Source organism: Synechococcus sp. FACHB-909 (genome assembly GCF_014698945.1).
Taxonomy (GTDB): domain Bacteria; phylum Cyanobacteriota; class Cyanobacteriia; order PCC-6307; family Cyanobiaceae; genus Cyanobium.
Window position 1 is genome coordinate 113,792 of record NZ_JACJTY010000002.1, and the last position, 53,447, is coordinate 167,238.

Here is a 53,447-nt window from a genome sequence, read left to right on the forward strand (position 1 = left end):
CGAGCAGACGGGCCAGGAGCGCCTCACAGGCAGCGTTGTCATCGATGGGAATGCTGCCGGAGGCCCGCACGATCAGGGCGATCTTGTTTTTCGAGACGTGGTAGAAGTTGAAGCCGGGATGCACAGCCCATCCCTTGTCAATCGCCCGACAGGCTTTCGTGAGGATGTCGTTGATCTCCACCTCACTGAGATAGCCGCGTTGCCGTTCGAGATAGCGGAAGTCGATGGTCACCAGGAAGCCGTCTTCGCCGCGTTCCGCGTGCTTCCTGAGGGCCGATGCCTCAAGATCCTTCACCAGGGCGTAGTGCGTCAGGAAGGACGTCTGGCCGTGCTTGCGGAAGCTTCCGGTCACCGGTTGCTCCTTCCTCCGGTTGTGGCTGGAACGCCAGGCGATCGCCACGCTCGTTCCGATCCCCAGCAGCCCCAGGGTCAGGGCGAGGTTGCGGACGCGATCCGCCTGGGTGGGCAGGGCCGGCGCCAGGGTCAGCCCCACCGCCAGATCCCCGAAATCCACCCGGTAGAGCGAACCGGCCGGCGCTCCCTTCACGATCCCCTTCGCCTCCAGGGCGGTCCATGGGGCCAGCCGGATCTGCCTGTCGCCTTCTTGATCGCGGTTGACCAGGCTGGCCCCGGAGAGCCGGATCCATTCGGGGGCCCGCCGGCGGGCGGGGCCCGTGGTGAAAAGCAGGGCATTCCCCTGGCTCGGTTCGTCCGCCACCACCAGCACCAGCCGGGTGAAGCGTCGGGGGCAGACCAGGGGCCTGCCCTTCAGGGTCGCGGACCCCGTTGCCATCACCGCCGGAACGGGGGAGTTCGCCAGCTCCGCCTCGGCGACGGACTGCAGCCCCAGGGAGGCCAGGGGCGGCCCCGGGGTGCTGAGGCTGCGCTCGACGCCCTGCAGGGCGGTGCACAGCCGTCCGGCGATCCGATCATCCTGGCGGCGTAAGTCGTTGGAACTGCGCTGATCCAGCAGGTGGGTGAAGATCAGAAGCGAGGTGCCCGAAAGAAGCGCTCCACTGATGATTATCAATGTGGTGCGTCGGCGCATGTTCCTTCCTCACCAGCCTCACCTTAGCCACCGTAGGCGTGGCGAGCTTCCAGTCCTCGCAGGTTCCCTGCCCGGTGGAACCGTTCGATCTTCTTCCCGGCCGTTCTTTTCCCTGGGTTTCCTCACCATTGCTCAGGGAAAACTCAGGCTTGCTCGCTGAGCGCTGGAAGGTGACTACGGCGACGTCCACAGGTTTGCCGTGGCCCCTAACATTCGCGGGCATGCATCCTTTCTGGCCGTGGGCGCCGCACGGATTACGAGTTCAGCGGTTGGGTCGGCAGTTGGGTGGCCGGGTGTGTCAGCACATCCCTGCTTGATCACCGGGCATGTTTTCATCTTGCCGATGGATCTTCAGCCGTGATCCATACAGCTGTGGTGGGAGGCGGCGCCTGCGGGCTGGCCGTGGCCAGGGGGCTCTGGCAGCAGGGCCGTCCCGTGCGCGTCTATGAACGGGCCCTGGCCTCCCATCTCCATGGCCATGGCTTCCTCCTGCTGGCCAATGGTCGCGCCGCCCTGCGCCGGCTCGGCTGCGACCCGGACGGCACCCTGGGCCATCCGATCACGTCGGTGAGGATCCTCTGCTGTTCAGGCCAGGTGCTGGTGGAGCACCCGCTCGAGGGGGCGGTGGCGATGCTGCGTCACCAGCTGCTCAATGTGCTGCTACGCGGCGCCCCCGACGATCTGGTCCACTACAACCACCCGTTCGAGCGCTTCGACTGGGACCGGGAGCGGGCCCGGGCAGTGTGTTTCCAGAACGGTCGCTCCCACCCCGCCGATGCCTTCGTCGCCGCCGACGGGGTGCGCTCCAGCTGCCGGCTGTCCCTGGGATGCGGGGCGATGACCAACCCGGGCCGGGTCAAGGAGATCGTGGCCCACGTGCGCCAGCCCCTGGTGGCGGCCGAGCTGGGCCACCGCTTCCTCAAGGTGCTCGATCCCTCCGGGGGACTGGCGGTCGGCCTGGTGCCCCTGGGCGATGACCGGCTGGTCTGGTTCGTGCAGTTCGACAGCCAACGCTTCACCGTCCCCCAGCCCTCCGAGGTGGGGGCCTTTCTCGAGGCGCACTTCGGGGGGTTCCCCGCCGTGGTGCGCCACGTGCTGGCGGCCACCGATCCGGCCCGCGCCCATGTGTGGCACACGGTGGACGAGGATCCGGCCACCCGCTGGAGCAAGGGCAACGTGGCCCTGGCGGGGGACGCGGCCCACCCGCTGCTGCCGTTCACCAGCCAGGGGGTCAACACCGCCCTGGAGGATGCGGTGGTCCTCAGCGACCTGCTGCTTGGCTGCCGGGATCCCGCCGATGTGCCGGAGCTGTTCAGCGCCTACGAACGCCAGCGGCGGCCGGCGCTGCTGGGCTGTGTGGAGGCCGGTCGCGAGATGGCGAGGTCGTTCGTCCAGCCGTCGGCCACCCGGCTCCAGCTGCCGCTGATGGCATGAGCGATCGCTTCGCCGACAGCTTCCGCGACGGCGCGGTGCCGATGGAGCTGCTGCGCCAGCGGGCCCACAACCTGCGCTGGGCCGAGCAGGCCCCCGGGGTGATCCCGCTCACCGCCGCCGATCCCGATTTCCCGGCGGCGCCGGTCATCCGCGACGCCATCGCCGACTACGCCCGCTCCGGGGTGTTCAGCTACGGCCCCGCCGGCGGGCTGGCCTCCTTCCGGCAGGCGGTGGCCGGCTACCTGCGGCAGCGGGGGGCGTCGGTTCCGCCTGAAGGGGTGCTGGCGGTCAACAGTGCGGCCGCCGGTCTGGCCCTGGTGACCCGCCACTGGCTGTCGCCCGGCGACGAGGCGATCGTCTGGGATCCGGTCGACTTCCTCTTCGCCCACACCGTCCGCAGCGCCGGCGGGGTGCCGGTGCTGTGGCGCATCGATCCCGAGACCCCCCTGGATCTGGCGGCGCTGGAGGCCCTGGTGACCAGCCGCACTCGGGTGCTGTGCCTCTGCAACCCCCACAACCCCCTGGGCCGCTGCTTTCGCCGCGACGAACTCGAGGCCCTCGGCCGCTTCTGTCTGGAGCGGGGGTTGCGGGTGCTGAGCGATGAGGTGTGGAGCGATGTGGTCTACCCGCCGGCCACCTTCACCAGCTGGCTGGCCCTGGAGCCGGAGCTGGCCGGCCTCGGGGCGGTGGTGCATGGCTTCTCCAAGTCCTTCGGCCTGGCCGGTCTGCGGGTGGGCTACGTGGCGATGGCGGATCCGGAGGCGGCGGCCCGGCTGCTGGCCGACAGCGAGCTGCCCTCCACCGTCGATGGCGTGGCCACCCTCAGCCAGGTGGCGGCCACGGCGGCCTACAGCCCCGACGGCCTGGCCTGGCTGGAGGCCTTTCTGGAGCATCTGCGGGCCCGTCGCGACCAGGCCGTCAGCCGGCTGGCGGCGATCCCCGGCCTGCGGGTGCAGCCCCCCGCGGCCACCTTCGTGCTGTTCGTCGGCCTGCCGCCGCTGCAGGAGAGCGTCGAGGAACTGGTGGAGCGGCTGCGGCGGGAGCACGGGGTGGCGGTGGTGCCGGGGAGCCCCCGCTGGTTCGGCCCCGGGGCGGCGGGCCACCTGCGGCTGAGTTTCGCCACCTCCGAGGCCCTGCTCGGCGAGGCCCTCGAACGCCTGGCGGCCGGACTGGCCCCGGCGCCCTAGCCAGCGGCGGGCCGATCAGGGCAACAGCCGCACCGGATCCCCCACTGCCACCGGGCCGGGGCTGACCACACTCAGACGGATGCCGGCCACCACGCCGTTGTGACGGGCGGTGGCCCGCAGGATCTCCAGGTTCTCCTCCAGGGCACCCTGGGCCAGGGTGGTGACGACGCAGCGGGGGCAGCCGCCGTCGACCCGCAGCACCAGCTGCTCGCCGATCTGCAGGCAGGCGCCGCTCCAGCCCTCCTCCACGAAGCCGGAGGACTCCGGCGGCGTGGCGATCAGCAGGTTGGGGCGGAAGCGCTCGACGGCGAAATCCAGCTGGGGTTCGAGCTGGCGCAGCCGCTCCAGGGTGGCGGTGGTGATGGCGTGGATGGGGCAGGCATCGAAGAAGGTGCCTTCGGGCAGCTCCAGGGCGTTGGTCACGTCCTGGAAGGCGCGCTCCTTCACCGGCGGCCAGTACTGGTCGAGGCTGGCCCCCTCCGGCGGGGTGTCCAGCAGGCTCACCCTGCGCCCGAACAGCTCGCTGAAGAAGGCGTCCACATCGTCCTCGCCGCTGCAGAGCCCGGCGCTGCCGTCGTCCTCGCGGGGGCCGATCAGCACCGGCGGCAGGGGCGCCGCCGGCGTCGGTTCCTCCCGGAAGCGGGCCCGGTAGCCAAGCAGGCCCTGCCAGAGCCGCGGGTTCTTGGCGCTGGCCACCCGGCCGCTGGCGTGGTCCCAGAGGGCATAGGCCCGGTCGCCCCGGATGCCGCGGGGGTCGACGTCGAGCTGGCTGGGGGAGTCCCCGAGCATCGACTTCACCGGGTAGCGCCAGAGCGCCTGCACCGTTCCCACCAGATTCTGCACGCCCGTCGCCTGTTGTTGCCGGCGCACTCTGGGGGCGGAGGCGCGCCAACGCCGGTAGCAGCACCTACCGTCCGCAGGGCACACGCCGGGATCCGCTCTCCTGGGCCATGAAGGACTTCATCCACCTGCGATCCGCCAAGTTCCCCGAGCTCCCCGGCGAGGCCGGGGAGATGGTGAACCCGGGCACGGTGGGCAAGGCCCTGGCGCTGCACCTGCAGGAGCGGCTGCGGGCGAACGGCCGGCAGGTCCCTTTCCTCTGCTGCGAGGACTGGGGCTGGTGGGTGGAGCTGGCCGACGCACCCTTCCGTTTCGGGGTCTGCATCTACAGCCAGCCGGCCGAAGGGGAGGTGATGGAGTTCTGCTGCACCGACGGGGCCGTCGCCGAGCGGATCTGGCAGTGGCGCCGCTTCCGCTTCATCGACACGGCCCCCTGGGCCGAGGCCCTGCACGGGGAACTGCTGGCGATCTTCCGCGACGATCCCCAGGTGGAGCTGCTCGGCAGCGGTCCCACGTTTCCCTTGGGGGACCCCTGAGCCGGCGCCCGGGAGGGAGCGCCCTTTCAGGGGCTCCAGAAGCCGCGGGAGTTGAGCCACAGCCCGAGCACCAGCAGCGGCAGCAGGAACCCCGCCAGGATCTGCAGCCGCGGCCGCAGGCCGGTGGCTTCCGGTGCGGCCCCGGCGACGTTCTGCCGGGGGGGCGTGCCCTTGCCATGGGTGGGCGTGCGTCGGCGCGATCGCGAAGCCATGGACTCGGGCGGTGGGCCCTAATTCTTCACCAGCACCTGCTCGAGCGAAAGACGATCCCGGATGTCACCGGGGAGGTGGGTCCAGTGGCGGGCGATCAGCTCGGCCAGCTGGTGGCCGTTGACGAGGCTGATCCTGGCAAAGCCCTCCTCGCCGGCCGCCGTGGTCGCCGCCGGCTGGAAATCGGCGGTGGTGATGAAGACCCCATGGCCGCCGAAGGGAATGAACTGGCGCAGCTCCCGCACCGTGTCGGCGCCGATCCGGGCGCCGAGGTTGCCGCGGTGGAAGCGGGCATGGATGCGGATGCGGGCCGGCAGCGCGAGGCTGATGTCGCCGCAGGCATCGAACACGTCACGAAGTGCCCCGCGGTGCTCGGTCCGCTCCCAGTCCTGGAAGCCGAGGGCATCGAGCAGGTGGACCACCAGCCGCTCGAATTCGGCGGGATCCAGCTGCAGGAGCTGTTCGAGCACGCTGCGGTGGGCCTCCTCCTTCCGGGTGGTCGCCCGGGCCGGGGTGGCCGTTTCCTGGCGGCCGATGGCGCGGATGAATTCGGCCTGGTGCTCCACCAGGAACACCGTCAGCAGGGAACGCATCCGGGTGTGGGCCGGAACGGTGAGCAGGGTGCGGATGGAATTGCGGAACGGCGCTGAGAAGTGGTCGAGCCGGAGCGGTTCGGGCGACCAGGTGACGGGACGCCGGTGGCGCAGGGGACAGCCGTCGTCGCCGGTGGGGTCGTAGTAGGCGCAGCCCTCATCAACGACGCCGAAGCGCAGCAGGTCGGCTTCCGCCGCCGGGATGATCACGTGGTCGCCGGGGCGGATCTCGAACAGGAAGCGGTGGATCTCGTTGACGTAGTTGGAGAGCAGGATCGCGCTCTGGATGTCCGGGAAGTAGCGCCGCACCACCGAAAACAGCTGCTCCCGGTTCCTGATCGGGCCGAGATCCTCGGTGATTTCCCGCCAGCCGATGCCGACGAAACCGCCGCTGAGGAAGTTGTCCGCGTAGATGCCGCCGCCTGCCCGAACGCACCAGACGTTGGTCATCGAAGGGACGCGGGTCGGGACGGTAGGCCTGCGGGCGGCATGGCGGGAGTGACGGCGCCTACAGCTTCTGGACAGAAGCTCCCTGAGATTGTCGCGAATCTTGCCGGGAAGCGCATCCTCATCAACCCTGAGACACAGGAGAACGGCCTGATACCTCGGATCTTAAGGCATCGCTCACCTTTCCTTCAGTTCTCTGGGTTGAGGCGGCGCACGGCCCGCTCCAGGGACGGGGCCAGGCCGCGCCGCTGCTGCAGCCTGGGGCTCCAGATCAGGCCGCTGCGCAGCTCCTCCTGCCCGGCCAGCACCATGTCCTGTCCCTCGTTCAGCTGCAGCTCCGAGAGGGGCACGGTGAGGGGGCCGCGGAAGTAGAAGGCGCTGAGCTGGTCGTCGTGGTGCTCGAACCAGAGCGGCAGTGCGGACGCCTCCCAGCCGATCTCCTCGCCCAGCTCCCGCAGGATCGCCTGCTCCGGCCGCTCCCCTGGATCGAGGTGGCCGCCGAACAGCCCCCAGCAGCCCGGATGGACGATCCCCTCGATGTCGTCCCGGAGCTGCAGCAGCCAGCGACCCTCCCGCTCCAGCATCGCCAGCGCCACCGCGAAGGTCATGGGTGGGGGCGGTCCATGGGGTGCAGGCCTGCGGTCGATGGGGGGATTCTGGAGTGGGATTCCGGCCGGCGCCCGGTGGCGTGGCAGACAGCGGCCGCCGCCTTTGTCTCCCTAGCTTTCCGGGGGATTGCCCAGCCCGTGAACTCCGCCGATCTCACTTTCCTGCTGCTGCGGGCCGCCACGGCGGTGCTGTGCGGGTTGGCGGCGAAGGAGTCATGGGGGCGCTCCCGCCTGCCGGGTCAGCCGCGGCAGCGGCGCTGGCGGTCCCGGTTCGGCGCGGCCGTGCTGCTGGCCCTCGGGGTGTTCGCCCTCGAGGATGGGGTGGGTGAGGCCCTGGGCCGGCCAGGCGAGCCGCTGGGCTGGCGCCGCTGGGTGTGGGTGATCCTCGATCTCTCCATCCCCGCCCAGGTGCTGGCGGTGCTGGCCACCCTGCGCCAGCGCGACCGACTGGAGGCCGAGCTGGCCGCCGCGGTGCGGCGCGATCCGCTGACCCTTCTGCCCAACCGGACCGGCTTCGCGGAGGAGGCCACGGTGGCCCTTGCCACCGCCGCCCGCGACGGCCGGCCGGTGGTGGGGGCCATGCTCGATATCGACTTCTTCAAGGCCATCAACGACGGCTGGGGCCATGGTGCCGGCGATGTGGTGCTCCGCGACGTGGCCGCCGCCATGAGGGCCATGTTGCGCCCCGGCGATGTGCTGGCCCGCGTCGGCGGTGAGGAATTCGCGCTGGTGTTGCCGGGTGTGGATGTGAAGGGGGCGGAGCCCCTGCTGGAGCGGCTGCGGGCGGCGGCGGCGACGGTGCCGCACCCTGGGGCGCCGGGGCAGCGCGTCACCCTCTCGGCCGGCCTGGCCGTGGTGCGGGGCACGGGCCTGGCAGCCTTGGAGAGCGGCCTGCGCAGCGCCGACGGAGCCCTCTACGCCGCCAAGGCCGCTGGGCGGAACCGGGTGATGGTGGCGGGCTGAGGGGCGCCGGTAAGATTCTTACCAGTTCCGGTAGGCGGGCACGTCCATGCGGATCACCTCCAAGGGCCAGGTGACCATCCCTCTGGACATCCGGCGTCAGTGCGGGCTTCTGCCCCACACCGAGGTGGTCTTTCGGGTCGAGGAGGGGCGGGTGCTGCTGGAGAAGGCCCCAGAGCAGCAGGAGCCAGGGGCCGAGGCGATCCAGCGGCTGCGCCGGGCGCGGCTGCGCACCCGCCTCAGCACCGATGAACTGCTCGCACTCACCCGGGGAGATGGGGGCTGATGGTGCTGGTCGACTCCAACGTGATCCTCGATATCGCCACCGACGACCCCCATTGGAGCCGCTGGAGCACCCATCAACTCCGCCACTGCCTGGACCGCGGACCGGTGGCGATCAACGCCATTGTCTATGGCGAGATCGCCTTTGCCTGCGAGACGATCGAGTCGGTGGATGAGCTCCTGCCTCCCCATCTGTTCGAATACCGGGCCCTGCCACGGGAGGCGGCTTTCCTGGCCGCCCGGGCCCATGCGGACTACCGCAGCCGCGGCGGAGAGCGGCGCTCGATCCTGCCGGATTTCCTGATCGGCGCCCATGCGCTGGTGGAGCGCATACCGCTGCTCACCCGCGATCAGCGCCGCTACCGGCAGGCGTTTCCGGGGCTGGAGCTGATCAGCCCCTGAGCGTCGTGACCACGACGGGATTGATGCCCCCTCAGCCGATCCCCCCCACCATCGGCCACCAGGAGTCCGCGGCCACGAGATCCGCCTCACTGCAGCCCGCCGCGCGCCGCACCTCCGCCGCCTGGCTGTCGCAGAGGGAGCCGTGCAGGGCCTCCCCCAGGGCCTGGCGCAGCAGGCCGCTGGCGGCGAAGGCGGCCGAGGCCTCCGCCAGGCTGGCGGGCAGGGGCGGCACCGTCCCGGCGGGCAACCGGGCCGGATCACCAACCACCGGCGGCGGCAGGAGCCGGCTGTGTGCAAGGCCGTCGGCCACCACGGCCTGAACGGCCCCCAGCAGCAGGTAGGGGTTGGTGGCCAGGTCCGCCACCTTCAGCTCCAGGTGGGCCGGGGCGCCATCGGCCGCGGCGGGCACCAGCCGCAGGGCCGCCTCCCGGTTCTCCACGCCCCACACCTGGAACGGCGCCGACCAGGAGCCCGGGGCCAGCCGCCGGTAGGACACCGCCAGGGGACAGGCCAGGGCCAGCAGGGCCGGCAGCTCCGCCAGCAGCGCCGCCAGCACCCCGGCGCCCGCGTCGCTGAGGCCGGCCTCGCCATCGCCGCCCTCCAGCAGCGCCGCCCCGTCGCGCCGCAGGCTCAGGTGCAGGTGGCCGCCGTTGCCCACCCGCTCCAGGCTGGGCTTGGGGCTGAAGCTGCAGCGCCAGCCGAAGCGGCGGGTCACCCGCTGGATCAGCAACTTGGCGTGCACCAGGCTGTCGGCGGCCTCCAGGGGCGTGCCCGGCGCCAGCGACAGCTCGAACTGGCTGGCGCCGTACTCCGGGTGGAACTGCAGCCAGGGCAGGCCGGCCGCCTCCAGGGCCTCGAGCAGGGCCGTGGCGTAGTCGAGGCCCTCCACCAGCCGATCGGCCCCGTAGGGCCCCCCGGGAATCGCCGGCGCCGGTGTGCCGTCGGCGCCGGGGCTGGCCACCAGCCACTCCAGCTCGAAGCCGGCCCGCAGTTCCACCCCGGCCCGCTGCAGCTGCTCCATCTGGCGGCGGCACAGGTGGCGCTGGTCGCCGGCGTAGGGCGCGCCGCTGCGCTCGTAGCGCTCCCCCGGCGCCCAGGCCCAGCCGCTGGCCGGCTCCAGTGGCGCCAGGGCCGCCGCATCCGCCCGCAGGCGCAGGTCGCCGTCGGGCCGGGCCAGGCGATGGCCGGCAGCGATGGCGCCGCCTGCGCCGAAGGCATCGGACACCGGCGAGAAGCCCACTCCCACCGCCACCGCCGCCTCAAAGCCGGCCAGCGGCACCACCTTCACCAGCGGCGCCCCGGCGTGGTTCACCCAGGTGATCGCCACCCAGCGGATCCCCTGGGCGGCCAGCGCCGCGGCCATGGGGGCGGGGGGAGTGGACACGGGCCCGACAAGCGTCTGCCGCCATGATTGGACGGATCGCCGCCGCCTGCATGCCGTCGTGCCCACCCGCGGAGTGGCTCCACCCCGACGGCACCGCGCTGCTGCTGGTGGATCTGCAGCAGGGCACCTGCGGCGACGCCCAGCCCCGGCCGGACCCTGACTTCGATCGCCGCTTCCGCGCCACCACCCTGCCGAACGCCCAGCGGGTGCTGGCGGCGGCCCGCCAGGGCGGGCTGGAGGTGATCCACACCGTGATCGCGAACCTCACCGCCGACGGGCGCGACCGCAGCTTTGATTACAAGCGCTGCGGCATGGGCTTCCCGCCCGGCAGCCGCGCCGCCGCGGTGATCGTCGAGCTGGCGCCGGTGGCCGACGAGCTGGTGCTCCCCAAGAGCTCCTCCTCGCCCTTCAGCTCCACCAGCCTCGACTACCTGCTGCGCAACCTGGGCGTCCGCACCGTGGTGGTGATCGGCCTGCTCACCGACCAGTGCATCGACCACACCGTCAAGGACGCCGCCGACCGCGGCTACCGGGTGGTGTGCGTCCACGACGCCTGCCAGGCGGTGACCCCGGAGCGCCATGCCGCCGCCCTGGCCTGCTTCGCCGGCTACGCCGAGCAGATCAGCAGCGGGGAGTTCGTGGCGGTACTGAACGCAGAGCCCCGCCCTCAGGCGACCGGCTCCGGGTCGTAGTAGACGCCGGAGGCGTTGAACGGGGGCACGCTGGTGACGTACTCCGTCGTCAGGGTGGCGGGGTCGAAAGCGATGATCGTCCGGGTCCGGTCGAGCCACTGCACCCGGTCGGCGCCGGTGACCTTCAGGGTGGCCACCCAGGGGCCCACGACGTTGTCGTTGAGATCGAAGTCGCCACCCTCGGGGTGGCGCTCGTACAGCTTGACGACGCCATGGGCCAGGACCCGCTCCGGGTCGCACAGCCAGTAGCCGGTGCGGCCGGCCAGGATGACCTCGGACACCCTGGAGTGCCCGGCCGCGGCGAAGCTGAGGTGGACGGCCATGGTGCGCTGGGCTGCTGGGGTCTTGCTGTGTCCCGGCGTCCCGGCTTGGCATCGGGAGGCCGCTCGGGCTACGCCCTGACCTGACCACCTTCCCCTGCAGCACCCTCGGCCCGCATCCCCAGAACGGGGGATTCGGCTCAGCCCGTGACCGGGGTGCGACCCTCCATCGCTGATTCCAGGTTGATCAGCCCAGCGGCGATCGACTTGACGACCGCCTTGGTGCGGTTGTCGACCTGGAGCTTCTGAAAGATGTGCTTCACATGGGTCCTGACGGTCTCGGGGCTCACCACCAGCTCCTGGCTGATCCGCTGGTCGGTCAGGCCCAGCATCAGATGGTTCAGCACCACCCGCTCGCGTTCGGTCAGTGGTTCGATCGGGGCCGCGGGCGGCTGCTGCCGCAGGACCGCCGCCACCGGTTCGGGGTAGTAGATGCCGCCGCTGGCCACCACCCGCAGCGCCGGCATGAACAGGCCCGACTCGAAGCAGATGCCGTTGCAGCCGCGGGCCAGGGCCTCCCGTACCAGGGCCTCGTTGGCGTCGTCGGCGACCAGCAGGGTGCGGATGGCGGGGTCCAGCGCCTTCGTGCGCTCCACCAGCGCCAGCCCGGTGCCCTCCTGCAGCCGTTGGCTGACCACCAGCAGCGACGGCCGCTGGCGCTCCACCAGCCGGAAGCCTTCCTCCTCCGTCGTGGCGGCCCCCACCAGGCTTTTCTGGACCGGGGTGATGCACATGAAGGCCCCCAGCCATTTCATGTGCTCCAGGCAGGCGACCGTGGTGCGTCCGGCCAGGATCCCCTCCAGCTCCTCCAGCAGGGCGGGGATCCCCGGGATCAGATCCGTGAGGTCCACAGCGGGAGGAACAAGCGGCGTTCATGATCGCCTGGCCTGGGTGCGTCTGGGGCTCCAGGGTCTTTGCGGCGGGGCTTGCCGCCAGACGCGCGTCAGTCAGCCCCGACCAGCTCGGCTTCGAGCCCCAGCTGCCGGGCGGCCCTCACGAACGGTGCATCCAGGCTGCATAGGGTGGCGCCCCGTCCGGCGGCGATGGCCAGGTGCAGCGCATCGGCCGCCCGCAGGGCCGTGATCCAGCCGCGCAGACAGGCGCTGGCATTCCTGAAGTCCTGGGGTTCCACCTCCAGCATCAGGAACCCTGGGGCCAGGCTGCGTTCGAAGCCTTCGAGCACCGCCTCGGCCTGCAAGGGACTCAGGGCCCCGGTGCGCACCTTCAGCCCGAGAGCGGAATGGAGCTCGGTGGCACTCCAGGGGCTGATCGCCAGTGGCGCAGGGGCCTGTTCGAGAAAGGCCGCGGCGGCGCCGGAGTGGGCCTCCGGTGTGAGGGCCGCCAGCAGCACGCAGGTGTCCACGTACAGCATCAGGAGCCGACGTCATCCCGCAGGGCGCGCATCGTCTCCACGCCGCCGGTGGCCTGATGGGGCAGGGAGTCCCGCAGTGCCTGGAGCTGGGGCAGGAGATCGCGCACGGCCTGCCGCGGAACCAGCTCGGCGATGGCTTTGCCGCGGCGGGTGATCACCACCGGCTGGCCTTGCTCCACTGCGTCGAGCAGGCTCGACAGCTGGGCTTTCGCCTCCGCCACCGTGACCTGTCGCATGGTGTTGGTCATCGAGATGACCAACTTTAAGCGGGTCCGTGGGACGGCGCCCCGGCAGAAGTGGCCAACGTGCGCCGTCTGTTTATGCCCCCTCAGGCCACCAGCCGCGCCAGCGGCAGGGTCGGAGGGGAGATGCAGCCCTTGTCTCTGCCAGCGCAAAAACGGCGAGATCAGCTGGACAGCGGCGTGCAGCTTTGCCGTATCCAGATCGAGAGTTCTTCAAGCACCTGATCACGCTGTGGAGGGGAGGTTTCTGCGAGCCGCCACAGGCGCTGCTCCGCCTCTTCATGGCGGGGCTTCCACTCAAACCCATTCGCCCGCAGCACCATCTTCACAGAGAAGAACGCCACCCGCTTGTTGCCATCGGGTAAGGGGTGGCCCTTGGCGAAGGCGTAGGCCACAACAGCAGCCAGAAGGGCGATGTCCGCCTCAGGCCTGAAGGTGTGGAATGCCAGGACTTCCGCCAGAGCGGTTTCGATCTTGCGTAGATCCGGCGTTACCTGGAGACCACCATGCCTGTTGATCGTCGCCGCATGGACCCGTGCAATCTCAAAAGGGCCTGGGAGGATCAGGGTCCCAGGCGCAATCCTCACTGAGCCAGCGAACGGAACACGTCGTCGTACTCATCCATGAACGCCAGAGCGTCATCGATGAGTTCCGGGCGCACTCCATTCCGCGTCGTCAGGGGCGGGAGAGCGCCTGGCCGGGGAGGCTCAACAGAGGGCACGCTGCTCTGACCGGCAACCTTGCTCTTCCAGATCGGGGAGGCATCGGTAGCCACGGCTGGTAGCTCAGATTTAAGTGAATTGACACTAGCCCTGATCGTCAACCTTCCTGGTGGCCGTAGTGACATGGATCCCCGCCGTTGCTGGGATCTGAGCGATGCCCGATGCCGGTTTCGAACCAGCGACATCCTGCTTGTAAGGCAGGCGACACTCCCTAGAAAGTGCTGTGCTGCAAGGGATCTGGCCTGGCTGCAGAGGCCTTTGGTAAACCGGAGGTAAATTGGCTGGCCGCGTCACCTCCGTCCGATCCAGTCCATTGACGGCTTGTCAAGGGTTCTGTAGGGTTTATTTGGAGCGCCAATGCCCCATAGGGGTACGCACGCGGCACGGGTTTCAGCCCCGTAGTGACAGCCACCTGTCTCCAGTGGCTGCCCCACGCGGGGGATCGCTCGCCTTGGCGGGCACCCGTTACCCGTGGAGACCAAACCTCGTTTTTCTTTGTCGACGGCTGAGCTTGCAGAGATTCTGCAAATCAGTCACAAAACCATCCAACGGCTCCGAGCTGATGGAAGCCTGCGCCCTGCTAAGCACTATGTCGCGGTAGGCGCAGGCTCGGTTCGGCCCAGGCTCCGATGGGACTTGGCGGCCGTCGAAGAAGCGCTCAGGCTCCGCACCCGCCGCATGGGGGTGGGCTGAGCCATGGCACAAGAAAAGACAGCTGGCGTAGTCGGAACGCTAGGGAACATTGCAGGGATACCTGTGCACGCTCCCCACGTTGACGCCATCCGAGATACCGCAAATCTCGGCCGACCCACGACCATTCGTCTCGCGCAGGTCGAGCTGGATTCAGTCGCAGCACTGGCCAAGCGCCTAAATGCCACAAGGGCCGCAGTGATGCGGTCCGCTTTGCGCCGTGGCCTGCAGGAGCTCACCAAGGCCGTAGGGGAGATCGGCTGATGGCAACCGCCGACGGCCTCTGCGCGGAACATCGAGACCACCTGCTGGACGAACTGGGCCCCGATGGCTTGGTGATCGCCGTGCAGCTGGGTGCCCGCACCATCGACGCCGACGAAGCCCATCGGATGGGGTTCCGCTTCGGCCGCCACCGCACCGGCGGCCTGCTGCTGCCCTTCGGCAGTGAGTTCGCCCAGCTGCGCTGCGACGATCCGCCGACCACCCATACAGGCGACCGGGTGAAGTACCTGAACCGCCTGGGGGTGTCGCAGTGCCCCTCCACCGTGGGAACCGGTGAGCCCACCATCGCCACCGAGGGCCTGAAGGACGCCATCGCCCTGTACCTGCTCACCGGCGAGACCGTCCAGGCCATCGCCGGGGTCGCCGGGTGGCCCCTGCTGTCTCCATCCGTGCGGCTGCTCATCTACGACGCCGACGCCGCCCTGAACCCCGGGGTCTGGGGGCCCCTGGTGGCCGCCGGCCTGCAGCGCACCGCCCTTCGCCTGGCGTTCTGGCCCGCCTCCATCGCCGGCGCGAAGGGTGGCGCCTGCGAGTTCCGCAACGCCGGCGGCGATCTGGCGACCGTCACCCGCCACAAGGCCCGCGAGCTGCTCCGCTACCTGCCCACCCTCTGGGATCAGCACCTGCGGGTGGACTGGAAGCTCAAGGCCCTCCGCCGCCTGGCCGCCCTGGCGATGAAGGCTTACCCGGGCGACGGCACCGCCCAGTTGTTGTTGGTGGACGCCGCGAAACGCATCGGGGTGCCCGTGGAGGCGGCTCGGAAGCAGCTGGCCGCCGTGGCGCAGCAGGTGGACCCCCCCGATCCAGAGCAGCCACCTGAGGAGCCTACGAAACAGGAGCTGCAGCGATTCCTTCGCAGCCGTCATCGTCTGCGCTTCGATGACCTGCGCCAGTCGGTGGAGATCGATGGGCGGCCCATGGATGAACTGGACCTGGCCGATTCCTTCCTGGCGCACCTGTACGGCATCGAGACCACCAAGCAGGCCGCACGCGATTCGTTCCTCTACGTCGCCGTCTGCAACCGTTTCAACCCGGTCCGTGAATGGCTGGAAGCCCTGCCCAGAAGCCCCGGCCTACGGCTGCTTCCCCTGCCGCAGATCGCCGCCGCCTTCGGCATTGCCCCCGGTGACACCCTCTCCCAGGAGCTGCTGGCGCGGCACCTGGCCGGCGGCTATCGACGCGGCATGGAGCCCGGCTACAAGCACGACCAGGTGCTGTTGATGCAGGGCGAGCAGGGCCAGCTCAAGGGGCAGACCATCGCAGCCCTCGCCCCCCCCGGCATGGCTGACAGCACCACGAAGGTCCCGAAGGGGCTGGAGGACCGCGAGTTCTTGGGCAAGCTCAACTCCTGCTGGGTGTTCGAGTTCGACGAGGTCGAGAAGGTGCTCCAGGGTCGGGATGCGGCCGAGTTCAAGGGCTTCGCCAGCCGCCGCATCTATCGCTACGTCCAGAAATGGGAGACGGTCTGCCGTGACCACCCGGCCCGCGCCTTGCTGTTCGCCACCACCAACGCCCGGGAGGTGCTGAACGACCACACCGGCAACCGCCGAATCTGGGTGGTGCCGGTTGGCCCCTGCAACCCTGCCTGGGTGCGGGAGAACCGGGCGTCGATCTGGGCAACCGTGGCGACGTGGGTGGCCTGGGGCCTGGAGTCCTTCATCCCCGAGGGCCACCCCACCGCCGTCGAGGCTGCCAATCGGGCCCTGGGCGTGCAGATCAGCGACGCCTGGGAGGGCAAGTTACGCGAGCAGCTCGAAGCACTGGTAGACCCCCAGCGGGAAGGCATCGCTCTGGACGACCTGGCCAGGCAGGCGCTGGGGATCGAAGAGACGGAACGGATCACCCGCGACGTGCAGATGCGTATGACTCGCCTGATCACCGGGGCCGGCTTCACCACCCACGACGGCCGGCTCCAGTGGCAGCAGCAGCGGCGGCGGTACGGCGGGGGCCAGTCCCGCAGCGGCTACATGCCGATCCCCGTTCCAGCGTTCCAACCCCGTTGCGACGATTCCTGGGGAAGTTGGAACGGCCAGAAGCCTTGGCAGGACAGCGATCTGAACACCCTGTTCCAACCGTTCCAACCTTTTAGAGAGGGGGAAGATAAGGAAAGGGATAGGGATAAGGGTGTATGTGGCCGTATGGGAGTTCCCTCCTCCGCCGGGGACGACATGCAGGGGAACGTCGGAACGGTTGGAACACCGCCTCAGACCCCTTCCGCCCCGGCCGTTCCGGGCGTTCCGACAGGCCAAGAAGATGGCGCTTTCAACGGAACTCCACTGGAACGCCACTGGACCACTGTTGCTTCAGACGATCCAAAGGACATCAAGCCGGACGATCAGGTGGAGGTACGGCAGCGGGACGGCTCCTGGCGCAACGGCTACCGGGCCGCATCCCGGGCCAGGGACGGCCGGGTGCTGGTGACGAACGGAACCGAGTCCCTGCTTCGGGCGCTGGATGAGGTCAGGGCGTGCAGCAGTCAGCTGCCATGACCGGAGTCACCCCCCACACGCCTCAGACCATCACCATCACCGCCCACCTATCCGTCAAACAGGTACGCGGTCTCTGGTGTGCCAGCTGGCCCTGCTCCGGTCAGGGATCCGCCTGTCTCACTTGCCGCGAATTGCTGCAACTGTTGCGACACCGGCCCGGTTTCAGAGTCTGGACAGGGCTTTGGACATGGATCCCGCCGGTCTAACGCGCCTCGTGTGCCAGTTGCCGGGAGCGCCGGAAGGATCGGAGAGAACCGCATTGACAGCCGTGAGCGTCGCCGATCAGTACGAAATGAGCCGTGATGGCTTGCGCCGCCTGCACAAGGACATCCAGGAACACGGCGAACTGGAGATCGGCATGCGCTGCGGCCATGCGCCCGCAATGGCCCGCAGAGCCGCCCACTACAGGCTCCGCGAGTTGATGCGCGAGTTGGGCATCCACGACCTCGACGCCATTCCCGCCCCGTAGCCCCATGCCCGCCCGTCTCCCCAAGGCCCCCGCCAGCCCCGGCAGCCGCCTCCGGCTCAAGCCTGAGCCGACCGTGACGCGCACCCTCACATTGCCCGCTGATGTTGTCGCGGTGATCGAAGGGTTCTGCCGCCGCCACGATTCAACCTTCGATCACCACGTTGTCAGCAGCCTGCGCCGCTCCGCCGAGGCCATTCTTCGGGTCGAGGGCCGATGGCCCCGCTACGGCGAACCGGAGCACAAGGCCGAGCGAATCTGGCCTGAGTTTGGGAAGCAGCCGAACGGCAGCCCGAAGGCGTGATCGTGCCCTGTGCGCTACGCGGGGGACGGCAAGCGCACAGACCGGAACACTTGATCAGCTGCGCTGAAACATTGCTCGCCTGCGCCCCGCCCACGCCCGGCCAGAGGATGGTCCATACCTCCATCCGGTTGCCGCCGTCGATGGTCGAGCAGATCGAGGCCTTGGCCGTTTTCCACGGATGCCGCCCGGTCAACGTCGTGCGCTTCGTGCTGGAGACCGGCATCCCCGCAATGGTCGCGCAGCTCCCCCCGCCCCCTCGCCGGTTCTGAGCCGGCCCATCATCCATTCGCCCTGCCTCCCATGACTGATTCCCCGAAGAAGTACGCGCCCGAGCGGCAAGCCGATCCGAACGGCTATGGCTTGCCGCTGGACAGGGATCCGACCCCAGAGGAAATGGAAAAGATGCCGAAGAGCGTCCTGCTCCGGTATGTCTGCAGCCAGCAGTATCAAGACGCCCGCAAGGAACGGGAGCGCCAGGCGGCCCTGGAGGCGAACCAATCGCCGAGGCAGCCAGGCCGCACGTTCAGCGAGGCCGACCTTAAGGCGATGAGCGTGCTCGACTTCATGGCCCTGCGCGATCAAGGGGGCCAAGGGTGACGGCAGCCAGCGGCAACCTGGAGGGGGGGAGGGACAGGCCCACTCAGGCCCTGCGCCTCTCCCGTGCGCATCAGATCGCCAGCATGCTGATCAGCGGGAAGACCCGCCGGGAGATCCTTCGGTTTGCTTCGGATAACTGGGGGATGCCGGTCAGGACATGCGATCGGCTCATCGCTGACGCGCGTCAAGCCATCATCCAGGACTGGCAAATTGAAAGGCATGAACTGTTAAGCCAGCTGCTTTCTGCGCTGTCCGTGTTGCAGCTCAGGGCACTGCATGAAGGGCAGTTATCGATTGTGTTGGGCTGCATCAATACGCAGGCCCGACTTTGCGGCCTGTTCGATCCCCCGCCCCCGCAGCCGGTCCGCTTCGCCAACGTCAGCATGGAGCCGCCTGCAGCATCGCCACCTAGCGGCGCCTGGGTGAGGGGACTTCCCCACGGTGAGGACTGACCGGCTCCGGCAAACTAAGGCGGGCGAGATCAGAACAGTCATGATTCGGGGGGCGTAGTGCACCCCCCGTTTTTTTTGTGTCTGTTGCCGTTGCCAATCCTTAGCGGTGTTCGTTGTACTTTAGGACCGCTAACTGTTGACGGATAGGCTATGCTTCCGCTGTCCTGATTCGCCCGATCATGTTCTCCGAAACCACCACCACCGAGTACGCCGCCGACCTGGCTGCCGATCTGGCTGCCCACGGCGTCGAGGCCCTGCAGGATCTGGAGGTGTCCGTCAGCGAGCTGCAGACCCTTCCCCTGGCCCCTGCTGCGGCTGCTGAGGCCGCCCGGATGCGTGCTGCCCTGCTCACCCTGCAGGCAGGATTCGCCGCCCTGCCGGGGCTGCTGGAGGCCGCTGACGGCTGATCGTTGCCATGGCGGGAAGGCTTAGGCAACTGCCTTACATCTCGTGCCCACCTTCACCCGCCCGATTCTTCACCGTGAAGACGATCTGCCCGGCGTGCCGGAAGTCGATCTGTCGCCGCTGTCGAGTGCTCAGGCTCGCCGCGCCGCCCGCCAGGCCAACATCCCCGACCGGGTGATTCCTTCGCCCCGCGTGGTGGCGAATCGGTGAGATGTTGCTAGGATGGGTGGAGATCAGGCAGGCCGGATGCGCCGCTTGATCGCCAGGAACGACACCCCAAGCGCCACGGCGCCCCGATCACAGAGACCGCACCCCGGCCGCGAGGCAGGTACGGGCGGGAGGCTCAGAGATCGGGTCCGGCATGGGTGAGACGCCCGCCGAAACGAACCTCGACAACCGAATCGGACGATCACACCGGGGGCCCATGCCCGCCGAGGCCTGGAAGCGATGGCCCGGTGGGCGAATCCTTCGCCCCCTGGAAACGTGAACAAAACCGAAACCCTGCACCCGGTCGAGCTGCTTCTGCTCATCGGCCTGGTGGCCCTCGAAGCGGTCGCCGTGCTGGCCGTCGCCCTGGTGGCCCTGGTGCTCACCATCACCCGCCCGAGGCCCGCCGGATCACCCGCTCGGGTGATGCCGCCGCCGCCGGCCGCCGCCCCAGCCGTGCATCCCCTGAGCGTGGTGGCCGCCGAGCTGGCAGAGCTGCCCGTCACCACGTTGCGCCCCATGGTCGGCACCCGCAGCAAGCGGGCCAAGAAAGCCGAGCTGGTGGCGATGGTGGCCGCCTGCTGCTGACCCCTCCCCCGGTGTGATCGACCACCGCCGACTGGCACACCATGCCGGTGAGACGCTGAGATCGGGTCGTTTGGACACGATCCTTGGACACCAGTCGCAGCTGTCGCGGGTTATCCGGGCCCGGTGAGACAGCGGGATCCCGGCAGCAGCTGGCCTCACTGGCACACCCTGCGCCGCGTCACTGTCTGCCGATCAGGTTGGCCGAGGCCTGACCGGCGGCTGACGCCCTCAGCCCCAGCCCTTACCGGCCGGGAACGCTTGGGAATACGCGAGCGGATGGATGAGCTTCAAGATCACCGGCATCGCCGACTTCCGCGACATCCTGCGGCGGCTGCGCGAGGTCGAGGATCAGGCGGCCCGCACGGGGACGAACGTCGGCACCGGGCTGAGCAGGGGCAGCCGCGACGCCTTCCGGGAGCTGCCCGCCAGCGCCAAGGCGGCATCAGAGGCGGCTGGGGCAGCGCTGACCCCGCTGCGCAACGCGCTGGTGAACCTCACCGCTGGCGTGTCCTTCGCCGCCCTGTTCCGGAGCGCGATCAATGAGGCCACCCAGCTTGAGACGATCACCCGCAAGCTGAGCAACACGCTCGGGGACCAGGGGGCTGCCGGGGCGCTGTCCTTCACCAGGGGTCTCTCCGATGACCTGGGGCTGAGCTTCAAGACCCTCAGCAACACCTTCGGCGGCTTCACCGCTGCGGCCACGTCGGCCAACGTGCCGCTCACCGTCCAGCAAGACCTATTCGCGGCGGTGGCGAAGTCGGCGCAGTCGCTGGGCCTCAGTAACGACGAACTGAGCGGCTCCCTGCTGGCCCTGCAGCAGGTGGCCTCCAAGGGCACGGTGCAGATGGAGGAGCTGAGAGGCCAGCTCGGGGAGCGCCTGCCCATCGCCTTCGGCGCCACCGCCCGGGGCCTTGGCGTCACCCAGCAGCAGCTCATCAAGCTGGTGGAGAGCGGCCGCCTCACTGCCGACCAGTTCTTCCCCGCCCTCACAAAAGGCCTGAACGAGCTGACCGCCAGCTCCGGCGGTGCAAAGACCGCTGCGCAGAACTTCGCGGCTCTGGAGAACGCCTGGGTCGATCTGCAGGCCAGCTTCGGGACCAGCGCCCTGCCAGCCGTCACCGCCGGGGTCAGAGCGTTGACCGATGCCATCGCCGAAGCGCAGGTGCAGGCGTCATCGGCAGACATACGGGCATCGTTCGGCGTCACCGCGCAGGAGGCTGATCAGCTGGTCGGGACGGTGGAGGCGATCCAGAAGCTCTATGGCCTGACGACCCAGGAAGCGAAGAACATCCTCAGCCTCGCCATCGCCAACACCGGCGCCACCCGCGACTGGTTCGGCGAGCTCAACCTGGGCGGTGAGCGCTTCAGCAAGGTTCAGACCAACGCGCTCGATCTGGCCCGCCAGTTCCGCGCCGAGAACGTCGATCGCAAGGGGCAGGAGCTCGCCACCGCCGCCGCCGCCGCCAAGACCGCCACCCAGCTGCAGAAGGCCCTCGACATCGAGAAAGCCCGCGTCAGGGCCTCGGTGGAGCTCAACACCTTGAAGGCCCAGGAGCCCGTCCGCGCCCTCGATGGCCAGGCCTCGGTCGGCCAGGGGCTGCTGAGCTTTGCCCAGGCCGCCAGCACCCTGGAGCAGGAGCGCTTCAACACCGTCCGCGCCCGCACCCAGTTCGAGATCGACAACGCCCAGCAGCTGGGCATCACCCAGGAAGGGATCGCCACCCGGCAGCGGCAGACCGACGAGCTGAAACGCCAGGCGCTGATCAGCCAGTACCAGACCCTCCTGCAGACCCAGCAGGTGGAGGCCGCCATCCTGGCCTTGTCACAACGCAAGGCCGCCGTAGAGGCCCAGGTGGGGGTCATCACGGCGCAGCAGGCCGCCATCAGGGCACAGCAGGCGGTGGCGGAAGCGCAGGCCGGCGGGGATGCCACAAAGATCGGCCAGGCGCAGGCGGCGCTCGCCCTGTCACGGGAGAACGTCCGGCTGGCGGGTGAGCGGGTGAACCTGCTGGCCAGGACGCAGCCGCTGGAGGCCGCCGCCGCCGCCGCTGCCCGCGAGACGGCCCTGCAGCAGCTGAGGACGCAGGGGGCCACCCTCGGCATTGAACAGGCCCTGGCCAACATCACGCCCACCCAGCAGGCGCTCAACGCCGCGTACCGCGAGGGGGTGCAGACCCTGACCCAGCTGCCCGGTGAGCTGGACACGGTGAGCGGCGCCATCGGCAAGGTGGGCGAACGTGCCGGCGTGGTCGTCAAGGCCTTCACCGATGCCAGCGGTGCCATCACCGTGCTGAGCAAGAACGCGGACGACGCGGGGGAGAGCGCCGGGAAGATCGAGGCCGCCGACCTGGGCAAGGCGACCGGCGAGGCCGCCGATCAGGCGCGCACCTTCGCCAGCAACATGGCCGACGCCGCCACCAGCGCCGAGCAGCTGCTCCGGTATCTGTCGCAGGCGGCTGGCCTCAGCCCGGCCCGCTTCGCCGGCGGCGGGGTCGAGGGTGGCCACCGCTACCGCATCAACGACGGCCCCGGCGGGGTCAGCCTCGGGCAGGAGGCCTTCCTGTCTGCGGCTGGCCGCCTGTCGCTGATCAACGCCCCGGCGAACAGCCTCTGGACGGCACCCACCAGCGGCACGGTGATCCCTGCCGCCATGACCCGCCAGCTCAAGGAGGCCGGCATGATCGGGCCCAGCGCTTCGGTGGTGGCATCGCACCATGCCGTGGCGATGCAGCGGCGCACCGGGACGACCGTGACCACCCCGGCGCAGGCACCCGCTGGCCGCCGTGGCAGTGAACAGACGCTGGCGCAGCTCGGCCTCGCCGTTGCCGACCTGAGCGCCGAGGTGCGGGCGCTGCGGCAGAAGCAATGGACCGTGCCTGTCCAGGTGCGCAACAGCGCCGGGACCACCCAGCTGCGGGTGCTCAACGGGCTGACCTGATCAAGGCGGCCGCCAGCTATGCGCCTATCGGCTTGGGCGAGACGTTAGACCGGCAGCATTGCTAGAGGTAAATGACTGTACAGAGGACATTTCCTGCAGCTAACGTCTTGCTGTGGTTTAGCAATGCATTTTCCCCACTCTCATGACTGCTTTTCGGCTAGCTATCTCCGCATCACTTCTTCTCACTTTTCCGGAGCCACTTGTGGCGGCTCCTCAGGGAACGATTGGTCGTCTTGTTGGCGAGTGCAGGCGCAAGTGGGGAGGAGACCCTGGCATGATTCAATACTGCATCCAGCAGCAGAACCTTGACTACCAAAGGGTTCAGCGATCTGGCGCCAGTGTGGAAACAATCAATCAGTGCGAACGTAGATGGGGAGACGACTATGGGATGGTCCTTGCCTGCGTCAGGAATCCACCCACAGGGAGCAGTGGATACCAACGGGTGCCCGTTAGCAACCCATCTCCACAGCAGTCCACGCCATCAACAAAGTCCAGAACCTGCTCTAATTGGATCATGATGGGAAGCAAGAAACTGTGCCTTTAGTTGGCGATTTCGACACCTTTTACGGTTTGTGCTGATACCTCACGCCCTGCCTTCAATCCGGCAACCTTTGCCAGCAGCCCTGGCCCGTCAAGTCTCCGTCCATAGGTCGCTAGATGCACTGCAGGGCTGTGGCCCATCAGCTCAGCCGCTTCTCTCACGTGCAGGCCAAGCTCAAGCCCCAGTCGGAGGGCGAAGGCGTGACGTAGGCCGTAGCTGGTCAGCTCCTCCGGAAGATGCAGGCGGCGGAGCTGCTGGGTCAGTGTTTGCCCAGGGGAGCGAGTGCTCAGCAGAGCCGGTGATAGCCCGTGGCTTCTCCATCGATCTAGCAGGCGATGACAGTCCGCTGGCCACCCGGCAGGGGGGACCGCAGGGATGATTCGGGCGCCGCTGCTGCCCCTGCTGGTCTGCTTGCTGCGGCTCACGACCGCAACCAGCACGCCTTCACGGTGTTGCAGCTCCAAGGCCTGTAGCTCCTTGGGCCGCAGTCCGAACACGATCATGCAGTCCCAGGCCACACCATCAACAGCGGTCAGACGGCTCTGGTGGATCGCCGCACGCAGTTGCTCGATCTCGGCATCAGAGAAGCTCCGCACCCCCTGCGGCGCTGCTGCTGCCTTCCCGTTCCCCCGAAGCGGCGCGAGTGCTTCCGGCCAGCTCCAGGCCGCTGCCTTCCAGAGCCTGCGCGCACGGTCGTAGGCCATCTGCCGGCTGCGGCTGTTAGGCGGCCAGCCCCGCAGAAAGGCGGCCAGGAATGTCTCATCGTCGGCCCAGTTCCGCTCCTCCGCCGTGGCGGCCAGCCGGGTGAGGTACGGCTGCCAGGTGCGCTCCCAGGTGACTGACTGCATCTGTTCCCCCACCAACTGCTCGCGCAGTTGACTCGCCAGGCGCCGGAGGTGACTGGGCTGGAGGTGGCCAGGGTCATCCCCTGCCGGAGCGGCATCTGGGTTAGGCCAGGACCAGCGGCCCGCCATGACGCCATCAAACACCCCGCAGGCTTCGGCCAGGGCAGCGGCGACAGTGGATGGGCCTGGCGGAGTGGCCAAGGTGAGCGCCCTTTGCTTGGGCCCGGCAGCGGGAGGCTCGCCAGGACGGGCGGGAAGCTCCCTGCTCACCAGCCGCAGGCGGTCGCCATGAACCTGGAGATACCAGCCGCTGCGGCCCGCTCGATGCCGCTTGAAGGCGCGGCTCAGGTCGTGTTGCCACGGGGGGCAGGACATCGCAGCTTATTGCCCCTGGTAAATCCTGGGTAAAAAGCTAGCCCAAAAGGGCCTAACGCGTCCGATTCCGACCGATCCCGTCCCATGCTGCTATGGCTGAGAACCATTGGCAAAAGGCGGTTCTGGCCTGGGATCTGAGGCTGTGAGAGGAATGCCCGATGCCGGTTTCGAACCAGCGACATCCTGCTTGTAAGGCAGGCGCTCTACCGCTGAGCTAATCGGGCGGTGGCCCCATTCTGGCGGAGGGGGCGACGCGGACCAGACATCGGCGGCCGGCGGCCGGTACCTTGCCGGCAGCGTCCGGAGCCCGGCCATGGCCAGCGGCCGCCGCCACGATCGCGCCACCCGCTGGCTGGCCCTGCCCTTCGGGCTGCTCTGGGGGCCGGCCCTGGGGCCGGCGGGGGTGGCCGTCGCCACCGGCGCCTTCCTGCTGGGCGGCCTCTGGCTCTCCCCCGACCTCGACACCCGCTCCAACGCCACCCGCCGCTGGGGTCCCCTGCGGCTGCTCTGGTGGCCCTACCGGCGCCTGCTCAGCCACCGCTCCCTGCTCTCCCACAGCCCCCTGCTGGGCACCAGCCTGCGACTCCTCTGGCTGGCGGCGCTGGTGCTGGCCGCCTGCGCCGCCCTCGGGCCCCTGGGCGCCCCGGCGCCCGGCGAGCTGCTGCAGCAGGGCCGGGAACTCTGGGGCTCCCAGCGGCCCCTGCTGATCGCGGCGTTCGTGGGCCTGGAGGCCAGCAGCTGGCTGCACCTGCTCCAGGACGGCGATCCGATCCCGCGGCTGCCGCGGCCCCTTCGCGCCCTGGGGCGTCGGCTCAGCCGCCTCAGCAGCAGGAGCCGCCGCTGGCGGGGGCTGGCGCGGCGGCGGGGGCGTCGGCGTTAGGGGCGACCCCCCCGTCGAAGGGAATGGCGCTGCCGCAGCCCTCGAACAGGCCGTAATGACGGCTGAAATCGCCGATGAAGTCGAAGTGGGGCGCCAGCCGGCTCTCCGCGAGCATCCGGAAGGTGTTGCCGCAGACCGGAAACACCCGCCCCGTCTCGATGTGGTGGTGCTTGTCGAAGGGCAGGGCGTCGGGGTGGCCGGTGATGCTCCCCCGATAGATCACCGCCTGCCCGTGGTCCTCGCAGGCGTCCTCCAGGGCCTCGATCTGGAACAGCCGGTAGGTGGCGGAGAAGAAGCGGATCGCGCCGGTGCGGGCGGCCAGCTCCGGGTCGGTGATCTCCAGGGGCCGGTCGCTCACCAGGCGGGCATCGGCGAAGCCGGACTGGCGCGCCAGCCGCAGGAAATCGTTCCAGTAGAGGGCGCCGCTGAGGCATTCGCCGTGCAGCACCGGGTCGTGGCGCAGGGCCTCGGGCACGCGCCGGTCGGCGTAGACGTCGGCGAAGAAGAACTCACCGCCGGGCTTCAGCAGCCGCCGCACCCCGTTGAGCACCGCCAGCTTGTCGGCCGAGAGGTTCACCACGCAGTTGGAGATCACCAGATCGAAGCTGCCGGGCTCCAGGGGCAGCGCCTCCAGCTGCTCGATGCGGCCCTCCAGAAACTGCACGTTGGCGTAGCCGAACACCTCGGCGTGGTGGTCGATGTGGCGCCGGGCCACCTCCAGCTGCTCCGGCGTCATGTCAACGCCCACCACCTCGCCGCCGGCCCCCACCAGCTGGGCCAGCAGGTACACATCGCGCCCACTCCCGCAGCCCAGGTCGAGCACCCGCAGGCCCTCCAGCAGCGGCGGGGCCACCAGGCCGCAGCCGTAGTAGCGGCTGAGTACCTCGGGGTGGATCCGGGCCAGCAGGGGCCGCAGCGCCGGCGGCACGCTGCTGGCATCACAGCAGGCGCTGGTGCGCAGATCGTCGCTGCTGCTGAGGGTGGAGCCGTAGTACTCCTGAACGCTGCGGTGCAGATCGGCGGCGCTGGTCATCGGGGGGGGCGTGGGGGTGGATGGGGGCGGTGTCGGGCTCAGCCGCGGCGCCGCCAGGTGTGGTAGCGGCGCAGCCAGGGCAGCAGGTGCTGGGGCACCCGTTGCTTCTTCCAGGCGGCGGCGGTGTACTTGCTGGCCTCGGCCAGGGTGGGGTAGGCGTGGATCGTCCCGAAGATCCTGCCCAGTCCCAGGCCCCATTTCATGGCCAGCACGAACTCGGCCAGCAGTTCGCCGGCGTGCTCGGCCACGATCGTGGCGCCCAGGATCCGGTCGCTGCCCGGTGGGGTGAGCACTTTCACGAACCCCCGCTCGGCGCTCTCGACGATGGCACGGTCGAGCTCGTGCAGGGGGAATCGGGTCACCTCCACCGCCACCCCCCGGGCCGCCGCCTCGGCTTCGGTGAGCCCCACCGTGGCCACCTCTGGGTCGGTGAACGTGGTGCGCGGGATGACGCGGTTGTCCACCTGGAAGGAGCGCACCTGGCCGAACAGGGCGTTGACCGCCGCATACCAGGCCTGGTGGGCGGCGGTGTGGGTGAACTGGAACGGCCCGGCCACATCGCCGGCGGCGTAGATGTTCGGGTAGAGCGTCTGCAGGAAGGCGTTGGTGGTGATCGTGGCGCCGGTGGGAATCCCCAGCTCCTCGAGCCCGTAGCCCTGCAGCCGGGCGCGGCGGCCCAGGGCGCAGAGCACGGCGTCGCAGGCGATCCGCTCCCGCCGCTCCCCTTGCTGCACCAGCACCGTCGCCGCCCCGCCGGGGGCGGGATCCCGCTCGAAGCCAAGCACCTCGGTGTCCATGTGCAGGGTCACGCCGTCCTCCTCCAGGGCCTGCCGCACCTCGGCGGCCACATCGGCGTCCTCCTTACGCAGCAGCCGGTCGCTGCGCTGGATCTGGGTGATCGGCAGGCCCAGCTGGGCCAGGGCCTGGGCCAGCTCACAGGCGATCGGCCCGCCCCCGAGCACCACCAGCCGCGGGCGCTCCAGTGGGCACTGGGCCAGCCAGCCCCAGACGGTCTCGCTGGTCAGCAGGGGCACCGCTTCGCTGCCCGGCCAGTCGGGCAGCACCGGTTCAGCGCCGGTGGCCAGCACGATCGCCCGGGCCGTGAGCCGCTGTTCGGTGCCCGCGCCGGTGCGGATCGCCACCGTCCAGGGATCGAGCAGACGGGCCTGGCCGCGCAGCACCTCCACCCCCAGGCCCTCGTAGCGCTTGACGCTGTCGTGGGGGGCCACGGCCGCCACCTTGGCGGCCACCCGCTCCAGCACCCGGCGCAGGTTGGGCCGCGGCTCCTGCGGTTCGAGTCCGTAGCGGTCGGCCCGGCGCAGGCGCGCCGCCAGCCGGGCCGAGCTGATCAGTGCCTTGCTGGGCACGCAGCCGGTGTTGAGGCAGTCGCCGCCCATGGCGCCGCGCTCCACCAGGGTCACCCGCGCCTTGACGGTGGCGGCGATGTAGGCGGTCACCAGCCCCGCCGCTCCGGCGCCGATCACGATCAGGTTGCGGTCGAAGCGGCGCGGCCGCGGCCAGCGGCGGTAGAGCCGCCAGGTCTGCCAGCGGCCCAGGGCCGCCTTGGCCAGCCAGGGGAACAGGGCCAGCAGCAGCAGCGACCCCAGCAGCGGCGGGCTGAGGATGCCGCCGATCCCGCGCAGCTGGGCCAGCTGGGTGCCGGCGTTCACGTAGACGAAGGTGCCTGGAAGCATGCCGATCTGGCTGGTGAGGTAAAAGCTGGCGGCCCGGATCGGCGTCAGCGCCATCAGCAGGTTCACCAGGAAGAAGGGGAACACCGGCGCCAGCCGCAGGCTGAGCAGGTAGAGCACCCCGTCGCGGGCCACCCCGGCCTCGATCGGCGCCAGCTGGCGGGCGAAGCGTCGCCGAACCGGATCCCGCAGCAGGGTGCGGGCCACCAGGAAGGCCAGCAGGGCGCCGATGCTGGAGGCGAATGACACCAGCAGGGTGCCGAGCCCGACGCCGAACAGCGCCCCGCCGGCCAGGGTGAGCACCGCGGCCCCCGGCAGCGACAGGGCCGCCACCAGCACGTAGAGCAGCAGGTAGGCGCCCGCCACCGGCAGGGGGGTCTGGCGGCGCTGCTCCAGCAGGGCGCCATGGGCCGCCTGCAGGGCCTCCAGGGTGAGCTGGCGGTGCAGGCCCAGCGCGAAGAACAGGACCACCACCAGGGCGATGGCGGCGATCAGCAGCAGCTGGCGCCAGCGGGAAGGCGAGAGCGGTGGGGCCATGGGGAAAGCCGTTCCCCCTTCCTACCGGCGAGCCGCCGTTTCGGATGGCCCCGGCCCCTGGCGGGCGGCCATCCATTCGCTCCCTTCGCCGGTACGTTCATCAGCAGGGGAATTCCATGCCCAATCCGGGATCGGCCATGGCGATGGGGGCCATCCAGGTGGTGATTCCGGCGCGTGACGAACGCCAGACGATCGGCCACGTCATCGGCCAGCTGCGCCGCCAGGGACTCGACCGCATCCGGGTGGTCGACAACGGCAGCAGCGATGGCACCGCCGCCATCGCCCGCCAGCTGGGGGCTGAGGTGCTCAGCGAACCCCGTCCCGGCTACGGCCGGGCCTGCTGGCGGGGGTGCCTCGATCTCGCCCCCGACGTGGACTGGCTGCTGTTCTGCGATGGCGATGGCGGCGACCCGCTCGAGGAACTGCCCCGCTTCCTGGAGCTCATCGACGACCACGACCTGCTGCTCGGCGACCGCACCGCCACCGCCGTGGGCCGCGCCTCGCTCACCCCCCTGCAGCGGGGCGGCAACCGGCTGGCCACGACGCTCATCGGCCTGGGCTGGGGGTTCCGTTACCGCGACATGGGGCCGCTGCGGCTGGTGCGGCGCGAGGCCTTCGCGGCGATGGCCCTGCGCGACCGGGGCTATGGCTGGACCCTGGAGATGCAGGTGCGGGCCATCGAGCTGGGCCTGCGCATCCGCGAGGTGCCGATCTCCCATCGCCCGCGCCTGGCCGGCGCCTCGAAGATTTCCGGGCGCTGGGGCGCCAGCCTCCGGGCCGGATGGGTGATCCTCACCACCCTGGGCGGCCTCTGGCTGCGGCGACCCCTGCGGCGATCCCTGCAGCGAGGCCAGCGGTGATGGCGCTGACGGCCCGGCTGCGGCGCCTGCAACTGCCGGCCAGTGCCCTGCTGCTGATCGGCGGGGCGCTGCTGATGCGCCCCCACGGCGACCTGTTCGATGCCGCCCAGCTGCTGCCGTTCTGGCGGGCGGCCGCGGTGATGGGCCTGGGTTTCGCCCTCTCCTGGTCGTTGCCCACCATCCCCCGCGCCCTGTTCTGGGCCGTGGCGGTGCTGACGCGGCTGGCCCTGCTGGCCATGGAGCCCGGCGACGACATCTGGCGGTACCTCTGGGAGGGGGGGATCCAGCTGCATGGGTTCAGTCCCTATGCGCTGCCCCCGGACGCCGCGGCGCTGGAGGGGTTGCGCACGCCCTGGTGGTCGTCGATCAACCACCCCGACACCACCGCCATCTACCCGCCCCTGGCGCAGCTGCTGTTCCGGCTCCATGCCGCCGTGGCCCAGCAGGTGCTGCTGTTCAAGCTGTCGTTCACGGCCGCCGACCTGGCCATCGCCGGCCTGCTGGCGGCCCGGTTCGGAACGGCGCGGGCGGCGCTCTACGCCTGGAACCCGCTGGTGATCTATGGCCTCAGCGGCGGCGGGCACTACGACAGCTGGTTCCTGCTGCCGCTGGTGGCCGGCTGGCTGCTGGCCGAGCGGGAGCCCCCGCCCCAGGGCCAACGCCCCCAGGCCTGCATCGACCTGCTGCTGGGCCTGAGCGTGGCCCTCAAGTGGATCACCCTGCCGCTGTTGCTGCAGCGGGCCTGGAGCCGCTGGCGCCGCTTCCGGCGGCCTGCCCCGGTGCTGGCCACCCTGCTGCTGGGCCTGGCGCCGCTGCTGCTGGGGGCCTCCCTGTTCTGCGGCCTGAGCAGCTGCCCGCTGCTGCCCACCGGCTCCAGCTTCATCCGCCACGGCCGCAGCGCCGAGTGGCTGCCGCACTGGATCGGCCAGCTCTGGCCCTGGAGCCAGCAGACCAATGCGGTGCATGGGCTGCTGCTGCTGCCGGTGCTGCTGGTGCTGCTGGTCACCAGCGCCCGGCTGGGGGTCTTCGCCTGGCGCTACCTGCTGGCCCTGCTGCTGCTCTCGCCGGTGGTGCACGGGTGGTACTTCATCTGGCTGATGCCCTTCGCCGTGCCCAGCCAGAACTGGGGGGCGCGGCTGGTGAGCCTTTCGGCGTTCGTCTATTTCGTGCTGCCCTCACGCCTGCCGGACTGGCAGCTCACCACCCCGGAGCGGCTGCTGCTGTGGCTGCCCCTGCTGCTGGGACTGCTGCTCAGCGCCCGGGATCGAACCGAATCGGCCCCTGGCCGGTAAACCCGTGGTGTTTCTCCGCTTCGCCATGGTCCGTGCCCGCTCCCGCACCCCGCTGCTGCTGGCCTGCGGCCTGGTGCTGATCACCGCCACGGGCTGCGGCGGCGGGCCGGCCCCGTGGACGTCCGCCGAGGCCGGCCGCCCGTCCCCGGTGGCCACCGCCCCCCAGCCGCCCCTTGATCCCGGCCCCTACAACGCGGTGCTGCGGTCGGTGGTGGATGGCCAGGGTCTGGTGGATTACGCCGCCCTGCAGCGGGATCCGGCCCAGCTCGATCGCTACATCAAGGCGCTGGGCGCCCTGGCCCCCGAGCGCTTCGCCTCCTGGCCGGAGGCCGAGCAGATCGCCCTGCTGATCAACGCCTACAACGCCTTCACCCTGCGCGCGATCATCGACAACGATCCGATCCGGCCCAGCATCAAGGCGATTCCCGGCGTCTGGAAGTTCCGCCGCCACCAGCTGATGGGCCGCGGCCTCACCCTCGATGCGATCGAGCACGAGATCCTGCGGCGTGAATACAACGAACCCCGCATCCACGCGGCCCTGGTGTGCGCCGCCATCAGCTGCCCGCCGTTGCGGCAGGAGGCCTTCACGGGGGCGGCGCTGGAGCGGCAGCTGGAGGATCAGACGACCCGCTGGCTGGCCAGCCCCGTGGGCCTGGCGATCGACCGGGCCGCCGGCACGTTGGGGATCTCCGCGATCTTCCAGTGGTTCGCCGAGGACTGGCAGCGGGCCGATCCGCAGGCGGAGCCTGTGCCGGGCCACGAGAAGCAGAGCGCCGTGCTGCGCTTCATCGCCCGCTACCGCCCCGCCGCCGAGCGCGCCCTGATCCTGGGCGGCGACTACCGCTTCGCCTACCTCCCCTACAACTGGGACCTGAATCGCCAGAGCCCCTGAGGCCTGACCCTTCTCAAGGCCCTGGCGATGTGCTGGCCGTCGCTCAGGCGACCGGCTCCTTCAGCAGGGCACCGATGCGTTCGGCCAGCTCATCGAAGCAGGCGGAGAAGGCCTGTCGGGCCTGCTGGGGTTCCTGGTGGGCGGCTGGATCGGCCAGGCCCCAGTGCACCCTGGCCGGGTCACCCGGGAACGTGCCGCAGCTCTCGGCCGCGTGGTCGCAGACCGTGACCACCAGATCGAACGGCGTCGTCGCCGCCTCCAGCACCGACGCCAGGCTTTTGCTGCCGTACCTGGACGGGTCCACGGGAAGACGGCCGATCTGCTCCAGGGCCAGGGGATGGACCTGACCCGTCGGGGCACTGCCGGCGCTGACGACCTCGATCGCCCCCGCGCCCAGGGTCTGGAAGAGCGCTTCGGCCATGATGCTGCGCGCCGAGTTGCCGGTGCAGACCACGAGCACCCGCCGTCGGGCGGCCCCGCCGGGGCGGGTGGATGGCATCGGATTGGTCATGGTTGGGAAAGGGGGATTCCTGTCACTCGCTGGCTCGAGCGGGGGCTTCAGAGCGGGCCGAGGGGCCTCAGCTCAACGCCCCACCGCAGCTGGAGCCGGCGCCGGCGGTGCAGCCGAAGCAGTGGTCGGCCACGACGATCGTCTCCCCATCAGGGTCCCGCTCCAGCAGCTGGCGCAGGTGGGCCCGGGGGCTGCCCTGGCCGATGGGCAGGCCGAGCATCTGGTTGAAGTCGCAGTCGTACAGGAAGCCCTGCCAGTCGACGCTGAGGGTGCTGCGGCACATCACCTGGGCCAGGTTGGCCGGGTTGTGGTGCTGGCGCAGCAGCGCCATGTAGCCCTCCAGCTGCCCCTGCTGCCGCAGCACCGCCGCGAAGCGCTGGATGGGCATGTTGGTGATCGTGAACAGGCGGTTGAAGCGCAGCCCGAAGCGATCGGCCAGCTCCCGCCGGTAGTCGGCCTCCAGGGCCGCCTGGGGCGGCGGCAGGCTGGGGCCCTGGGGGTTGTACACCAGATCCAGCTCCAGGCCGGAGTCCGGATCGCCGTAGCCGAGGGCGTTGAGCTGGCGCAGGCCCGCGAGGCTGCGCTCGAACACCCCATCGCCCCGCTGCCGGTCGACGTTGTCGGCGAGGTAGCAGGGCAGGGAGGCCACCACCTTCACCCCCTGCTGGGCCAGGAAGGCGGCCAGGTCCTCCTGGCCGGGCTCACTGAGGATGGTGAGGTTGCAGCGGTCGATCACCGCCACCCCCAGCCCCCGGGCCTGGCGCACCAGGTCGCGGAAGCCCGGGTGCAGCTCCGGGGCGCCGCCGGTGAGATCTAGGCTGGCGATCGCCCGGGCCCGCAGCACCGCCGGCACCAGGGCGATGGTGGCCGCCTCCATCATCTCGGTGCGGCTGGGGCCGGCGTTCACATGGCAGTGGCTGCAGCTCTGGTTGCAGCGGTAGCCCAGGTTCACCTGCAGGGTGTCGAGGCGGCTGCGGCGCAGGGCCGGGAACGGCGGGGCCAGGGTGGTGGTGGGGCCGTTCGGATCGGCAACGCCCATGGATGGAGGGGATGGCTACCGGAGGTACCGGCCGGGCGGCGAATCGGATGGGCCTGGCGGCAGCTCAGCTGGGCTGGGCTGCCGTCTCCTTCTGACCACCGATCACGAGCCGCAGCAGAATCGGGGCCAGGAAGGTGGTGCCGATCACCATCAACAGGATGGCGGCTTCGAGGGCCGGGGTGAGGATGTTGGCCTGGGTTCCCAGACCCAGGAAGATCAGACCCACCTCGCCGCGGGGCATCATCCCCAGACCCACCACCAGGCGGTTGGTGGGGTCTTTGCTGGTGTAGGTCCAGCCCGTGGCCACCTTGCCGGCCACGGCCACCACCAGCAGGAACAGGGCCACCACCAGCCCCTCGCGGTTGGCGGGATCGAAGGGGTTGAGCACCGAGAGGTCCATGCCGGTGCCGATCAGCACGAAGAACACCGTGGCGAACAGGGCCACCAGGGGTTTGACGGCGGCTTCGATGTCGTGGGTGTGCTTGGAGGCGCTGAGGATCAGGCCGGCGGCGAAGGCGCCCAGGGCTGCCTCCAGGCCGATGGCCTGGGCGGCGAAGCAGCAGAGGGTGAGCACCACGAAGCTGGCCACCGCCACATCGCCGGGGGCCTTGAGCTGATCCACCACCCAGTCGAAGCCGGGGGCGGCGAAACGGCTGAGCACCAGGGCCACGGCCACGAAGATCACCGCCGCGACGCACAGCTGGATAACTGGTCCGAGGGTGAAGGAACCGCCGCCGGCCAGGGACACCACCACCGCCAGGATCACGATGCCGAGGATGTCGTCGAGCACGGCGGCACCGATGACGATCTGGCCCTCCTTGCGCTTCAGCCACTGCAGCTCACCGAACACGCTCGCCGTGATGCCGATCGAGGTGGCCGTCATGGCGGCACCGGCGAACACGGCCGGGATGAACGGCACATGGAAGAGGTAGTACAGCCCGGCGGTGCCGGCGGCGAAGGGCAGCGCCACGCCGGTGAAGGCCACGGTGCCGGCCTGGATGCCCACGGCCACCAGTTCATCCAGCTCGCTCTCCAGGCCCGTGAGGAACAGCAGGGAAAAGAGGCCGATCTCGGCCACCACCTTCAGGCTGGAAAACGTCTCGGAATACAGAGAACTGATGGACTCCGGGCTCATGCCGCCCAGGGAGCTCAGCATCCCGAGCAGAGCGCCGCTCAGCTGGGCCTGGGCCTCGGGGGGCACCACCAGGTGCAGGCCGGAGGCGCCGATGATCACACCGGCGACCAGTTCGCCGAGGATGGTGGGCAACTGCAGGCGCACCATCAGCTCCGCCATGAAGCGGGCCGCCACGAAAATCACCAGAAAACGGCCAACCCCGATCAGGGTTTCCGTCACTTCAACCTGGTGGCTGCCGACTTCCATCAGCAAGGTGGGCAGCAGATCCATCAGGTGGGGTACGGGTGGGTGCAGTTTTAGAGGGAAGGAGGCTTGAACTGTTGTCTTGACGACACCAGAAACCAAAGGATCCCGTGATGGATCCGATCAGCGCTGGTGATCGATGGCGTTGATCCAAGCCAGGGTGGCCTGGAAGAACCCCACCCGTCCGGGCAGGAACGGGTGGGGACTAAGGAACCCGATGGATCAGAACTTGTGGTCGCGCAGGGCTTCCACCTGGTAGATGTAGGTGATGATCGAGTAGTCGGCGTAGAACTTGGCTTCGATCTGACGGGTGATGGTGTCGGCCAGTTCGCGGGTGCCCGTGAGCACTTCGATCTTCACATTGGAGAGGGTGTGGGACACACTCGGCTCGCCCGTGGAGCGCACATTGCGGCTGCCTTCGCCGCCAGCGGCATTGACGGTATAACCGGTGGCGCCTGCCGCCTTGATGAGCTTGATGAGTTTCTTGGAGAGGATTTCCTCTCCAACGATCACCAACTTCCAGACCTGTTGACTCATGGGTTTGACCTCAGATTGGCCGGGTGTAGGGAATGGATAGGTTTTGAACTTTACTTGCCGAGGAGCACTTCTGCAATCCCGATGAACAGGGGGATGCAGATGGCGATCGCCACAGGCGTGCCAATGGCCGTGGAAGCACCGATGTAGGCCGAGGGATTCGCCGAGGGGATGCCGGCACGCAGGGTGGGCGGGCCCGAGATGTCCGAGCTGGAGGCGGCGATCACCGCCAGCACCACGGCGCCGCCGATGCTGAAGCCGGTGAGCTTGTGGATGATCAGGCCGAGGCCAAAGGCCAGGAAGCCATGGACGATGGGGGAGATGAAGGCATAGATGGCAAACCACTGGGCCACCTTGCGCAGCTCGTTCATCCGCTGGGCGGCCTCCATACCCATGATGATCATCAGTACTGCCAGGAAGCCGCGGAACAGGGGGTTGAAGAAGCTCTCGTAGACGGGCTCAGGCTTGGTGAGGATGCCCAGGGCCACGCCCAGCAGCAGCGACGTGACGGCCGAACTCTGGATGCTTTCCTTGATGATCGGCCAGATTTCGATTTTCTCGGAGGTGTTGCCGCTCTTCTTGGACAGGTAGACGCTGGCGACCACGATGGCCGTCACCAGCGCCGGAATGTCCATGAAGGGGTAGAGGGCTGCCGTCCAGGCCTCATAGGGGATCTTGGCGGAATCCAGCTGGGGCAGCACGGCCGCCAGCGTGGAGCCACTCACCGCGCCGAACAGACCGCCGGTGGCCACGGCATCGGGCACGCTGATGCCGGGCAGCTTGCCCAGGGTCCAGCGGGCGATGAAGACGATCGCGATGCCAACCAGCACTGCTGCCAGCGCCGGCAGAAGAATTTCGGAGGGGTTGGAATTACGAATCGCGATGCCGCCCGTCAGGCCGATCTTCATCAGCAGGAAGAAGCTGATGAACTTGTAGATCGAATCGGGGATGGCCAGCTCGCTGCCAAGGGCGGCCACGATGATCCCGCCGATCAGAAATCCCAGGGTCGGGGACTGAAGCTGCTCCAGGAAGAGCGGGAGAAAGTCAGAAAGGAATGTCACGTGGTGCCGGCGATCGCTTCGGTTGAGTGGCCGTGAAAGGTAGCAGCCGCCACAGCTCGTCCGTCGAAAGTAACAAAGTGTGAAGTCGGCGTCTCGCGGGTGCTCCTTGCCCGTTTCTGAGTTTCTGCTGTGTCGGAAGATGGTGTCCGTTCCATGGAATCAAACCTCGGTGATCTCTGCGCCATCGCTGTGATTCATCAGTCTTGACATGGCGGTCACTCTTTGATGCCAGTCACGGTGCTGTCTTGTGTCTGTAGCCGGTCCGTGTTCGTGCTGGCGGATGGAGCGTACCCAGCTGGCCCCTTGAGGTCTCTTCTGGCCATTCCCATTGCCCCGCAAGGCCTCCGGCGGCACTCGGATGATGGCAAGGCGATCACATGGCGTCGGTTGGGCTCATGGAGGCCGGTCCTGCTGCCGCCCGATGGGTTATTGCTGCAGAGCGCGATCGATCGCCCCGGTGCCATGCCCTGTGGTCGCCGATGCCAGCCGTGGTGTCATCGACCACCATGCGCCCGGAGCAGCTCCTCAGCGGCGCCAGGCGGCGATGGGATGGGGTCGGAACCTCTCTCAGGCTGAGCTTGGAGTGAGGATCGGACCCTCGCCGATCCCATCCCTGAGGTAGTCACAGCAACCGCCATGGGTAGCTGCAGCCACCGCCAGGATCCACCCGGCCCCTTCCGTGAACGCCCGCGCCGCCATCGCCAAGGATGGTTCCCGTGGTTCACGCCTCCCTGCGATGTCCGATGTCAGGCCGCTTGCCGCATCCCAAGCCGATGGGTCCGCGCTGGAGGCCATGGCGGAACTGGTGGCGATCGTGGACCGGCTGCGGGACCCGGAGGGCGGCTGCCCCTGGGACCTGGCCCAGACCCACAGCACCCTGATCCCCTACGTGCTCGAGGAGGCCCATGAGGTGGCCGATGCGATCCGCCGCGGCGACGACGATCACCTGGCCGAAGAGCTGGGGGACCTGCTGCTGCAGGTGGTCCTGCACGCCCGCATCGCCAGTGAGGCGGGGCGCTTCGACCTGGCCGCCGTCGCCCGCGCCATCGCCGCCAAACTGGTGCGCCGCCACCCGCACGTGTTCGATCCGGCGGCGGAGCGGGCCGACGATCCGGAGGCCGTGCGCCGCAGCTGGGAGGCGATCAAGGCCGCCGAGCGCCAGCAGCCAGCCAGCGCCAGCCCCCTCAGCGACCGCCTGGCGGAGAAGGTGCGCGGCCAGCCCGCCCTCGCCGGCGCCATGACGATCTCGCGCAAGGCCGCCGCCGCCGGCTTCGAGTGGGACGCCATCGAGGGGGTGTGGGCCAAGGTGCAGGAGGAGCTGGACGAGCTGCGGGAGGCCGTGGCCAGCGGCGACCGGGTCCATGCCCAGGAGGAACTGGGCGACGTGCTCTTCACCCTGGTGAACGTGGCCCGCTGGTGCGGTATTGACCCGGAGGAGGGCCTGGCGGGCACCAACCGCCGCTTCCTCGACCGCTTCTCCCGGGTCGAGGCCGCCCTGGGCGGCGACCTCGGTGGCCGCGGCCTCGCCGAGCTGGAGGGCCACTGGCGGGCCGCCAAGGCCCAGATCCGTGCCGAGCAGGATCCCGGCCCTAGGCCTCCTCAGGCGGACCCTGCCGCCGGTGGTTCTTGATTGATCCCCGCTGGCGCTTGGCCTTCAGCCGCCGCTCCACCGAGCCCCGGCTGGGCTTGGTCGGTCGGCGGGGCGGCGGCGGCGGCGCGATCGCCGCCTGGATCAGCTCCACCAGGCGCTTCTGGGCCGCCTGACGGTTCTGCCACTGGGAGCGGTGCTCCGCCGCCACGACCACCAGGCCGGCCGGGGTGAGCCGGCCGGCCAGCCGCCGCAGGGCCCGCTCCCGCAGGGCGGGGGGCAGGGCATCGCTGGCGGCCAGGTCGTACACCAGCTCCACCCGGGAGTCGGTGGTGTTCACCCCCTGGCCGCCGGGGCCGGAGGCGCGCGAGAAGCGCCAACCCAGCTCGGCCGCCGGGATCACCCGGCCGTTCCCCAGGGGTAGATCGCCGCTCACACCAGGCTCACTTCGCCGCTGCCGATGTCGAAGTAGGCGGCCTGGATGGTCAGCCGTCCCTCCGTCACCGCCTGGCGCAGCAGGGCACTGCGCCGGGGCAGCGCGCTGGCGGCGGCGGCGGCGTTGTGGCGCACCGCCTGGGCCAGGTCGGCGCCTGGCTCGAGGCTGGCCCGGATCGGCGCCACCAGCTCCTCCAGCAGGGGCGTGAGCGGGTTGCTGGCCATCGCGGCGGTCACCGCGCCGCAGCCGCTGTGGCCCATCACCAGGATCAGGGGCACCGCCAGCTCCGCCACGGCGTACTCCAGCGAGGCCACTCCCGCATCGAAGGCCGTGTTGCCGGCGCTGCGCACCTCGAACAGTTCCCCGGCCCCGCAGGCGAAGATCCACTCCGGCGCCACCCGCGAATCGGCGCAGCAGAGCACCGAGGCCCAGGGCCGCTGGCCGGCGGCCAGGGCATCGGGGCGCACCTGGCAGTGCATGGGCCAGGTCTCGTGCAGCAGGGTGGCCCGCGACAGGGGATCGGCGCTGCGCTCGGCGCCCTGCCAGGCCTTGCAGAAGTCACGGTTGCGGCGCAGCAGCTCCTGGAGCGGATCGCCGCCGGGGCGGCACACCGAGAGCCGTTCCGTCAGGGTGCCGTCCGCCGCCGCGGCCGCCGCCGGCCGGGGCGCCAGGGTCTCCAGGGCCACGCTGGCGCCCGCCAGGGCGAGGAGCCTCAGCAGGTGGCGTCTGGAATGTGCCATGGCGCCGTGACAAGGGGTCCTGCCGAAGGTTTAGCTGGAAAGCCACGAGCCAACCGCATGGGACCGCAACAGCCACCGGCCGACGCCTGCCCCCCGGGCGCCTGGGTGGACGAGGAACTGGGCGGGGTGCGCTACGGCCTGGCCGCCACCGTGGTCGAGGAGCACACCAGCCCCTACCAGCGCATCACCATCATCGACAGCCAGACCTACGGCAAGGGGCTGCTGCTCGACGGCTGCTGGATGACGGCGGAACGGCAGGAGCGGCACTACCACGAACCGCTGGTCCATCCGGCCCTCTGCGCCGCCGCCTCCATCGAGCGGGTGCTGGTGATCGGCGGCGGTGACGGCGGCACCGCCCGCGAGTGCCTGCGCCACCCCGGCGTCGCCCACCTCGACATGGTGGAGATCGACGGGCTGGTGGTGGAGCTCTCCCGCAAGCACCTGCCCAGCCTGGGCGGCGCCGCCTGGAGCGACCCCCGCTTCCACCTCACCGTCGGCGACGGCATCGCCTGGGCGGCCAACGCCCCTGACGCCAGCTACGACGTGGTGCTGGTGGACGGCTCCGATCCCGCCGGGCCGGCCGAGGGCCTGTTCAACCGCACGTTCTTCGAGAACTGCCGCCGCCTGCTGCGCCCCGGCGGCGTGTTCGCCACCCAGAGCGAATCCCCCGAGGCCTTCCGCCAGGTCCACATCGACACCGTGCGGCTGCTGCGCGAGGTGTTCGGCCACGCCGATCCGATGTACGGCTGGGTGCCGATGTACCCGAGCGGCTGGTGGAGCTGGACCTTCGCCTGCCCCGACGGCCCCCGCTACCGGGAGCCGCTGCCGGAGCGGGCCGCGGCGGTGGCGCCGGGCTGCAGCATCTGGTCGCCCCGCTGGCAGCGGGGGGCCTTCGAGGCGGTGCCGGCCTTCGTGGAGCGCGCCCTGGTCGACGCGGCGAGCCAGTCATGAGCCAGGAGCTGTTCGACACCGAAGGGGCGATCTACATGGGCGCCCGCCGCGACCCCCTCGGCTGCGCCGTGGGCCTGTTCGGCGTTCCCTACGACGGCACCACCTCCTTCCGTCCCGGCGCCCGCTTCGGCCCGGCGGCGATCCGGGATGTGAGCAGCGGCCTGGAGAGCTACGACCCCCAGCTCGACCTTGACCTCGAGGACCTGGCCTTCGCCGACCTCGGAGCGGTGGCGATCTCCTTCGGCGCCCCCGAGCCGGTGGTGGAGGCCGTGGGCCGGGCGACTGAGGCGGTGCTGGATCTGGGCCTGGCGCCGTTGATGCTGGGCGGTGAGCACTCGATCAGCAGCGGGGCGGTGGCGGCGGTGGCGCGGCGCCATCCCGATCTGGTGCTGGTGCAGCTCGATGCCCACGCCGATCTGCGCCAGGAGTGGCTCGGGGCCCACCACAGCCACGCCTGCGCCATGCGCCGCTGCCTGGAGGTGCTGCCCAGCGGCGAGCTGCGCCAGATCGCCATCCGCAGCGGCACCCGCGAGGAGTTTCAGGAGCTGCGCGTCACCGGCCGCCTGGTGCCGATCGACGCCATGGCGGCGGCGCTGGCACCCCTGCGGGGCCGGCCCCTGTATCTCACCGTTGACCTCGACTGGTTCGATCCGGCGGTGCTGCCGGGCACGGGCACGCCCGAACCCGGAGGCTTCCACTGGCCCCAGTTCGCTGAGCTGGTGGAGGAGCTGCGCCAGCACCGGCTCGTGGCCGCCGACGTGGTGGAGCTGGCCCCCCAGCTCGACCCCAGCGGCGTCAGCGCCGTGCTGGCCGCCAAGGTGACCCGCAGCCTGCTGCTGCTGCTCGGGCGGCCGGTGCCCTCAGGCGCCCCGGCTCAGTAGCAGCAGGTGCCGCTGGCGCGCTGCTCCCGCAGGCGGGTGTGCTGCTGCCCGATCAGCTGCACGGCCAGGGTGGGGTGGTTGTGCAGCAGGTTGAGGAAGCGGAGCCGGTCGAGGCGCAGCACCTCCACGGGGGTGCGGGCGAAGGCGTCGCTGCGGTGGCTCAGTTCGCGCCAGGTGATGTCCTGGTAGCTGAACAGCTCACCGGGGCGGTAGCAGGTTTTTTCGCCCTGCTCGCCCACCAGCTCGACGATGCCGCGACGCACGGCATAGATGGCGTTGGCAGTGGCGCCACGGGAGAAGACGTGGGCGCCGGTCGGGAGGGTGAAGGTCTCACAATCCACATGAACGGCCATCAGCTCAAGGGGTGATGGGGATGTGGCGGTTCTGATCAATGCAGGGGACCTCCGTGGTCGGGGTGGACGTATTGAGCCTTCCTAGGGCGGAACGGGGCGTTCCGCTAGGAGAAGCCGGGGTGAAACGGCGGAAGAATGCCAAAAAGGCATCAACCGACACATGTTTTCGTCCGCCTGACGTCAGGAGAGGCCGGTGGCCAGGCTCAGCTGCTGGCTGGCCACCGGATGGCGGGCCTGCTTGAGCAGGGCCTCGGGGGACACCACCGGCAGCCGCGGCGGACGGGCCGTCCAGTGGTGGCACCACAGCTCGGCCACCAGCTCGGGGTGGATGGGGAGCTGACGCAGCTGGCACCATCCCATCTCCACCCCGGCGGGAGGGGTGCAGTGGCGGCAGCTGCGGCAGTTGGGACGGTTGCCCATCCTCTTGACCCATTGGGCCATTCAAGGTACGCATTTCCTTGCCGGTGTGATAGGGGTGGAAGCCGAATCACAGGCTTTCTTCGGTATTGGAGGTCGCCGCTCCATAGGATCGCGCCACCCTGCTCCGGCGTCCCCCTGGCCGGCCGGTCGCCTCCGATGGATTCCACCTCCCTGCGCCGCACACCCCTGGACGCCGCCGCCACCGCCGCCGGGGCCCGCATGGTGCCCTTCGCCGGCTGGCAGATGGCGATCCAGTTCGCCGGCCTGGTGCAGGAGCACAACGCCGTACGGCAGCACTGCGGCGTCTTCGACATCTCCCACATGGGGGTGCTCACCCTGCGGGGCCAGGGCACCAAGGACGCCCTGCAGCGCCTGGTGCCCACCGACCTGTTCCGGATCGGCCCCGGCGAGGCCTGCTACACGGTGCTGCTCAACGAGGCCGGCGGCATCCTTGACGACCTGATCGTCTACGACCGCGGCCGCGTCGCTGGGCCCGAGGGGGAGCGCGATGAAGTGGTGCTGGTGATCAATGCCGCCTGTGCCGAGGCCGACACCGCCTGGATCGCCAGCCAGCTGGAACCCGAGGGGATCACCATCACCGACCGCAAGGGCGACGGGGTGCTGCTGGCCCTGCAGGGCCCGGAGGCCCCCGCCCGCCTCGAGGCCCTGGTGGGCACGAGCCTGGCGGGCCTGCCCCGCTTCGGCCACCGGGAGCTGGCCATCGACGGCGCGCCGGTGTTCGTGGGTCGCACGGGCTACACCGGTGAAGACGGCTTCGAGCTGCTGCTGGCCCGCGAGGCCGGCGTGGCGCTGTGGCAGCGGCTGCTGGCCGACGGCGTCACCCCCTGCGGTCTCGGCGCCCGCGACACCCTGCGGCTGGAGGCGGCGATGCACCTCTACGGCAACGAGATGGACGCGGCCACCACGCCGCTGGAGGCGGGCCTGGGCTGGCTGGTGCACCTGGAAATGCCGGCGGACTTCATCGGCCGCGCCGCCCTGGAGCGCCAGACCGCCGAAGGGGTGGGCCGCAAGCTGGTGGGACTGAAGCTGCAGGGCCGCGCCATCGCCCGCCATGGCTACCCGGTGCTCCTCGATGGGGAGCCGGTGGGCGAGGTCACCAGCGGCACCTGGTCCCCCACCCTGGGGGAAGCGGTGGCCCTGGCCTACGTGCCGGCGGCGGCGGCGAAGCCCGGAACGGAGCTGGCGGTGGAGATCCGCGGGCGGGCCGAGCCGGCCGTGGTGGTCAGACGGCCGTTCTACCGGCGCGGCTGAGCATCCTTTCTGCGCTGGTCCGGCCCCTCCAGAACTGCCCGCAGGCGCCCTGTGGGAAACTCGCGGATTCGTTCTGCTTGCCACCATGCGCAGCCACGGGTGCGGCGACCTGCGCAACGACGCCATCGGCCAGCAGGCCCAGCTGTGCGGCTGGGTCGACCGGCGCCGCGACCACGGCGGGGTGATCTTCATCGACCTGCGCGACCGCAGCGGCACCGTGCAGATCACGGTGGATCCCGACCTGGCCCCCGCCGCCTTCGCCGTGGCCGAGCGGCTGCGCAACGAGACCGTCCTGCGGGTGGAGGGCAAGGTGCGGGCCCGGCCGGCCGAGTCCCTCAACGAACGCCTGGCCACCGGCGCCATCGAGGTGCTGGCGAGCGGCATCACGGTGCTCAACGACGTGCGCGGCAACCTCCCCTTCCCGGTGTCGGTGCACGACGAGGAGAACACCCGCGAGGAGCTGCGCCTGCGCCACCGCTACCTCGACCTGCGCCGCGAGCGCATGGGCCGCAACCTGCGGCTGCGCCACGCCACCGTGAAGGCCGCCCGCGGCTATCTGGAGGGGGAGGGCTTCATCGAGGTGGAGACCCCGGTGCTCACCCGCTCCACCCCCGAGGGCGCCCGCGACTACCTGGTGCCGTCGCGGGTCTGCGGCGGTGAGTGGTTCGCCCTGCCCCAGTCGCCCCAGCTGTTCAAGCAGCTGCTGATGGTGGGGGGCATCGAGCGCTACTACCAGGTGGCCCGCTGCTTCCGCGACGAGGACCTGCGGGCCGACCGCCAGCCGGAGTTCACCCAGCTGGACATGGAGATGAGCTTCATGGACCAGGAGGAGATCCTGGCGCTCAACGAGGGCCTGATCGCCGCCATCTGGAAACAGGTGAAGGGCATCGAGCTGCCGCGGCCGTTCCCCCGCCTCACCTGGCACGAGGCGATGGCGCGCTACGGCACCGACCGGCCCGACACCCGCTACGGCATGGAGCTCACCGACGCCTCGGACATCGTCCGGGACATGGGCTTCAAGGTGTTCTCCGGCGCCGTGGCGGCCGGGGGCTCGGTGAAGTGCATCGCCGTGGCCGGCGGCAACGAGGCCGTCAGCAACGTGCGCATCAAGCCCGGCGGTGATGTGTTCAGCGAGGCCCAGAAGGCGGGGGCCGGCGGCCTGGCCTTCATCCGGGTGCGGGCCGGCGGCGAGATCGACACGATCGGCGCCATCAAGGACAACCTCACGGCCGAGATGAAGGCGGAACTGCTGGAGCGCACCGGCGCTACGGAAGGCACCCTGCTGCTGTTCGGTGCCGGCGACACCGCCACCGTCAACAAGGCCCTCGACCGGGTGCGCCAGTACCTGGCCCGCGAACTCGGCCTGGTGCCGGCCGAGCGGGACAACGACCAGTGGAACTTCCTCTGGGTGGTGGACTTCCCGATGTTCGAGTTCAACGCCGGCGAGAACCGCCTCGAAGCCCTGCACCACCCCTTCTGCGCCCCCAACGCCGAGGATCTGGGCGGCGACCCCACCGCCTGGACGGCCACCCTCCCCACGGCCCGCGCCCAGGCCTACGACCTGGTGCTCAACGGCCTGGAGCTGGGCGGCGGCTCGCTGCGCATCCACGATTCCGCCCTGCAGCGCCAGGTGCTGCAGACCATCGGCCTGCCGCTCGAGGAGGCCGAGCGCCAGTTCGGCTTCCTGATGGAGGCCCTCGACATGGGCGCCCCGCCCCACGGCGGCATCGCCTTCGGCATGGACCGGCTGGTGATGCTGCTGGCCGGCGAGGAGTCGATCCGCGACACGATCGCCTTCCCCAAGACCCAGCAGGCCCGCTGCCTGATGACCCAGGCCCCGGCCGATGTGGCGCCCAAGCAGCTGGAGGAGCTGCACGTGGCCAGTACCTGGATGGAGGAGGAGGGCTGAGGGGCCGCCGCTGCCGCGCCATTGCCGCCATGGCGCCGCCATAAAGCGGAGTCACTTCGCCTTAGACTGGTGCCTCCCGCTCCTCCGCCATGGCCATCACCGCTCCCCCCATCGACATCGGCATCCCGGCGGACCAGCGCCAGCAGATCGCCGAGGGTCTCGGCCGCGTGCTGGCCGACAGCACCGTGCTCTACGCCAAGACCCACGGCTTCCACTGGAACGTGACCGGACCGATGTTCAACACGCTCCACCTGATGTTCATGGACCAGTACACCGAGCTCTGGACCGCCCTCGACCTGATCGCCGAGCGCATCCGGGCCCTCGGTTTCCCCGCCCCCTACGGCGGCACCCTCTATGCCGGCCTCTCCTCGATCCCCGAGGCCGAAGGCGTCCCCGCTGCCCTGGCCATGGTGCGGGAGCTGGTGGAGGGCCATGAGGCCGTGGCCCGCACGATCCGCTCGGTGTTCACCACCGCCGATGAGGCCAGCGACCAGCCCACCGCCGACCTGCTGACCCAGAGGTTGCAGATCCACGAGAAGACCGCCTGGATGCTCCGGAGTCTCCTGGAGGGGTGAGTGTCAGCGGGCGCGGCCTGCGCCGGTCCGAGCCCGCTTTGCGGGCAACGGGCCGGCTTCGGCTGCGCCGCTGACGCACACCCCAGGAGGCCGGGTGTGGGGGAAGGGGGGGTGCTGGGTGGGGAGGCCTCTGGGCGCGGGCGGACTGGAAGGGGTCGGTAGATTGGGGGATCAGCGCAGCGCCCGATGTCCGCACCGTCCGCCACGCGGGGCCATGCCGCGAAGTTCGTCTTCGTCACCGGCGGGGTGGTGTCCAGCATCGGCAAGGGGATCGTGGCGGCGAGCCTCGGGCGGCTGCTGAAATCCCGCGGCTACAGCGTCTCGATCCTGAAGCTGGATCCCTACCTCAACGTGGATCCGGGCACGATGAGCCCCTACCAGCACGGTGAGGTGTTCGTCACCGAGGACGGCGCCGAGACCGACCTGGACCTGGGCCACTACGAGCGCTTCACCGACACCGCCATGTCGCGCCTCAACAGCGTGACCACCGGCTCGATCTACCAGGCGGTGATCAACAAGGAGCGCCGCGGCGACTACAACGGCGGCACCGTCCAGGTGATTCCCCACATCACCGGCGAGATCCGCGAGCGCATCCACCGGGTGGCGGCCAACAGCGGCGCCGACGTGGTGATCACCGAGATCGGCGGCACGGTGGGCGACATCGAGTCGCTGCCGTTCCTGGAGGCGATCCGCGAGTTCCGTGGCGATGTCGGCCGCCAGGACCTGGCCTACGTCCACGTCACCCTGCTGCCCTACATCGGCACCTCCGGCGAACTCAAGACCAAGCCCACCCAGCACTCGGTCAAGGAGCTGCGCTCCATCGGCATCCAGCCCGACGTGCTCGTCTGCCGCAGCGACCGCCCCATCAGCACCGACCTCAAGGCCAAGATCGGCGGCTTCTGTGGCGTGCCGGCGAGCGCCGTGATCCAGGCCCTCGATGCCGACAGCATCTACGCGGTGCCCCTGGCGATGGAGAGCGAGGGCCTCTGCCGCCAGGTGCTCGACGTTCTCTCCCTGGTCGACCACGACAGCGACATGGCCCGCTGGGCGGACCTGGTGGAGAAGCTGCGCCACCCCGGACCCGCCGTGAAGGTGGCCCTGGTGGGCAAGTACGTGCAGCTCAACGATGCCTACCTCTCGGTGGTGGAGGCGCTGCGCCATGCCTGCCTGGAGCAGGACGCCTCCCTCGACCTCCACTGGATCTGCGCCGAGCAGATCGAGAGCCAGGGGGCCGATGCCCTGCTGCGGGGCATGGATGCGGTGGTGGTGCCGGGGGGCTTCGGCAACCGCGGCGTCGACGGCAAGGTGGCGGCGATCCGCTGGGCCCGCGAGCAGCGGGTGCCGTTCCTGGGGCTCTGCCTGGGCATGCAGTGCGCCGTGATCGAGTGGGCCCGCCACCAGGCCGGCCTCGAGGGGGCCACCAGTGCCGAGCTGGATCCGGCCTCGCCGCATCCCGTCATCCACCTGCTGCCCGAACAGCAGGACGTGGTGGATCTGGGCGGCACCATGCGCCTGGGCGTCTACCCCTGCCGGCTGACGGCGGGCACCATGGCCCAGCGCCTCTACGGCGAGGAGGTGGTCTACGAGCGCCACCGCCACCGCTACGAGTTCAACAACGCCTACCGCTCCCTGTTCCTGGAATCGGGCTATGAGATCAGCGGCACCTCCCCCGATGGGCGCCTGGTGGAGCTGATCGAGCTGAAGGACCACCCTTTCTTCACCGCCTGCCAGTACCACCCGGAGTTCCTCTCCCGCCCCGGCAAGCCCCATCCCCTGTTCCGGGGGCTGATCGAGGCGGCCCAGCAGCGGCTGCCCGGCTCCCCCAGCGAGGCCACCGGCCGTGTCGCCAGCCCCATCTACGGCTGACGGCCCCGCGGTGGTGGAAACCTTCCACTCCCTGCAGGGGGAGGGGCTCCATGCCGGCCGCAGCGCCTTCTTCATCCGCCTGGCGGGCTGCGACGTGGGCTGCCCCTGGTGCGACACCAAGCACTCCTGGCCGCAGGCGGCCCATCCCCAGCGCCCCCTGGGCGAACTGACGGCCGAGGCCAGCGCCGCCGCTGCGGCCGGTGCCGCCTTCGTGGTGATCACCGGCGGCGAGCCCCTGCAGCAGCCGCTTGACGCCCTGTGCGCGGCCCTGGCGGCGGCGGGCCTGCCGCTGCACCTGGAAACCAGCGGCGTGGGGCAGCCCAGCGGCCGCTTCGACTGGATCACCCTCTCGCCCAAGCCCCACCGCCCCCCGGCGGCCGCCCTTCTGGCCCGCTGTGACGAGCTCAAGGTGGTGGTGACCTCCCCGGCCGACCTGTCCTTCGCCGAAGCCATGGCCGCCGAGGCCGTGCGCCTGCGTCCGCCCGCCGCCCCCGGCCCCGGGCTCCTGCTCCAGCCCGCCTGGGACGAGCCGGCCGCCCGGGAGCTGGCGGTGGCCTACGTGCGCGCCCACCCCGCCTGGCGGCTCAGCCTGCAGAGCCACAAGTGGCTGGGGGTGCGCTGAGGCCCCAGCGCTGGGGCCTCAGAGGGCCTGGGCCGGCTGCTGCACCTTCTCCGCCTTCCAGAGACGCCAGCGCAGCTGCAGATCCTTCGGGGTGTAGACGACGATCGGTCGGCTGGCGTCGTAGGGCACCACGAAGGGCTTGCTGCCCATCGGCACGAACACCTTGCGTTTGGCCTGGCCGGGGGGGCAGGCCATCAGGGTCGACACCATCGGCCCCACATCGCTCACCGTGTAGACGCTGACGCCCAGGCCCTTCACCTTGCTGGCGCGGAAGCGGCCCCGGAAGGCCCGCTGGTTGCAGTCGGCCTCCACCTCCCGGCCGGCGATCAGCTGCACCCGCCAGTCGCTCGGGTTGGGGGACAGGCGCGGATCGGCGGTGGGGGGCAGCAGCCCGGGGAGCTGGATCACCCAGCGGGTCTGGGCGGCGGTGGGCTTGGGGTAAGGCGTCAGGTCCAGCCGGGGGATGGCCCGGGCCGGCGCCGCCGCGAGCGCCAGCAGGGACGGCAGGCTGACGATGACGCTGGCGGTGGCCGCGGCCGCCGTGGCACGGCGCAGGGCATGGGCCATGGGGAACCTCGGTAGGGACCGGAATCCGGAGCCACCACCATGGCACCCTCCGATCGCTCCGTCCCCTCCGGGCCGCTTCCACAATGGGGGGGCTGCCGCCTCCGCCCGCCCCATCACCCGCTCCCCTGCCCCAGCCCCTCCAGCCACGCCCCCCCCAGCCAGGCCGCTCGCCATCGCCCTGCTCTCCGGTGGCCTGGATTCGGCCACGGCTGCCGCCCTGGCGATCGAGGCGGGCCACCGGGTGATCGGCCTCTCCTTCGACTATGGCCAGCGCCACCGGCGCGAGCTGGACGCCGCCGCCGCGGTGGCCGGCGCCCTGGCGCTGGAGGAGCACCACGTGATCGCCGTGAACCTGGCGGCCTGGGGCGGCTCGGCCCTCACCGATCCGGCCATCCCCGTCCCCGACGGCGGCGTGGTCGAGGGGGTGATCCCCACCACCTACGTCCCCGGCCGCAACACGGTGTTCATCGCCCTGGGGCTGAGCCTGGCCGAAGCCCGGAGCGCCACCAGCCTCGTGCTCGGGGTCAATGCGGTGGATTACTCCGGCTATCCCGACTGCCGCCCCGACTATCTGGCCGCCTTCCAGAGCCTGGCCGACCTGGCCACCAAGGCAGGGCGCGAGGGCCGTGGCGCCCGCCTCTGGGCCCCCCTGGTGGCCTGGGACAAGGCCACCATCGTGCGCGAGGCCCTGCGGCTCGGGGTGCCGATCGCGGCCACCTGGAGCTGTTACAGCGGCGAGGATCTCCCCTGCGGCCGCTGCGACAGCTGCCGTATCCGCGATGCCGCCCTGGTGGCCGCGGGCCGGCCCGACCTGACCAGCTCCGCCGTGCGTGCCGGAGCGAGCCGTTGAGGAGCGACCCGCTCCCCTGGCTGGAGCCCCGGGCCCTGGCGGTGGTCCTGGCGGAGCGCTTCGGCCGGGACGGGCTGGTGCTGCTCGACGGCGACGGCAGCCCCCTCGGCTGCCGCGGCGTGCTCGGGGTGGATCCGGTGGCCACCGTGTCCTGCCGGGGGCTGCCGGGCGACCCGGGGGCGGCCGACCCTTTCGACGTCCTGGCGGACCTGGAGCGCCAGGGGGGACCGTGGCTGGGCTGGCTCGGCTACGAGGCCGGGGCCTGGGTGGAGCCGGCCGAGCACTGGCAGGCCTCCGACATGGCCACCCTGTGGGCGGCCCGCCACGACCCCCTGATCCATTTCGACCGGGGGGAGGGGCGGCTGTGGCTGGAGGGCCAGGACCCGGCCCGGTTCGCGGCCATGGTGCGGCTGCTGCAGGATCCCGCCACAGGGGCGGCGGTGGCCGGGGCCGAGGCGCGGTCGGCCGATGGGGCCGGCATCGCCCGGGACGACTGGCACTGGCACACCCCCCCGGACACCTATGCCGCTCAGGTGGGGATCCTGCGGGAGTGGATCGCCGCCGGTGACCTGTTCCAGGCCAACCTCACCGCCTGCTGCGAGAGCCTGCGGCCGGAGCCCCCCGACCCGCTGGTGCTGTACGGCCGCCTCGTGGGCCACGGTCCGGCCCCCTTCGCCGGCCTGGCGGTCGCCGGCGGCGAGGCGGTGATCTCGGCCTCGCCGGAGCGCTTCCTGCGCCTGCACCCCGACGGCCAGGTGGAGACGCGGCCGATCAAGGGCACCCGGCCGCGCCGGGCCGAAGCCGACGCCGATGCCGCCAGTGCCGCCGAGCTGATCTGCGACCCCAAGGACCGGGCCGAGAACGTGATGATCGTCGACCTGCTGCGCAACGACCTGGGCCGGGTCTGCGTGCCGGGGTCGGTGCACGTGCCCCAGCTGCTGGGGCTGGAGAGCTACGCCCACGTGCACCACCTCACCTCCGTGGTGATGGGCCGGCTGGCCGCCGGCCGCGGCCTGGTCGACCTGCTGCGGGCCTGCTGGCCGGGGGGCTCGATCACCGGCGCCCCCAAGGTGCGGGCCTGCCGGCGCCTCAACCAGCTGGAGCCGGTGCCGCGGGGGCCCTACTGCGGCTCCCTGTTTCACCTGGGCGCCGACGGCGGCTTCGACAGCAGCATCCTGATCCGCACCCTGCTGCAGAAGGGCCGGCGCCTGCGGCTCCACGCCGGCGGCGGCATCGTCGCCGACTCCGATCCGGCCGGGGAGGCCCGGGAGATGGGCTGGAAGATCGAACCGCTGCTGGAGGCCCTGGCATGAGCGGCGACGGCGGCAGCCATCCGGCCGGCAAGGCCATCGCCTGGATCGACGGACCGACGCCGCAGGGAACCTGGGGTGATCCCGACCGGCTCTGCCTGCCCCTGAACGACCGGGGCCTGCTGCTGGCCGATGGCCTGTTCGAGACGGTGCTGATCGAGGGAGGGGAGCCCCGGCTGCTGGCGGAGCACCTGGAGCGCTGGCGCGTCTCGGCCGCCAGCCTGGGCATGGCGCCACCCCCCCGGGCCGATCGGGTGCGGCCGCTGCTGGCCGAGGCCGTGGCCCGCAGTGGCCTCTCCGGCAGCGGGGCCCTGCGGCTCAACTGGAGCCGGGGCAGCGGCGCCGGCCGGGGCCTGGCGCTGCCGGCGCCGGACGCACCCCAGGGCCGCCAACGCTTCTGGTTGCAGCTGAGCCCCTGGACCCCGAACTCCACCCCGGTGACGGTGATCGTCAGCGCGCTGGAGCGGCGCAACGCAGCCAGCCTGGTCAGCCGCTGCAAGACCTTCGCCTACGCCGGCGCCATCCAGGCCCTGCGGGAGGCCCGGGCCGCCGGGGCTGAGGACGCCCTGCTGCTCGGCAGCGGCGGCGACCTCTGCTGCGGCACCAGCGCCAACCTGCTGCTGCGCCGGAGGGGCGACTGGATCACGCCGCCTGTGGAGAGCGGCTGCCTGCCGGGGGTGATGCGGGGCCGCGGCCTGGCCCTGGGACTGGTGCGAGAGGAGCGGTTGTCCGTGGCGGACCTGCTGGAGAGCGAGGCGGCCCTGCTGATCAACAGCCTCGGCTGCCGCCCGATCCGGCGCTGCGGCACCACCGACCTGCCCGCGCCCGCCGGGGCCCTGGACCTCTGGAAGCGGCTGCTGGTGTCGTCATAGGTTGGCCCAAGAATCGATCGACCACGTTGTCCGACGCTGTGGGGGGCCTGGGGTCCCGGAAGCACCTGGCAGGACTCCTGGCCGGCTTGCTCGCTGGTACGGGGCTCGCCCTGGCCGGTTGCACCGCCACCCCCAAGGAGGTGGCCGTTCAGGACGCCAAACCGGGCGACCTTCTCGTGGAGGTGGATGGGAACCGGGTGGAGCTGTTGCGGGCGTTCAAGCCGGGCATTGCCAATGGGCTGCACAAGGGTGTCGTGAAGGTCACCTCAGGGGGCGACGATGGCAAGGGTCAGATGTACGAAGTCACGGCGATCTGCAGCGTCAAAGGAGAGCCAGGCTGGCAAACCTATGACAATATCTTCGGAGATCCGATCAGCGATCTCAACGCCAAGAGAACATTCCCGGTCAAGAATCGCTGGCAGTTCCTGTTCCATTTTGATGGCCGTACGGAGCAGATCGGCAAGCTGGATCCCAGTGTCTGGGTCTCGCGGTTGAAGGACAATCTCTGCCGGAAAGGGGATTTCGACGACACCTGATCCTCCGACGGCATCGGGACGGCCAACCGCCGCGCCAGGCTTGATAATGATTCTTGATTTCATTCATTGGGGGGCGCGTCCTGGGCCCCAATTTCCTGTAGCAATCGACACTTTCAGGCCGCAGGCCATCCTTTTGGATGGATGGGAAATTGCGCCTCGGTTTCTCGATGCCCAAAACACTCTTCTCCGTCGATCTCACCAAGCCGATGGATCAGCAGGACATGCCCGGGCACAACCGCTGGCATCCGGAAATCCCTGCCGTGGCCTCCGTGAATCCTGGTGACGTGTTCCGGATCGAATGCAAGGACTGGACCGACGGCCAGATCAAGAACAACGACGACCCCAAGGACATCGAGGATGTGAATCTCGAGGTCGTTCACGTTCTCAGCGGCCCGATCTGGGTCAACGGCGCCCAGCCCGGCGACATCCTGGTGGTGGACATCCTTGATGTCGGTGCCCTGCAGGGGGATGAGTGGGGCTTCACGGGCATCTTCGCCAAGGAGAACGGTGGCGGTTTCCTCACCGATCACTACCCCAAGGCTGCCAAGGCCATCTGGGATCTGGAAGGCATCTACACCTCCTCCCGCCACATCCCCGGCGTTCGTTTCGCCGGCATCACCCACCCGGGCCTGATTGGCTGCGCCCCCTCCCACGAGCTGCTCAACGAGTGGAACCGTCGTGAGACGGAGCTGGTGAAAACCGCCCCCGACCGCCGCACCTACGGCGCCGGCCTCTCCGGCAGCGAGCCGGTGCTGGCGGCCCTGCCCAATCCCAACAGCGCCATCCTCGGCACCCTCCCCGGCAGCGAGTTCGAGCGGGTGGCCAACGAAGCGGCCCGCACGGTGCCCCCCCGGGAGCACGGCGGCAACTGCGACATCAAGAACCTCACCAAGGGCACCCGGATCTATTTCCCGGTCTATGTCGAAGGGGCCAAGCTCTCGATGGGCGACATCCACTTCTCCCAGGGGGATGGTGAGATCTCTTTCTGTGGCGCTATCGAGATGTCCGGCTATCTCGACCTCCACGTCGAGATCATCAAGGGCGGCATGGCGAAGTATGGGATGGTCAACCCCATGTTCAAGACCAGCCCGGTGGAACCCCACTACACCGACTACCTGGTGTTCGAAGGCATCTCCGTGGATGAATTCGACGGCAAGCAGTACTACATGGACGTCCACATCGCCTACCGGCGAGCCTGTCTCAACGCCATCGAGTACCTCAAGAAGTTCGGCTACACCGGCGAGCAGGCCTACCTGCTGCTGAGCTGTGCGCCGGTGGAGGGCAGGATCAGCGGCATCGTCGACATCCCGAACGCCTGCTGCACCCTCGCCATCCCCACCTCGATCTTCGACAAGGACATTCTTCCCTGCTGATCGGCCGGCTGGAGGGAGGGGCCTGGTCAACAGGCCCCTTTTTCTTGTCCGCCACGGTTCTTGTCCGCCACTGCTCTGGCCTGCCACTGTTCCTGGCTGCCATCTCCCTTCCCCCTGTCGTTCCCCTCGTCCTGCAATGCCTGTCTACGAATACAGCTGC

Annotated in this window: 60 protein-coding genes and 1 tRNA gene (2 of these 61 running past the window's edge); 36 read left to right on the plus strand and 25 right to left on the minus strand. The window is 70.0% G+C overall.

The genetic code is table 11. The annotated features are described in order from the left end of the window. Positions 1–1,048 carry the beginning of a bifunctional diguanylate cyclase/phosphodiesterase gene (locus H6G99_RS03885; RefSeq protein ID WP_190610016.1) on the minus strand. Its footprint begins 2,150 nt before the window's first position, so 1,048 of the gene's 3,198 nt are visible here — the first part of the coding sequence; its start codon is at positions 1,046–1,048; the stop codon falls past the left edge of the window. A gap of 357 nt (positions 1,049–1,405) precedes the next feature. Here H6G99_RS03885 and H6G99_RS03890 point away from each other — a divergent pair, with 357 nt between their 5' ends. Next, positions 1,406–2,482, plus strand: a complete 1,077-nt coding sequence (locus tag H6G99_RS03890; protein ID WP_143594095.1) for an FAD-dependent oxidoreductase — start codon at positions 1,406–1,408, stop codon at positions 2,480–2,482. After that, positions 2,479–3,669, plus strand: a complete 1,191-nt coding sequence (locus H6G99_RS03895) for a pyridoxal phosphate-dependent aminotransferase (RefSeq protein ID WP_190610018.1) — start codon at positions 2,479–2,481, stop codon at positions 3,667–3,669. Before H6G99_RS03890 ends, H6G99_RS03895 begins: the two co-directional genes overlap by 4 nt. Before the next feature lie 15 nt (positions 3,670–3,684). Here H6G99_RS03895 and H6G99_RS03900 read toward each other — a convergent pair whose 3' ends face one another. Further along, positions 3,685–4,512 carry an MOSC domain-containing protein gene (locus H6G99_RS03900; protein ID WP_353617166.1) on the minus strand — a complete coding sequence of 276 codons (828 nt, stop codon included), beginning with the start codon at positions 4,510–4,512 and terminating at the stop codon, positions 3,685–3,687. A 107-nt stretch (positions 4,513–4,619) separates the two neighbouring features. On the opposite strand from H6G99_RS03900, the gene H6G99_RS03905 reads away from it, so the two are divergent. Continuing rightward, positions 4,620–5,045: a hypothetical protein gene (locus H6G99_RS03905; protein WP_190610021.1), complete on the plus strand. Its 426-nt coding sequence runs from the start codon at positions 4,620–4,622 to the stop codon at positions 5,043–5,045. 26 nt (positions 5,046–5,071) lie between these two features. On the opposite strand, the gene H6G99_RS03910 is transcribed toward H6G99_RS03905, so the two are convergent. The 3 genes from H6G99_RS03910 to H6G99_RS03920 all read right to left on the minus strand — a co-directional run bounded on the left by H6G99_RS03910 (position 5,072) and on the right by H6G99_RS03920 (position 6,903). Then, positions 5,072–5,257, minus strand: a complete 186-nt coding sequence (locus H6G99_RS03910) for a hypothetical protein (protein ID WP_094585359.1) — start codon at positions 5,255–5,257, stop codon at positions 5,072–5,074. An 18-nt stretch (positions 5,258–5,275) separates the two neighbouring features. Then, a complete protein-coding gene (locus tag H6G99_RS03915; RefSeq protein WP_190610022.1) occupies positions 5,276–6,298 on the minus strand; it encodes a restriction endonuclease in 1,023 nt (340 codons plus the stop codon). A 185-nt stretch (positions 6,299–6,483) separates the two neighbouring features. Continuing rightward, complete coding sequence (locus tag H6G99_RS03920) at positions 6,484–6,903, minus strand: NUDIX hydrolase (protein WP_190610024.1); 420 nt, start codon at positions 6,901–6,903, stop codon at positions 6,484–6,486. A gap of 138 nt (positions 6,904–7,041) precedes the next feature. On the opposite strand from H6G99_RS03920, the gene H6G99_RS03925 reads away from it, so the two are divergent. From H6G99_RS03925 to H6G99_RS03935, 3 genes are read left to right on the plus strand one after another with little or no spacing between them, the layout of a single operon-like run. Continuing rightward, the gene (locus H6G99_RS03925; RefSeq protein ID WP_190610025.1) at positions 7,042–7,866 is read left to right on the plus strand and encodes a GGDEF domain-containing protein; all 825 of its coding nucleotides are present in this window, start codon (positions 7,042–7,044) and stop codon (positions 7,864–7,866) included. A gap of 46 nt (positions 7,867–7,912) precedes the next feature. Further along, entirely contained in the window at positions 7,913–8,149 is a 237-nt protein-coding gene (locus tag H6G99_RS03930; protein ID WP_094585356.1) for an AbrB/MazE/SpoVT family DNA-binding domain-containing protein, read from the plus strand. Continuing rightward, positions 8,149–8,547 carry a type II toxin-antitoxin system VapC family toxin gene (locus H6G99_RS03935; protein WP_190610027.1) on the plus strand — a complete coding sequence of 133 codons (399 nt, stop codon included), beginning with the start codon at positions 8,149–8,151 and terminating at the stop codon, positions 8,545–8,547. Before H6G99_RS03930 ends, H6G99_RS03935 begins: the two co-directional genes overlap by 1 nt. Before the next feature lie 31 nt (positions 8,548–8,578). Here H6G99_RS03935 and H6G99_RS03940 read toward each other — a convergent pair whose 3' ends face one another. Continuing rightward, complete coding sequence (locus H6G99_RS03940) at positions 8,579–9,931, minus strand: type I glutamate--ammonia ligase (protein WP_353617167.1); 1,353 nt, start codon at positions 9,929–9,931, stop codon at positions 8,579–8,581. A gap of 50 nt (positions 9,932–9,981) precedes the next feature. Between H6G99_RS03940 and H6G99_RS03945 the strand changes: the two genes are divergently transcribed. Next, positions 9,982–10,623, plus strand: a complete 642-nt coding sequence (locus tag H6G99_RS03945; RefSeq protein WP_190610028.1) for a cysteine hydrolase family protein — start codon at positions 9,982–9,984, stop codon at positions 10,621–10,623. Here H6G99_RS03945 and H6G99_RS03950 read toward each other — a convergent pair. From H6G99_RS03950 to H6G99_RS03970, 5 genes are all read right to left on the minus strand, one after another. Beyond that, positions 10,599–10,904 (minus strand): hypothetical protein, encoded by a 306-nt coding sequence (locus H6G99_RS03950; protein WP_143594093.1) that lies wholly within the window; start codon positions 10,902–10,904, stop codon positions 10,599–10,601. The two genes, H6G99_RS03945 and H6G99_RS03950, sit on opposite strands and share 25 nt — an antisense overlap. A 179-nt stretch (positions 10,905–11,083) precedes the next feature. Further along, a complete protein-coding gene (locus H6G99_RS16525) occupies positions 11,084–11,794 on the minus strand; it encodes a LuxR C-terminal-related transcriptional regulator (RefSeq protein ID WP_190610030.1) in 711 nt (236 codons plus the stop codon). A 92-nt stretch (positions 11,795–11,886) separates the two neighbouring features. Further along, the gene (locus H6G99_RS03960; RefSeq protein ID WP_190610032.1) at positions 11,887–12,315 is read right to left on the minus strand and encodes a type II toxin-antitoxin system VapC family toxin; all 429 of its coding nucleotides are present in this window, start codon (positions 12,313–12,315) and stop codon (positions 11,887–11,889) included. Then, positions 12,315–12,551 (minus strand): type II toxin-antitoxin system Phd/YefM family antitoxin, encoded by a 237-nt coding sequence (locus H6G99_RS03965; RefSeq protein WP_094585383.1) that lies wholly within the window; start codon positions 12,549–12,551, stop codon positions 12,315–12,317. Before H6G99_RS03965 ends, H6G99_RS03960 begins: the two co-directional genes overlap by 1 nt. Before the next feature lie 170 nt (positions 12,552–12,721). Beyond that, positions 12,722–13,144 carry a type II toxin-antitoxin system death-on-curing family toxin gene (locus tag H6G99_RS03970; protein WP_190610034.1) on the minus strand — a complete coding sequence of 141 codons (423 nt, stop codon included), beginning with the start codon at positions 13,142–13,144 and terminating at the stop codon, positions 12,722–12,724. Between the two features lie 606 nt (positions 13,145–13,750). Here H6G99_RS03970 and H6G99_RS16530 point away from each other — a divergent pair. The 11 genes from H6G99_RS16530 (at position 13,751) to H6G99_RS04025 (ending at position 22,697) form a co-directional block, all read left to right on the plus strand. Next, complete coding sequence (locus tag H6G99_RS16530) at positions 13,751–13,972, plus strand: helix-turn-helix domain-containing protein (RefSeq protein ID WP_190610035.1); 222 nt, start codon at positions 13,751–13,753, stop codon at positions 13,970–13,972. Positions 13,973–14,232: 260 nt separating this feature from the next. Next, a complete protein-coding gene (locus H6G99_RS03980; protein WP_190610037.1) occupies positions 14,233–16,740 on the plus strand; it encodes a VapE domain-containing protein in 2,508 nt (835 codons plus the stop codon). Between the two features lie 268 nt (positions 16,741–17,008). Next, positions 17,009–17,209, plus strand: coding sequence for a hypothetical protein (locus tag H6G99_RS03985; protein ID WP_190610039.1), 201 nt, complete (start codon positions 17,009–17,011; stop codon positions 17,207–17,209). 73 nt (positions 17,210–17,282) lie between these two features. Beyond that, on the plus strand, positions 17,283–17,510 hold the full coding sequence (locus tag H6G99_RS03990; RefSeq protein ID WP_190610040.1) for a hypothetical protein: 228 nt from the start codon (positions 17,283–17,285) through the stop codon (positions 17,508–17,510). A gap of 107 nt (positions 17,511–17,617) precedes the next feature. Continuing rightward, complete coding sequence (locus H6G99_RS03995) at positions 17,618–17,779, plus strand: YlcI/YnfO family protein (RefSeq protein WP_190610042.1); 162 nt, start codon at positions 17,618–17,620, stop codon at positions 17,777–17,779. 31 nt (positions 17,780–17,810) lie between these two features. Beyond that, positions 17,811–18,107 carry a hypothetical protein gene (locus H6G99_RS04000; RefSeq protein WP_190610043.1) on the plus strand — a complete coding sequence of 99 codons (297 nt, stop codon included), beginning with the start codon at positions 17,811–17,813 and terminating at the stop codon, positions 18,105–18,107. A gap of 83 nt (positions 18,108–18,190) precedes the next feature. Continuing rightward, positions 18,191–18,559 (plus strand): hypothetical protein, encoded by a 369-nt coding sequence (locus tag H6G99_RS04005; RefSeq protein WP_190610045.1) that lies wholly within the window; start codon positions 18,191–18,193, stop codon positions 18,557–18,559. 179 nt (positions 18,560–18,738) lie between these two features. Further along, positions 18,739–18,966 carry a hypothetical protein gene (locus H6G99_RS04010; protein WP_190610047.1) on the plus strand — a complete coding sequence of 76 codons (228 nt, stop codon included), beginning with the start codon at positions 18,739–18,741 and terminating at the stop codon, positions 18,964–18,966. 43 nt (positions 18,967–19,009) lie between these two features. Then, on the plus strand, positions 19,010–19,174 hold the full coding sequence (locus H6G99_RS04015; protein ID WP_190610048.1) for a hypothetical protein: 165 nt from the start codon (positions 19,010–19,012) through the stop codon (positions 19,172–19,174). A 273-nt stretch (positions 19,175–19,447) separates the two neighbouring features. Then, the gene (locus H6G99_RS04020; RefSeq protein ID WP_190610050.1) at positions 19,448–19,759 is read left to right on the plus strand and encodes a hypothetical protein; all 312 of its coding nucleotides are present in this window, start codon (positions 19,448–19,450) and stop codon (positions 19,757–19,759) included. Positions 19,760–20,039: 280 nt separating this feature from the next. Next, entirely contained in the window at positions 20,040–22,697 is a 2,658-nt protein-coding gene (locus H6G99_RS04025) for a tape measure protein (RefSeq protein WP_190610051.1), read from the plus strand. Positions 22,698–23,237: 540 nt separating this feature from the next. On the opposite strand, the gene H6G99_RS04030 is transcribed toward H6G99_RS04025, so the two are convergent. Then, positions 23,238–24,086, minus strand: a complete 849-nt coding sequence (locus tag H6G99_RS04030; RefSeq protein ID WP_190610054.1) for a site-specific integrase — start codon at positions 24,084–24,086, stop codon at positions 23,238–23,240. Between the two features lie 524 nt (positions 24,087–24,610). After that, positions 24,611–24,682: transfer RNA gene (locus H6G99_RS04035), tRNA-Val, on the minus strand. 89 nt (positions 24,683–24,771) lie between these two features. On the opposite strand from H6G99_RS04035, the gene H6G99_RS04040 reads away from it, so the two are divergent. Beyond that, the gene (locus H6G99_RS04040; RefSeq protein WP_190610056.1) at positions 24,772–25,338 is read left to right on the plus strand and encodes a metal-binding protein; all 567 of its coding nucleotides are present in this window, start codon (positions 24,772–24,774) and stop codon (positions 25,336–25,338) included. On the opposite strand, the gene H6G99_RS04045 is transcribed toward H6G99_RS04040, so the two are convergent. Continuing rightward, positions 25,280–26,371 carry a methyltransferase domain-containing protein gene (locus tag H6G99_RS04045; protein ID WP_190610058.1) on the minus strand — a complete coding sequence of 364 codons (1,092 nt, stop codon included), beginning with the start codon at positions 26,369–26,371 and terminating at the stop codon, positions 25,280–25,282. The two genes, H6G99_RS04040 and H6G99_RS04045, sit on opposite strands and share 59 nt — an antisense overlap. 38 nt (positions 26,372–26,409) lie before the next feature. Further along, on the minus strand, positions 26,410–28,599 hold the full coding sequence (locus H6G99_RS04050) for a dihydrolipoyl dehydrogenase family protein (protein WP_190610060.1): 2,190 nt from the start codon (positions 28,597–28,599) through the stop codon (positions 26,410–26,412). A gap of 116 nt (positions 28,600–28,715) precedes the next feature. Between H6G99_RS04050 and H6G99_RS04055 the strand changes: the two genes are divergently transcribed. From H6G99_RS04055 to H6G99_RS04065, 3 genes are read left to right on the plus strand one after another with little or no spacing between them, the layout of a single operon-like run. Next, entirely contained in the window at positions 28,716–29,459 is a 744-nt protein-coding gene (locus tag H6G99_RS04055) for a glycosyltransferase family 2 protein (protein ID WP_190610062.1), read from the plus strand. Continuing rightward, on the plus strand, positions 29,459–30,751 hold the full coding sequence (locus H6G99_RS04060; protein ID WP_190610064.1) for a hypothetical protein: 1,293 nt from the start codon (positions 29,459–29,461) through the stop codon (positions 30,749–30,751). Before H6G99_RS04055 ends, H6G99_RS04060 begins: the two co-directional genes overlap by 1 nt. A gap of 4 nt (positions 30,752–30,755) precedes the next feature. Then, positions 30,756–31,643 (plus strand): DUF547 domain-containing protein, encoded by an 888-nt coding sequence (locus tag H6G99_RS04065; protein WP_353617168.1) that lies wholly within the window; start codon positions 30,756–30,758, stop codon positions 31,641–31,643. 43 nt (positions 31,644–31,686) lie between these two features. On the opposite strand, the gene H6G99_RS04070 is transcribed toward H6G99_RS04065, so the two are convergent. The 5 genes from H6G99_RS04070 to H6G99_RS04090 form a co-directional block, all read right to left on the minus strand. Next, positions 31,687–32,142, minus strand: a complete 456-nt coding sequence (locus tag H6G99_RS04070) for an arsenate reductase ArsC (protein ID WP_190610065.1) — start codon at positions 32,140–32,142, stop codon at positions 31,687–31,689. A gap of 79 nt (positions 32,143–32,221) precedes the next feature. Beyond that, complete coding sequence (arsS, locus tag H6G99_RS04075) at positions 32,222–33,193, minus strand: arsenosugar biosynthesis radical SAM (seleno)protein ArsS (protein WP_190610067.1); 972 nt, start codon at positions 33,191–33,193, stop codon at positions 32,222–32,224. Between the two features lie 64 nt (positions 33,194–33,257). Beyond that, the gene (locus tag H6G99_RS04080) at positions 33,258–34,598 is read right to left on the minus strand and encodes a cation:proton antiporter (RefSeq protein WP_190610069.1); all 1,341 of its coding nucleotides are present in this window, start codon (positions 34,596–34,598) and stop codon (positions 33,258–33,260) included. A gap of 195 nt (positions 34,599–34,793) precedes the next feature. Further along, entirely contained in the window at positions 34,794–35,108 is a 315-nt protein-coding gene (locus H6G99_RS04085; RefSeq protein ID WP_094585332.1) for a P-II family nitrogen regulator, read from the minus strand. Between the two features lie 50 nt (positions 35,109–35,158). Then, positions 35,159–36,166, minus strand: coding sequence for a sodium-dependent bicarbonate transport family permease (locus H6G99_RS04090; protein WP_190610071.1), 1,008 nt, complete (start codon positions 36,164–36,166; stop codon positions 35,159–35,161). Between the two features lie 793 nt (positions 36,167–36,959). On the opposite strand from H6G99_RS04090, the gene mazG reads away from it, so the two are divergent. Continuing rightward, a complete protein-coding gene (mazG, locus tag H6G99_RS04095; protein ID WP_502707666.1) occupies positions 36,960–37,796 on the plus strand; it encodes a nucleoside triphosphate pyrophosphohydrolase in 837 nt (278 codons plus the stop codon). Here mazG and arfB read toward each other — a convergent pair. Together arfB and H6G99_RS04105 are read right to left on the minus strand one after the other, a co-directional pair. Next, the gene (gene arfB, locus H6G99_RS04100) at positions 37,756–38,190 is read right to left on the minus strand and encodes an alternative ribosome rescue aminoacyl-tRNA hydrolase ArfB (protein WP_190610075.1); all 435 of its coding nucleotides are present in this window, start codon (positions 38,188–38,190) and stop codon (positions 37,756–37,758) included. The two genes, mazG and arfB, sit on opposite strands and share 41 nt — an antisense overlap. Further along, on the minus strand, positions 38,187–38,930 hold the full coding sequence (locus H6G99_RS04105) for a carbonic anhydrase (protein ID WP_190610076.1): 744 nt from the start codon (positions 38,928–38,930) through the stop codon (positions 38,187–38,189). Before H6G99_RS04105 ends, arfB begins: the two co-directional genes overlap by 4 nt. 57 nt (positions 38,931–38,987) lie before the next feature. Here H6G99_RS04105 and speE point away from each other — a divergent pair, with 57 nt between their 5' ends. Both speE and speB read left to right on the plus strand, forming a co-directional pair. Continuing rightward, the gene (gene speE / locus H6G99_RS04110; RefSeq protein WP_190610078.1) at positions 38,988–39,881 is read left to right on the plus strand and encodes a polyamine aminopropyltransferase; all 894 of its coding nucleotides are present in this window, start codon (positions 38,988–38,990) and stop codon (positions 39,879–39,881) included. Next, entirely contained in the window at positions 39,878–40,762 is an 885-nt protein-coding gene (gene speB, locus H6G99_RS04115; RefSeq protein WP_190610079.1) for an agmatinase, read from the plus strand. The genes speE and speB overlap by 4 nt, the downstream gene beginning before the upstream one ends. Here the strand turns inward: speB and H6G99_RS04120 are convergent. Together H6G99_RS04120 and H6G99_RS04125 are read right to left on the minus strand one after the other, a co-directional pair. Then, a complete protein-coding gene (locus tag H6G99_RS04120) occupies positions 40,756–41,115 on the minus strand; it encodes a cyclic nucleotide-binding domain-containing protein (protein ID WP_233133902.1) in 360 nt (119 codons plus the stop codon). The genes speB and H6G99_RS04120 overlap by 7 nt on opposite strands. Before the next feature lie 180 nt (positions 41,116–41,295). Beyond that, entirely contained in the window at positions 41,296–41,535 is a 240-nt protein-coding gene (locus H6G99_RS04125; protein ID WP_094585324.1) for a hypothetical protein, read from the minus strand. A 156-nt stretch (positions 41,536–41,691) separates the two neighbouring features. On the opposite strand from H6G99_RS04125, the gene gcvT reads away from it, so the two are divergent. From gcvT to H6G99_RS04150, 5 genes are all read left to right on the plus strand, one after another. After that, positions 41,692–42,807 carry a glycine cleavage system aminomethyltransferase GcvT gene (gene gcvT, locus H6G99_RS04130; protein ID WP_190610081.1) on the plus strand — a complete coding sequence of 372 codons (1,116 nt, stop codon included), beginning with the start codon at positions 41,692–41,694 and terminating at the stop codon, positions 42,805–42,807. A gap of 85 nt (positions 42,808–42,892) precedes the next feature. Next, a complete protein-coding gene (gene aspS, locus H6G99_RS04135; protein ID WP_094585322.1) occupies positions 42,893–44,716 on the plus strand; it encodes an aspartate--tRNA ligase in 1,824 nt (607 codons plus the stop codon). 89 nt (positions 44,717–44,805) lie between these two features. Further along, entirely contained in the window at positions 44,806–45,291 is a 486-nt protein-coding gene (locus H6G99_RS04140) for a Dps family protein (protein ID WP_094585321.1), read from the plus strand. A 186-nt stretch (positions 45,292–45,477) separates the two neighbouring features. Then, a complete protein-coding gene (pyrG, locus tag H6G99_RS04145; protein ID WP_190610083.1) occupies positions 45,478–47,157 on the plus strand; it encodes a CTP synthase in 1,680 nt (559 codons plus the stop codon). After that, positions 47,132–47,779 (plus strand): 7-carboxy-7-deazaguanine synthase QueE, encoded by a 648-nt coding sequence (locus H6G99_RS04150; protein ID WP_353617169.1) that lies wholly within the window; start codon positions 47,132–47,134, stop codon positions 47,777–47,779. The genes pyrG and H6G99_RS04150 overlap by 26 nt, the downstream gene beginning before the upstream one ends. A gap of 18 nt (positions 47,780–47,797) precedes the next feature. On the opposite strand, the gene H6G99_RS04155 is transcribed toward H6G99_RS04150, so the two are convergent. Continuing rightward, positions 47,798–48,346 (minus strand): ecotin family protein, encoded by a 549-nt coding sequence (locus tag H6G99_RS04155; protein WP_190610085.1) that lies wholly within the window; start codon positions 48,344–48,346, stop codon positions 47,798–47,800. Between H6G99_RS04155 and queC the strand changes: the two genes are divergently transcribed. From queC to H6G99_RS04185, 6 genes are all read left to right on the plus strand, one after another. Continuing rightward, complete coding sequence (gene queC, locus H6G99_RS04160) at positions 48,345–49,196, plus strand: 7-cyano-7-deazaguanine synthase QueC (protein ID WP_286190985.1); 852 nt, start codon at positions 48,345–48,347, stop codon at positions 49,194–49,196. The two genes, H6G99_RS04155 and queC, sit on opposite strands and share 2 nt — an antisense overlap. Continuing rightward, complete coding sequence (locus H6G99_RS04165; protein ID WP_190610086.1) at positions 49,193–50,509, plus strand: anthranilate synthase component I family protein; 1,317 nt, start codon at positions 49,193–49,195, stop codon at positions 50,507–50,509. Before queC ends, H6G99_RS04165 begins: the two co-directional genes overlap by 4 nt. After that, positions 50,506–51,378, plus strand: a complete 873-nt coding sequence (locus tag H6G99_RS04170) for an aminotransferase class IV (RefSeq protein ID WP_190610088.1) — start codon at positions 50,506–50,508, stop codon at positions 51,376–51,378. Before H6G99_RS04165 ends, H6G99_RS04170 begins: the two co-directional genes overlap by 4 nt. A 26-nt stretch (positions 51,379–51,404) precedes the next feature. Continuing rightward, complete coding sequence (locus H6G99_RS04175; protein WP_190610090.1) at positions 51,405–51,914, plus strand: hypothetical protein; 510 nt, start codon at positions 51,405–51,407, stop codon at positions 51,912–51,914. A 167-nt stretch (positions 51,915–52,081) separates the two neighbouring features. Next, positions 52,082–53,287 carry a formamidase gene (gene fmdA, locus H6G99_RS04180; RefSeq protein ID WP_094585380.1) on the plus strand — a complete coding sequence of 402 codons (1,206 nt, stop codon included), beginning with the start codon at positions 52,082–52,084 and terminating at the stop codon, positions 53,285–53,287. 136 nt (positions 53,288–53,423) lie between these two features. Then, positions 53,424–53,447, plus strand: partial view of an FmdB family zinc ribbon protein gene (locus tag H6G99_RS04185; RefSeq protein ID WP_094585314.1) — the beginning only. Its footprint extends 249 nt past the window's final position; 24 of the gene's 273 nt are visible here — the first part of the coding sequence; its start codon is at positions 53,424–53,426; its stop codon lies beyond the right edge, outside the window.

What these genes read in the sequence shown, in the direction of transcription:
- H6G99_RS03895 (WP_190610018.1), top strand. Translation starts at nt 2,479, where the DNA reads ATGAGCGATCGCTTCGCCGACAGCTTCCGCGACGGCGCGGTGCCGATG.
- H6G99_RS03905 (WP_190610021.1), top strand. Translation starts at nt 4,620, where the DNA reads ATGAAGGACTTCATCCACCTGCGATCCGCCAAGTTCCCCGAGCTCCCC.
- H6G99_RS03910 (WP_094585359.1), bottom strand. Translation starts at nt 5,257, where the DNA reads ATGGCTTCGCGATCGCGCCGACGCACGCCCACCCATGGCAAGGGCACG.
- H6G99_RS03915 (WP_190610022.1), bottom strand. Translation starts at nt 6,298, where the DNA reads ATGACCAACGTCTGGTGCGTTCGGGCAGGCGGCGGCATCTACGCGGAC.
- H6G99_RS03920 (WP_190610024.1), bottom strand. Translation starts at nt 6,903, where the DNA reads ATGACCTTCGCGGTGGCGCTGGCGATGCTGGAGCGGGAGGGTCGCTGG.
- H6G99_RS03930 (WP_094585356.1), top strand. Translation starts at nt 7,913, where the DNA reads ATGCGGATCACCTCCAAGGGCCAGGTGACCATCCCTCTGGACATCCGG.
- H6G99_RS03935 (WP_190610027.1), top strand. Translation starts at nt 8,149, where the DNA reads ATGGTGCTGGTCGACTCCAACGTGATCCTCGATATCGCCACCGACGAC.
- H6G99_RS03945 (WP_190610028.1), top strand. Translation starts at nt 9,982, where the DNA reads ATGCCGTCGTGCCCACCCGCGGAGTGGCTCCACCCCGACGGCACCGCG.
- H6G99_RS03960 (WP_190610032.1), bottom strand. Translation starts at nt 12,315, where the DNA reads ATGCTGTACGTGGACACCTGCGTGCTGCTGGCGGCCCTCACACCGGAG.
- H6G99_RS03965 (WP_094585383.1), bottom strand. Translation starts at nt 12,551, where the DNA reads ATGCGACAGGTCACGGTGGCGGAGGCGAAAGCCCAGCTGTCGAGCCTG.
- H6G99_RS03980 (WP_190610037.1), top strand. Translation starts at nt 14,233, where the DNA reads ATGGCAACCGCCGACGGCCTCTGCGCGGAACATCGAGACCACCTGCTG.
- H6G99_RS03995 (WP_190610042.1), top strand. Translation starts at nt 17,618, where the DNA reads ATGGTCCATACCTCCATCCGGTTGCCGCCGTCGATGGTCGAGCAGATC.
- H6G99_RS04000 (WP_190610043.1), top strand. Translation starts at nt 17,811, where the DNA reads ATGACTGATTCCCCGAAGAAGTACGCGCCCGAGCGGCAAGCCGATCCG.
- H6G99_RS04005 (WP_190610045.1), top strand. Translation starts at nt 18,191, where the DNA reads ATGCTGATCAGCGGGAAGACCCGCCGGGAGATCCTTCGGTTTGCTTCG.
- H6G99_RS04010 (WP_190610047.1), top strand. Translation starts at nt 18,739, where the DNA reads ATGTTCTCCGAAACCACCACCACCGAGTACGCCGCCGACCTGGCTGCC.
- H6G99_RS04025 (WP_190610051.1), top strand. Translation starts at nt 20,040, where the DNA reads ATGAGCTTCAAGATCACCGGCATCGCCGACTTCCGCGACATCCTGCGG.
- H6G99_RS04030 (WP_190610054.1), bottom strand. Translation starts at nt 24,086, where the DNA reads ATGCAGTCAGTCACCTGGGAGCGCACCTGGCAGCCGTACCTCACCCGG.
- H6G99_RS04040 (WP_190610056.1), top strand. Translation starts at nt 24,772, where the DNA reads ATGGCCAGCGGCCGCCGCCACGATCGCGCCACCCGCTGGCTGGCCCTG.
- H6G99_RS04045 (WP_190610058.1), bottom strand. Translation starts at nt 26,371, where the DNA reads ATGACCAGCGCCGCCGATCTGCACCGCAGCGTTCAGGAGTACTACGGC.
- H6G99_RS04050 (WP_190610060.1), bottom strand. Translation starts at nt 28,599, where the DNA reads ATGGCCCCACCGCTCTCGCCTTCCCGCTGGCGCCAGCTGCTGCTGATC.
- H6G99_RS04055 (WP_190610062.1), top strand. Translation starts at nt 28,716, where the DNA reads ATGCCCAATCCGGGATCGGCCATGGCGATGGGGGCCATCCAGGTGGTG.
- H6G99_RS04060 (WP_190610064.1), top strand. Translation starts at nt 29,459, where the DNA reads ATGGCGCTGACGGCCCGGCTGCGGCGCCTGCAACTGCCGGCCAGTGCC.
- H6G99_RS04070 (WP_190610065.1), bottom strand. Translation starts at nt 32,142, where the DNA reads ATGCCATCCACCCGCCCCGGCGGGGCCGCCCGACGGCGGGTGCTCGTG.
- arsS (WP_190610067.1), bottom strand. Translation starts at nt 33,193, where the DNA reads ATGGGCGTTGCCGATCCGAACGGCCCCACCACCACCCTGGCCCCGCCG.
- H6G99_RS04080 (WP_190610069.1), bottom strand. Translation starts at nt 34,598, where the DNA reads ATGGATCTGCTGCCCACCTTGCTGATGGAAGTCGGCAGCCACCAGGTT.
- H6G99_RS04085 (WP_094585332.1), bottom strand. Translation starts at nt 35,108, where the DNA reads ATGAGTCAACAGGTCTGGAAGTTGGTGATCGTTGGAGAGGAAATCCTC.
- mazG (WP_502707666.1), top strand. Translation starts at nt 36,960, where the DNA reads ATGGCGGAACTGGTGGCGATCGTGGACCGGCTGCGGGACCCGGAGGGC.
- H6G99_RS04105 (WP_190610076.1), bottom strand. Translation starts at nt 38,930, where the DNA reads ATGGCACATTCCAGACGCCACCTGCTGAGGCTCCTCGCCCTGGCGGGC.
- speE (WP_190610078.1), top strand. Translation starts at nt 38,988, where the DNA reads ATGGGACCGCAACAGCCACCGGCCGACGCCTGCCCCCCGGGCGCCTGG.
- speB (WP_190610079.1), top strand. Translation starts at nt 39,878, where the DNA reads ATGAGCCAGGAGCTGTTCGACACCGAAGGGGCGATCTACATGGGCGCC.
- H6G99_RS04120 (WP_233133902.1), bottom strand. Translation starts at nt 41,115, where the DNA reads ATGGCCGTTCATGTGGATTGTGAGACCTTCACCCTCCCGACCGGCGCC.
- H6G99_RS04125 (WP_094585324.1), bottom strand. Translation starts at nt 41,535, where the DNA reads ATGGGCAACCGTCCCAACTGCCGCAGCTGCCGCCACTGCACCCCTCCC.
- gcvT (WP_190610081.1), top strand. Translation starts at nt 41,692, where the DNA reads ATGGATTCCACCTCCCTGCGCCGCACACCCCTGGACGCCGCCGCCACC.
- aspS (WP_094585322.1), top strand. Translation starts at nt 42,893, where the DNA reads ATGCGCAGCCACGGGTGCGGCGACCTGCGCAACGACGCCATCGGCCAG.
- H6G99_RS04140 (WP_094585321.1), top strand. Translation starts at nt 44,806, where the DNA reads ATGGCCATCACCGCTCCCCCCATCGACATCGGCATCCCGGCGGACCAG.
- pyrG (WP_190610083.1), top strand. Translation starts at nt 45,478, where the DNA reads ATGTCCGCACCGTCCGCCACGCGGGGCCATGCCGCGAAGTTCGTCTTC.
- queC (WP_286190985.1), top strand. Translation starts at nt 48,345, where the DNA reads ATGGGGAACCTCGGTAGGGACCGGAATCCGGAGCCACCACCATGGCAC.
- H6G99_RS04155 (WP_190610085.1), bottom strand. Translation starts at nt 48,346, where the DNA reads ATGGCCCATGCCCTGCGCCGTGCCACGGCGGCCGCGGCCACCGCCAGC.
- H6G99_RS04170 (WP_190610088.1), top strand. Translation starts at nt 50,506, where the DNA reads ATGAGCGGCGACGGCGGCAGCCATCCGGCCGGCAAGGCCATCGCCTGG.
- fmdA (WP_094585380.1), top strand. Translation starts at nt 52,082, where the DNA reads ATGCCCAAAACACTCTTCTCCGTCGATCTCACCAAGCCGATGGATCAG.